58 protein-coding genes and 1 tRNA gene (1 of these 59 cut by a window edge) are annotated in these 54,676 nt (G+C 67.9%); 29 read left to right on the forward strand and 30 right to left on the reverse strand.

Annotated features, from left to right (window positions below; translation table 11 throughout):
• Positions 1 to 171: 171 nt before the first annotated feature.
• The 3 genes from rplM to J1C47_RS01470 all read left to right on the forward strand — a co-directional run bounded on the left by rplM (position 172) and on the right by J1C47_RS01470 (position 1,549).
• Positions 172 to 636, forward strand: coding sequence for a 50S ribosomal protein L13 (gene rplM, locus J1C47_RS01460; protein ID WP_207348934.1), 465 nt, complete (start codon positions 172 to 174; stop codon positions 634 to 636).
• Positions 636 to 1,118, forward strand: coding sequence for a 30S ribosomal protein S9 (gene rpsI / locus J1C47_RS01465; RefSeq protein WP_207348935.1), 483 nt, complete (start codon positions 636 to 638; stop codon positions 1,116 to 1,118). Before rplM ends, rpsI begins: the two co-directional genes overlap by 1 nt.
• Before the next feature lie 218 nt (positions 1,119 to 1,336).
• The gene (locus tag J1C47_RS01470) at positions 1,337 to 1,549 is read left to right on the forward strand and encodes a hypothetical protein (protein WP_207348936.1); all 213 of its coding nucleotides are present in this window, start codon (positions 1,337 to 1,339) and stop codon (positions 1,547 to 1,549) included.
• Positions 1,550 to 1,762: 213 nt separating this feature from the next.
• On the opposite strand, the gene J1C47_RS01475 is transcribed toward J1C47_RS01470, so the two are convergent.
• Positions 1,763 to 3,736 (reverse strand): methyl-accepting chemotaxis protein, encoded by a 1,974-nt coding sequence (locus J1C47_RS01475; RefSeq protein WP_207348937.1) that lies wholly within the window; start codon positions 3,734 to 3,736, stop codon positions 1,763 to 1,765.
• Between the two features lie 311 nt (positions 3,737 to 4,047).
• Here J1C47_RS01475 and J1C47_RS01480 point away from each other — a divergent pair, with 311 nt between their 5' ends.
• The 3 genes from J1C47_RS01480 (at position 4,048) to J1C47_RS01490 (ending at position 6,345) form a co-directional block, all read left to right on the forward strand.
• Positions 4,048 to 4,266: a hypothetical protein gene (locus J1C47_RS01480; RefSeq protein ID WP_207348938.1), complete on the forward strand. Its 219-nt coding sequence runs from the start codon at positions 4,048 to 4,050 to the stop codon at positions 4,264 to 4,266.
• 155 nt (positions 4,267 to 4,421) lie between these two features.
• Complete coding sequence (locus J1C47_RS01485) at positions 4,422 to 5,612, forward strand: vWA domain-containing protein (protein ID WP_207348939.1); 1,191 nt, start codon at positions 4,422 to 4,424, stop codon at positions 5,610 to 5,612.
• A 220-nt stretch (positions 5,613 to 5,832) separates the two neighbouring features.
• A complete protein-coding gene (locus J1C47_RS01490) occupies positions 5,833 to 6,345 on the forward strand; it encodes a cytochrome b (protein WP_207348940.1) in 513 nt (170 codons plus the stop codon).
• Positions 6,346 to 6,396: 51 nt separating this feature from the next.
• Here J1C47_RS01490 and J1C47_RS23955 read toward each other — a convergent pair whose 3' ends face one another.
• From J1C47_RS23955 to J1C47_RS01550, 12 genes are all read right to left on the reverse strand, one after another.
• Positions 6,397 to 6,732 (reverse strand): AzlD domain-containing protein, encoded by a 336-nt coding sequence (locus J1C47_RS23955; protein ID WP_207348941.1) that lies wholly within the window; start codon positions 6,730 to 6,732, stop codon positions 6,397 to 6,399.
• Entirely contained in the window at positions 6,729 to 7,505 is a 777-nt protein-coding gene (locus tag J1C47_RS01500) for an AzlC family ABC transporter permease (protein ID WP_425354528.1), read from the reverse strand. Before J1C47_RS01500 ends, J1C47_RS23955 begins: the two co-directional genes overlap by 4 nt.
• A gap of 108 nt (positions 7,506 to 7,613) precedes the next feature.
• Positions 7,614 to 8,126 (reverse strand): YbjN domain-containing protein, encoded by a 513-nt coding sequence (locus J1C47_RS01505; protein WP_207348942.1) that lies wholly within the window; start codon positions 8,124 to 8,126, stop codon positions 7,614 to 7,616.
• A 131-nt stretch (positions 8,127 to 8,257) separates the two neighbouring features.
• Positions 8,258 to 10,699 (reverse strand): NAD-dependent DNA ligase LigA, encoded by a 2,442-nt coding sequence (ligA, locus tag J1C47_RS01510; RefSeq protein WP_207348943.1) that lies wholly within the window; start codon positions 10,697 to 10,699, stop codon positions 8,258 to 8,260.
• A gap of 30 nt (positions 10,700 to 10,729) precedes the next feature.
• A complete protein-coding gene (locus tag J1C47_RS01515) occupies positions 10,730 to 11,833 on the reverse strand; it encodes an FAD-dependent oxidoreductase (protein WP_207348944.1) in 1,104 nt (367 codons plus the stop codon).
• 163 nt (positions 11,834 to 11,996) lie between these two features.
• Complete coding sequence (gene recN, locus J1C47_RS01520; RefSeq protein ID WP_207348945.1) at positions 11,997 to 13,667, reverse strand: DNA repair protein RecN; 1,671 nt, start codon at positions 13,665 to 13,667, stop codon at positions 11,997 to 11,999.
• A gap of 210 nt (positions 13,668 to 13,877) precedes the next feature.
• On the reverse strand, positions 13,878 to 14,705 hold the full coding sequence (locus tag J1C47_RS01525) for an outer membrane protein assembly factor BamD (RefSeq protein WP_207349080.1): 828 nt from the start codon (positions 14,703 to 14,705) through the stop codon (positions 13,878 to 13,880).
• 337 nt (positions 14,706 to 15,042) lie between these two features.
• Positions 15,043 to 15,981 carry a UDP-3-O-acyl-N-acetylglucosamine deacetylase gene (gene lpxC, locus J1C47_RS01530; RefSeq protein ID WP_207348946.1) on the reverse strand — a complete coding sequence of 313 codons (939 nt, stop codon included), beginning with the start codon at positions 15,979 to 15,981 and terminating at the stop codon, positions 15,043 to 15,045.
• A gap of 306 nt (positions 15,982 to 16,287) precedes the next feature.
• A complete protein-coding gene (ftsZ, locus tag J1C47_RS01535; protein ID WP_207348947.1) occupies positions 16,288 to 17,847 on the reverse strand; it encodes a cell division protein FtsZ in 1,560 nt (519 codons plus the stop codon).
• 128 nt (positions 17,848 to 17,975) lie between these two features.
• Positions 17,976 to 19,304: a cell division protein FtsA gene (gene ftsA / locus J1C47_RS01540; protein WP_207348948.1), complete on the reverse strand. Its 1,329-nt coding sequence runs from the start codon at positions 19,302 to 19,304 to the stop codon at positions 17,976 to 17,978.
• Positions 19,301 to 20,209: a cell division protein FtsQ/DivIB gene (locus J1C47_RS01545; protein ID WP_207348949.1), complete on the reverse strand. Its 909-nt coding sequence runs from the start codon at positions 20,207 to 20,209 to the stop codon at positions 19,301 to 19,303. The genes ftsA and J1C47_RS01545 overlap by 4 nt, the downstream gene beginning before the upstream one ends.
• Positions 20,197 to 21,120 (reverse strand): D-alanine--D-alanine ligase, encoded by a 924-nt coding sequence (locus J1C47_RS01550; RefSeq protein WP_207348950.1) that lies wholly within the window; start codon positions 21,118 to 21,120, stop codon positions 20,197 to 20,199. Before J1C47_RS01550 ends, J1C47_RS01545 begins: the two co-directional genes overlap by 13 nt.
• A gap of 275 nt (positions 21,121 to 21,395) precedes the next feature.
• On the opposite strand from J1C47_RS01550, the gene J1C47_RS01555 reads away from it, so the two are divergent.
• From J1C47_RS01555 to J1C47_RS01605, 11 genes are all read left to right on the forward strand, one after another.
• Positions 21,396 to 21,469: transfer RNA gene (locus J1C47_RS01555), tRNA-Cys, on the forward strand.
• Positions 21,470 to 21,734: 265 nt separating this feature from the next.
• Positions 21,735 to 22,499, forward strand: a complete 765-nt coding sequence (gene purC, locus J1C47_RS01560; protein WP_207348951.1) for a phosphoribosylaminoimidazolesuccinocarboxamide synthase — start codon at positions 21,735 to 21,737, stop codon at positions 22,497 to 22,499.
• Positions 22,500 to 22,598: 99 nt separating this feature from the next.
• Complete coding sequence (gene purS, locus J1C47_RS01565) at positions 22,599 to 22,841, forward strand: phosphoribosylformylglycinamidine synthase subunit PurS (protein WP_207348952.1); 243 nt, start codon at positions 22,599 to 22,601, stop codon at positions 22,839 to 22,841.
• An 11-nt stretch (positions 22,842 to 22,852) separates the two neighbouring features.
• Positions 22,853 to 23,533: a phosphoribosylformylglycinamidine synthase subunit PurQ gene (gene purQ, locus J1C47_RS01570; protein ID WP_207348953.1), complete on the forward strand. Its 681-nt coding sequence runs from the start codon at positions 22,853 to 22,855 to the stop codon at positions 23,531 to 23,533.
• A 10-nt stretch (positions 23,534 to 23,543) separates the two neighbouring features.
• Positions 23,544 to 23,945, forward strand: coding sequence for a hypothetical protein (locus J1C47_RS01575; protein WP_245396286.1), 402 nt, complete (start codon positions 23,544 to 23,546; stop codon positions 23,943 to 23,945).
• A gap of 6 nt (positions 23,946 to 23,951) precedes the next feature.
• Entirely contained in the window at positions 23,952 to 24,488 is a 537-nt protein-coding gene (locus tag J1C47_RS01580) for a hypothetical protein (protein WP_207348954.1), read from the forward strand.
• Positions 24,489 to 24,595: 107 nt separating this feature from the next.
• Positions 24,596 to 26,821 carry a phosphoribosylformylglycinamidine synthase subunit PurL gene (gene purL, locus J1C47_RS01585; RefSeq protein WP_207348955.1) on the forward strand — a complete coding sequence of 742 codons (2,226 nt, stop codon included), beginning with the start codon at positions 24,596 to 24,598 and terminating at the stop codon, positions 26,819 to 26,821.
• A 188-nt stretch (positions 26,822 to 27,009) separates the two neighbouring features.
• Complete coding sequence (locus J1C47_RS01590; protein WP_207348956.1) at positions 27,010 to 27,243, forward strand: BolA/IbaG family iron-sulfur metabolism protein; 234 nt, start codon at positions 27,010 to 27,012, stop codon at positions 27,241 to 27,243.
• 5 nt (positions 27,244 to 27,248) lie between these two features.
• A complete protein-coding gene (locus J1C47_RS01595; RefSeq protein WP_207348957.1) occupies positions 27,249 to 27,557 on the forward strand; it encodes a hypothetical protein in 309 nt (102 codons plus the stop codon).
• A gap of 3 nt (positions 27,558 to 27,560) precedes the next feature.
• Entirely contained in the window at positions 27,561 to 27,908 is a 348-nt protein-coding gene (gene grxD, locus J1C47_RS01600; RefSeq protein WP_207348958.1) for a Grx4 family monothiol glutaredoxin, read from the forward strand.
• A gap of 425 nt (positions 27,909 to 28,333) precedes the next feature.
• Positions 28,334 to 29,614: a multidrug effflux MFS transporter gene (locus J1C47_RS01605; protein ID WP_207348959.1), complete on the forward strand. Its 1,281-nt coding sequence runs from the start codon at positions 28,334 to 28,336 to the stop codon at positions 29,612 to 29,614.
• Between the two features lie 94 nt (positions 29,615 to 29,708).
• On the opposite strand, the gene J1C47_RS01610 is transcribed toward J1C47_RS01605, so the two are convergent.
• Together J1C47_RS01610 and ttcA are read right to left on the reverse strand one after the other, a co-directional pair.
• Complete coding sequence (locus J1C47_RS01610; RefSeq protein ID WP_207348960.1) at positions 29,709 to 30,536, reverse strand: inositol monophosphatase family protein; 828 nt, start codon at positions 30,534 to 30,536, stop codon at positions 29,709 to 29,711.
• Positions 30,533 to 31,426, reverse strand: a complete 894-nt coding sequence (gene ttcA / locus J1C47_RS01615; RefSeq protein WP_207348961.1) for a tRNA 2-thiocytidine(32) synthetase TtcA — start codon at positions 31,424 to 31,426, stop codon at positions 30,533 to 30,535. Before ttcA ends, J1C47_RS01610 begins: the two co-directional genes overlap by 4 nt.
• Positions 31,427 to 31,648: 222 nt before the next feature.
• Between ttcA and J1C47_RS01620 the strand changes: the two genes are divergently transcribed.
• On the forward strand, positions 31,649 to 32,221 hold the full coding sequence (locus J1C47_RS01620; RefSeq protein WP_207348962.1) for an NADAR domain-containing protein: 573 nt from the start codon (positions 31,649 to 31,651) through the stop codon (positions 32,219 to 32,221).
• A gap of 315 nt (positions 32,222 to 32,536) precedes the next feature.
• Here the strand turns inward: J1C47_RS01620 and rpsD are convergent, their stop codons facing one another.
• Together rpsD and J1C47_RS01630 are read right to left on the reverse strand one after the other, a co-directional pair.
• On the reverse strand, positions 32,537 to 33,154 hold the full coding sequence (rpsD, locus tag J1C47_RS01625; RefSeq protein WP_207348963.1) for a 30S ribosomal protein S4: 618 nt from the start codon (positions 33,152 to 33,154) through the stop codon (positions 32,537 to 32,539).
• Positions 33,155 to 33,381: 227 nt separating this feature from the next.
• Positions 33,382 to 33,540 carry a YqaE/Pmp3 family membrane protein gene (locus tag J1C47_RS01630; protein ID WP_207348964.1) on the reverse strand — a complete coding sequence of 53 codons (159 nt, stop codon included), beginning with the start codon at positions 33,538 to 33,540 and terminating at the stop codon, positions 33,382 to 33,384.
• A 176-nt stretch (positions 33,541 to 33,716) separates the two neighbouring features.
• Here J1C47_RS01630 and J1C47_RS01635 point away from each other — a divergent pair, with 176 nt between their 5' ends.
• The gene (locus J1C47_RS01635; protein ID WP_207348965.1) at positions 33,717 to 34,238 is read left to right on the forward strand and encodes a hypothetical protein; all 522 of its coding nucleotides are present in this window, start codon (positions 33,717 to 33,719) and stop codon (positions 34,236 to 34,238) included.
• Positions 34,239 to 34,365: 127 nt separating this feature from the next.
• On the opposite strand, the gene J1C47_RS01640 is transcribed toward J1C47_RS01635, so the two are convergent.
• The 7 genes from J1C47_RS01640 to J1C47_RS01670 form a co-directional block, all read right to left on the reverse strand.
• Entirely contained in the window at positions 34,366 to 34,689 is a 324-nt protein-coding gene (locus tag J1C47_RS01640; RefSeq protein ID WP_207348966.1) for a hypothetical protein, read from the reverse strand.
• Between the two features lie 319 nt (positions 34,690 to 35,008).
• Complete coding sequence (gene thrS, locus J1C47_RS01645) at positions 35,009 to 37,030, reverse strand: threonine--tRNA ligase (RefSeq protein WP_207348967.1); 2,022 nt, start codon at positions 37,028 to 37,030, stop codon at positions 35,009 to 35,011.
• Positions 37,031 to 37,327: 297 nt separating this feature from the next.
• Positions 37,328 to 37,504, reverse strand: coding sequence for a YegP family protein (locus tag J1C47_RS01650; protein ID WP_207348968.1), 177 nt, complete (start codon positions 37,502 to 37,504; stop codon positions 37,328 to 37,330).
• An 83-nt stretch (positions 37,505 to 37,587) separates the two neighbouring features.
• Positions 37,588 to 37,854 (reverse strand): membrane protein insertion efficiency factor YidD, encoded by a 267-nt coding sequence (gene yidD, locus J1C47_RS01655; RefSeq protein WP_207348969.1) that lies wholly within the window; start codon positions 37,852 to 37,854, stop codon positions 37,588 to 37,590.
• Entirely contained in the window at positions 37,832 to 38,209 is a 378-nt protein-coding gene (locus J1C47_RS24190) for a HepT-like ribonuclease domain-containing protein (RefSeq protein WP_207348970.1), read from the reverse strand. The genes yidD and J1C47_RS24190 overlap by 23 nt, the downstream gene beginning before the upstream one ends.
• Positions 38,206 to 38,496: a nucleotidyltransferase family protein gene (locus J1C47_RS01665; protein ID WP_207348971.1), complete on the reverse strand. Its 291-nt coding sequence runs from the start codon at positions 38,494 to 38,496 to the stop codon at positions 38,206 to 38,208. Before J1C47_RS01665 ends, J1C47_RS24190 begins: the two co-directional genes overlap by 4 nt.
• Before the next feature lie 55 nt (positions 38,497 to 38,551).
• A complete protein-coding gene (locus J1C47_RS01670; RefSeq protein WP_207348972.1) occupies positions 38,552 to 38,998 on the reverse strand; it encodes an iron-sulfur cluster assembly scaffold protein in 447 nt (148 codons plus the stop codon).
• A gap of 270 nt (positions 38,999 to 39,268) precedes the next feature.
• Here J1C47_RS01670 and folE point away from each other — a divergent pair, with 270 nt between their 5' ends.
• The 3 genes from folE to J1C47_RS01685 all read left to right on the forward strand — a co-directional run bounded on the left by folE (position 39,269) and on the right by J1C47_RS01685 (position 41,451).
• Positions 39,269 to 39,892 (forward strand): GTP cyclohydrolase I FolE, encoded by a 624-nt coding sequence (folE, locus tag J1C47_RS01675; protein WP_207348973.1) that lies wholly within the window; start codon positions 39,269 to 39,271, stop codon positions 39,890 to 39,892.
• Between the two features lie 17 nt (positions 39,893 to 39,909).
• Complete coding sequence (hisI, locus tag J1C47_RS01680) at positions 39,910 to 40,347, forward strand: phosphoribosyl-AMP cyclohydrolase (RefSeq protein ID WP_207349082.1); 438 nt, start codon at positions 39,910 to 39,912, stop codon at positions 40,345 to 40,347.
• Between the two features lie 108 nt (positions 40,348 to 40,455).
• Positions 40,456 to 41,451, forward strand: coding sequence for a patatin-like phospholipase family protein (locus J1C47_RS01685; RefSeq protein WP_207348974.1), 996 nt, complete (start codon positions 40,456 to 40,458; stop codon positions 41,449 to 41,451).
• Positions 41,452 to 41,572: 121 nt separating this feature from the next.
• Here the strand turns inward: J1C47_RS01685 and J1C47_RS01690 are convergent, their stop codons facing one another.
• Both J1C47_RS01690 and J1C47_RS01695 read right to left on the reverse strand, forming a co-directional pair.
• Positions 41,573 to 42,004, reverse strand: coding sequence for a CBS domain-containing protein (locus J1C47_RS01690; protein WP_207348975.1), 432 nt, complete (start codon positions 42,002 to 42,004; stop codon positions 41,573 to 41,575).
• 342 nt (positions 42,005 to 42,346) lie between these two features.
• On the reverse strand, positions 42,347 to 43,099 hold the full coding sequence (locus tag J1C47_RS01695; RefSeq protein WP_342591908.1) for a rhomboid family intramembrane serine protease: 753 nt from the start codon (positions 43,097 to 43,099) through the stop codon (positions 42,347 to 42,349).
• A 516-nt stretch (positions 43,100 to 43,615) separates the two neighbouring features.
• On the opposite strand from J1C47_RS01695, the gene J1C47_RS01700 reads away from it, so the two are divergent.
• Entirely contained in the window at positions 43,616 to 44,221 is a 606-nt protein-coding gene (locus J1C47_RS01700; protein ID WP_207348977.1) for a PilZ domain-containing protein, read from the forward strand.
• Positions 44,222 to 44,312: 91 nt separating this feature from the next.
• Complete coding sequence (locus J1C47_RS01705; RefSeq protein WP_207348978.1) at positions 44,313 to 44,930, forward strand: glutathione S-transferase family protein; 618 nt, start codon at positions 44,313 to 44,315, stop codon at positions 44,928 to 44,930.
• Between the two features lie 126 nt (positions 44,931 to 45,056).
• On the opposite strand, the gene J1C47_RS01710 is transcribed toward J1C47_RS01705, so the two are convergent.
• Positions 45,057 to 45,587: a superoxide dismutase family protein gene (locus J1C47_RS01710; protein WP_207348979.1), complete on the reverse strand. Its 531-nt coding sequence runs from the start codon at positions 45,585 to 45,587 to the stop codon at positions 45,057 to 45,059.
• A gap of 169 nt (positions 45,588 to 45,756) precedes the next feature.
• A complete protein-coding gene (locus J1C47_RS01715) occupies positions 45,757 to 46,404 on the reverse strand; it encodes a GntR family transcriptional regulator (RefSeq protein ID WP_342591909.1) in 648 nt (215 codons plus the stop codon).
• Positions 46,405 to 46,617: 213 nt separating this feature from the next.
• Here J1C47_RS01715 and J1C47_RS01720 point away from each other — a divergent pair, with 213 nt between their 5' ends.
• From J1C47_RS01720 to J1C47_RS01740, 5 genes are all read left to right on the forward strand, one after another.
• A complete protein-coding gene (locus tag J1C47_RS01720) occupies positions 46,618 to 47,607 on the forward strand; it encodes a TRAP transporter substrate-binding protein (protein ID WP_207348981.1) in 990 nt (329 codons plus the stop codon).
• A gap of 121 nt (positions 47,608 to 47,728) precedes the next feature.
• Positions 47,729 to 48,271: a TRAP transporter small permease subunit gene (locus tag J1C47_RS01725; protein WP_207348982.1), complete on the forward strand. Its 543-nt coding sequence runs from the start codon at positions 47,729 to 47,731 to the stop codon at positions 48,269 to 48,271.
• On the forward strand, positions 48,268 to 49,596 hold the full coding sequence (locus J1C47_RS01730) for a TRAP transporter large permease subunit (protein ID WP_207348983.1): 1,329 nt from the start codon (positions 48,268 to 48,270) through the stop codon (positions 49,594 to 49,596). Before J1C47_RS01725 ends, J1C47_RS01730 begins: the two co-directional genes overlap by 4 nt.
• Positions 49,593 to 50,948 carry a malonyl-CoA decarboxylase gene (locus J1C47_RS01735; protein WP_207348984.1) on the forward strand — a complete coding sequence of 452 codons (1,356 nt, stop codon included), beginning with the start codon at positions 49,593 to 49,595 and terminating at the stop codon, positions 50,946 to 50,948. Before J1C47_RS01730 ends, J1C47_RS01735 begins: the two co-directional genes overlap by 4 nt.
• Entirely contained in the window at positions 50,945 to 52,474 is a 1,530-nt protein-coding gene (locus tag J1C47_RS01740; RefSeq protein WP_207348985.1) for a malonate--CoA ligase, read from the forward strand. Before J1C47_RS01735 ends, J1C47_RS01740 begins: the two co-directional genes overlap by 4 nt.
• A 551-nt stretch (positions 52,475 to 53,025) precedes the next feature.
• On the opposite strand, the gene J1C47_RS01745 is transcribed toward J1C47_RS01740, so the two are convergent.
• Positions 53,026 to 54,090: an FUSC family protein gene (locus J1C47_RS01745; protein ID WP_207348986.1), complete on the reverse strand. Its 1,065-nt coding sequence runs from the start codon at positions 54,088 to 54,090 to the stop codon at positions 53,026 to 53,028.
• A protein-coding gene (locus J1C47_RS01750) for an MOSC domain-containing protein (protein ID WP_207348987.1) crosses the window boundary here: on the reverse strand, positions 54,087 to 54,676 show its 3' portion. It continues 22 nt past the right edge of the window; 590 of the gene's 612 nt are visible here — the last part of the coding sequence; its start codon lies beyond the right edge, outside the window; its stop codon occupies positions 54,087 to 54,089. Before J1C47_RS01750 ends, J1C47_RS01745 begins: the two co-directional genes overlap by 4 nt.

Here is a 54,676-nt window from a genome sequence, read left to right on the forward strand (position 1 = left end):
TATCCCCTGCATTACAGGGATCACCGGGGCGGCTTGCGACGCTTTCGGCGTTGACAGCCAGCCGTTCCGTCCTTATGCAGACGCCCACGAAGAGCGGCCGCCGGCCGCCCTTTTCGTATGGCGGCCCGCGATGGCTTGCCTCGAAACCAGAACAACATCCAGGGGCAACCCATGAAGACCTTCTCGCAGAAGACCGAGACGGTGGAGAAGAAGTGGATCCTGATCGACGCCCAAGGGCTCGTCGTCGGCCGCCTCGCCTCCCTCGTCGCGCTTCGCCTCCGGGGCAAGCACAAGGCCACCTTCACCCCGCATGTCGACGACGGCGACAACATCATCATCGTCAATGCCGACAAGGTGGTCCTGACCGGCAAGAAGTACTGGAACAAGACCTACTACTGGCACACCGGCTATGCCGGCGGCATCAAGGAGCGCAAGGCGCGCGAGATCCTCGAGGGGCGCTTTCCCGAGCGCGTCGTCGAGAAGGCCGTCGAGCGCATGCTGCCCCGCGGCCCGCTCGGCCGTCGCCAGCTGAAGAACCTCCGCGTCTATGCCGGGCCCGAGCATCCGCACCAGGCGCAGAACCCCGAGGCGCTCGATGTCCGTGCGCTGAACTCCAAGAATGCGAGGGCCGCATAATGTCCCAGCTCTCTTCCCTCGAAGAACTCGGCTCGGCCGCGAACGTCCCCGCTCCGCAGCCCGACGCTCCGGTCCACGTCCAGAAGCTCGACAAGTACGGGCGCGCCTATGCCACCGGCAAGCGCAAGGACGCCGTCGCCCGCGTCTGGGTGAAGCCCGGCTCCGGCAAGATCGTCGTCAACGACAAGGACTACACGGCCTATTTCGCCCGTCCGGTCCTGCAGATGGTGCTGCGCCAGCCGATCGTCGCGACCAGCCGCGACGGCCAGTTCGACATCATCGCGACCGTCACCGGCGGCGGCCTCTCCGGCCAGGCCGGCGCGGTGCGCCACGGCATCTCCAAGGCGCTGACCTATTACGAGCCGGCGCTGCGCGCGATCCTGAAGAAGGGCGGCTTCCTCACCCGCGATTCGCGGACCGTGGAGCGCAAGAAGTACGGCAAGGCGAAGGCCCGCCGCTCCTTCCAGTTCTCCAAGCGCTGATCCGCCATCACCCGATCCCGAATGGGTACTCGATGGCCGCGGACGTTTCGTCCGCGGCCGTTTTTTTGGCGTGCGCCGCACCGACGTGCCGGCTCGCTCAGCGGTCGCCGCGAGGCTTGACCTCACAGGCGCGTGATCCGCCCGCTCGAATGCGAAACGTCATCTTCCCGCCGTCCGAATCTGGCACATATCGCCTGCCATCAACGAGGACGATGACGATGGTTTCGTTAGCCAATTCAGAACCTTTCGAAAGTTTCTTCGACCATGTCGAACGGCCGGCCGGCGCGCGGCCCGGCCTGTCGGAGGACTGCATGACCGGCGAGCCGACGCTGGAGGAACTTCTCGCCGAGCCGATCGCCCGGCTGCTGATGGCGCGCGACAGGGTCGATCCCGATCTCCTTGAGGAACTCGTCCGCCGCCGGTTCGCCTGACGGCCGCAGGCAAGTCGCCGCAAGGACCGCGCAGCACCGGTCCGGCCGCTTGCCTTCTTCCCGCCGGCGGCCCGGCGGCGCAGGTGGGAACGCTGCTCCCGAAACGACGAGATCCGGCGCGGAGGCGATCCGCGCCGGGTCTTTATTTTGTTGGCTCCCTCGACAGTTCGGCCGATCGAGGGCGGTCGGCGGCGGGCGCAGCCGCCGCGCCGCTCAGAATTCCTGCCAGTCGGCGTCCTCGCTCGCCTCGGCCACCGGCTTCAGCGCAGCGTTTCCGACCGACTGCAGCCGGGGCGTGGAGGCGGGCTTCGGCTTGCGCGGCGATGTCGCGACGGCTGCCCGGCGGGGCGCAGAGGCGAGTTCGAACTGGCCGATCAGCCGGGCCAGTTCGTCGGCCTCGCTCAACAGATGGTTGGCGGCCGCCGTCGATTCCTCGACCATCGCTGCGTTCTGCTGGGTCATCTGGTCCATGTTGGTGACGGCGGTGTTGACCTCGGAAAGGCTCGCGGCCTGCTCCTCGGACGAGGCGGCGATCTCACGGACGATGCCGTTGATCGTCGCGACGTGGTCGGCGATCGCCTTCAGGGACTTGCCGGCTTCGCCGACGAGGTGGACACCGTCCGCCACCTGATCCGCCGAACGGCCGATGAGCGCCTTGATCTCCTTGGCCGCTTCCGCCGAGCGCTGGGCGAGCGCACGGACTTCCTGGGCGACCACGGCGAAACCCTTGCCGGCTTCGCCCGCCCGGGCGGCCTCGACGCCGGCATTCAGCGCCAGGAGGTTGGTCTGGAAGGCGATCTCGTCGATGACGCCGATGATCTGCGAGATCTGCTGCGACGAATTCTCGATGTTGCCCATCGCGGCGATCGCCCCGTCGACGACGCTGCCGGACTGTTCGGCCTCCTGCTTCGCCCGGGCGACGGCGTTGCGTGCATTGCCGACGCTTTCGGCCGTGCGCCGGATGCCGTCCGTCACCTCGCCGAGCGCTGCCGCGGTCTCCTCGAGGCTCGCCGCCTGCTGTTCGGTGCGTCGCGACAGGTCGTCGGTCGCCTGGAACATTTCGCGCGAGCCGACGCGGATCTGTTCGCCGCCGAGCGAGATCGTCGCCATCGTCCGGTCGAGCGTCGCGACGGCCGAGTTGAAATCGGCCTTGAGGCCCTCGTAGGCGGCCGGGAACGCCGCCTCGATCCGGTAGGCCAGCCGGCCGGCCGAAACCGCCGAGAGCCCCTGCCCGATCTCCGCGACGACCATCGCCTGTTCCCGGGCGGTCACGGCCTGGAACTTCGCGGCGCGGTCGCGCTCGGCATCGGCCTCGTCGCGGCGGGCATTGGCCTCGCTTTCGAGCCGTGCCTTCTCTTCGGCGGCGCGCTTGAAGGCCTGGAAAGCGCGTGCGAGATCGCCGACCTCGTCACGGCGCCCGGCCTCGCTGAGATCGTCCACTCGCTCGCCGCGGGCGAGCCGGTCGAGGGCGTCGGTGACGTGGTCGAGCGGCGCCATCAGGCGGCGGCGCGTGAACAGGATGAGCGCGAGGCCGGCCACGATCGTCATCAAGCCCATGGCGATCGACAGCGCGGAGGCGACGTCGGCCTTCGCCGCTGCGTCGGCCGCGACGTCGTTCTGCTGGGAGGCGAGCCTTTCGAGGAGGGTGTCGATGCTGGCCTCCGACTTGTCGACCGCCTCGCCGAGGCGCTGCGCCGTGGCGTCGAAGTCGCCCATCAACAGGTTTCCGCCGGCCGGACCTTCGGCGACATAGGCCTGCGCCATCCTCTGGCCGAGGGCGTAGAAGGGCGGGAACGCCTCCTTGAGTTCGTCGAGGGTCGCCAGCGTCTCCTTGGCGTCGAGGCTGACCGCCAGATCGCGGGCAGCGGCGAGATTGCCGGCGAAGGACTCGGCATGTTCCTTGGCCAGATCGAAACCATCGGACAGACCGTCGAGGGCGCGCGTCGCGGAGACGTCGGTCAGGAACTGCTGCACCTGGACGACGTCGATCTGGATCTTCTTCTGCAGGACCGCGAGGTCGAGAGACTTGCGTGCGAATGCGAGTTCCGAAGCCGTCGTCTCCTGCAGGAGGGCGGTGTTCGCTTCATGCATCCGGTCGACGACGATTTCGCCGCAGAGGATTGCGGCGATCGCCGAAACGATGGCGATCGAGATGGTCTTCTGAAGGCGCTTCGATCTGGCGCTCATGCGTCGTCCCTCGTCCCTTTGGCGAAACAGAAATTCAAGGCCCCACTACATCCGAAGCCTTACCCGGATTTTACTTGCATTCAGTCCAACTTTAACCAACCCAATAAATGGTTTGGATTTAAGATTTGGTATCGTTAGCAATAATTGCATTGACGTAAAGTACGCGCGATTTATAAGCAGAAGTTACATTGCGGCGCCGGTGTTGCGGGAGGTGGTGGAACGAAGCCCCGGGCCGCTGGTTAGCGCTCGAGGCGCCGGGCCGGAGGAAAGCTCCGGAAGGGCGACAACCAGCGGCAAGGAAGGACCGGACGATGAGCAACGCGCCGGACAAATTCGACAACCAGCAGAATCGCGCCGACGAACAGGACCGCGATCAGGACATGAGCTACCGCCAGAACGCTCCGAAGGCGCGGCCGAGCGAGGACAACCCCTTCGACCGCCCCGGCAGCGTCGATCGGCTGGGCGGAGAAGCCGAGCGCCGGCCGGCCGAGAGCGTTGCGGCCGACGAAGACGAAAATCCCCGCAATTAGCCCCCCTGGCCAGACTGAAATACGAGAAACCGGGGCCGGACGCGCGATGTCGCGTCCGGCCCTATTCCGTCATGGCGGCCGTTTCTTACCGGCCGCCCGCGCGGCCGAACAGCCGGACGCTCGCATCCGGCCGCCGATCGCCCTAAGCTCTGCGCATGTTCCTGACCTTCTTCCTCCAGCTCAAGGCCGCCGGCGTCCCGGTCACGCTGCGCGAGCATCTGCAGCTCCTCGAGGCGATGCGCGCCGACCTCGTCACCTACGACGTCGAGGGATTCTACTATCTGGCGCGCGCCGCGCTGGTGAAGGACGAGCGCTTCGTCGATCGGTTCGACCGCGTCTTCGCGCAGGCCTTCAAGGGCGTCGAGGCCGTCGCCGGGTCGGCGGAGGGAGAGATCGCCGCCCGCGAGCTGCCGGAGGAATGGCTGCGGCGGCTCGCCGAAAAGCACCTCACCGAGGACGAAAAGAAGCTGGTCGAGAGCCTCGGCGGCTTCGACAGGCTGATGGAGACGTTGAGGCAGCGGCTGGAGGAGCAGAAGGGTCGCCATCAGGGCGGCTCGAAATGGATCGGCACCGGCGGCACCTCGCCCTTCGGCGCCTATGGCTACAATCCGGAAGGCGTCAGGATCGGCCAGCACGAAAGCCGCCACCGTCGCGCGGTGAAGGTCTGGGACCGCAGGGAGTTCAAGGATCTCGACGACGACGTCGAACTCGGCACCCGCAACATCCGCATTGCCATGAAAAGGCTGCGCCGCTGGGTGCGCCAGGGCGCGCGGGAGGAGTTCGCGCTCGACGAGACGATCACGTCGACCGCGCGCAAGGGCTATCTCGACGTCAGGACGCGGCCGGAACGCCACAACGCCATCAAGCTCCTGCTCTTCCTCGACGTCGGCGGATCGATGGACGATCACGTGCGCGAGGTGGAGCAGCTTTTCTCGGCGGCACGCGCCGAATTCAAGCATCTCGATTTCTTCTACTTCCACAACTGCCCCTACGAGCGCCTGTGGAAGGACAATCGCCGCCGCCACGCCGAGACGATCCCGACCGACGAGGTGATCCGCACCTTCGGGCCGGACTACAAGGCGGTGTTCGTCGGCGACGCGGCGATGAGCCCCTACGAGATCGCCATGCCCGGCGGTTCGGTCGAGCACTGGAACGCCGAGCCGGGGCGCATCTGGCTGGACCGGCTGACGGCGAAGTGGCCGAAGGCGGCCTGGCTCAATCCCTCGAACCAGCGCTACTGGGACTATACCCAGTCGGTCGCGATGATCCGCGAGGCGATGGACGGCCGGATGTTTCCGCTGACGCTTGCCGGCATCGAGGCGGCGACCCGCGAACTCGCCCGCTGACGGGTGCCGCGCGACGAGGGTCCCGTCTCTTCGTCGACGATCGAAAGGACCGGCCGGGGCCGATCGCCGCGCGGCCTTGGCGCAGTGCCATCACTTCGATACAGTTTTGAACGATTCTTAACTTGCCGGGCGATGCGCATCGCTGCCAAGGACTGAGGCAACTGCGCTGCGGCACCGGCTCGTGTCGCCCCGCCCGGCCAGATCGAAGGATGATCCGCCAATGTCCGTTTCCGCTCCTCGTTCGCAGGGCTGGTCCACTCTCAGCGTCGCCCTGCACTGGACGATCGTCGTCCTCATCGTCGTGCAGTTCGTCGACCACGAGTGGATGGTGGCGATGTGGCGAGCGACGCGCCGGGGGACCGAGATCGACCCGGCGACGGAGACCTGGGGCTGGGTGCACATCATCGCGGGAACGCTGGTTCTGCTCGCCGCGCTGGTGCGGCTCTGGGACCGCTACAGCCATGGCCGGCCGCCCTATCCCGCCGAGGAGCCGACCTGGGCCTCGTGGCTCGCCCGGATCACCCACGGGCTGATCTACGCGATCCTGATCCTGATGCCGGTCACCGGCCTGATCGCCTGGTTCGGCATGATCGGCGAATTCGGCGAATTCCACGAGATCATGTGGAACCCGCTACTGGTGCTCGTCGCGCTGCATGTCGCCGGGGCGCTCGTCCAGCAGTTCTGGTTCAAGACCAACGTGCTGAAGCGGATCTTCGTGCCCGGGACGGTGTGACCTTCGCCGAGCGGCCGGCCCGCCGCCCGCGGTCCAGCTCGTCCCGTCGGCTCACAGGCCCAGCGCCCGCAGCCCCGCGACGAGCGCCGTGCCGATGACCACGACGACGATGAGCGGCAGGCGGAAGCTCGCGATCAGGCAGAGGACGATGGCGATCCGCTCCGCCCAGTCGCCGGAGACGAGCACCGGCGCGACGATCGCCGTCATCACCGCCGCCGGCACGGCATCGAGCGCTGCCGAGGCGCGCGGCGGGATGGTGCCGAAGAGCGACATCAGAAGGTGGCCGCCGAAGCGCGTCAGATAGGTCAGCGCACCGGCCGCGAGGATCACGACCCAGATCGAACCGACCGACCAGGCGCCTTCGGAAAGAAGCGGGGCGGCGTTCACCGGCCTTCTCCTTCCATGCCGCCGGGCCCGCCGCCCGCCCCGTTGCGCTGCGGACCGAGCAGCGCCGCGACGGCGATCCCCGCGAGGCCGCCGAGGCTGACGTGCCAGGGCGGACCGGCGATGCCGTAGACGACGACCGAGACGAGGAGGCTGGTGCCGGCGACGGGGTAGAACGAGCCGCGCTTGCGAAAGCTCATGACGAGGCCGAGGAAATAGACCGGCAGCACGAAGTCGAGCCCGAAGGCCTCTGGGTCGGCGATCAGCTTGCCGAAGCTCGCCCCGGCGAGCGTTGCCAGCTGCCAACCGGCATACATCGTCAGACCGTAGGTGAAGTAGAAGGCCGGGGTCAGCCGCGTCCGCGCCGCCCTCACCTCGGCTGCCCCGAACAGCGGGTCGACGAGGACGAAGAAGGCGAGCGCCTTGCGGGCCGGCGAGAACGCCCCGAGATGCCGGCTGATCGAGGCCGAATAGAGCACGTGGCGGAAGTTCAGCGCGAACACCGTCAGGAGCACTGCCCAGATCGGCGCGCCGATGCCCATCAGCTGCAGCGCCGCGAGCTGCGAGGCGCCGGCGAAGACCACCGCCGAAAAGCCCATCGCCTCGGCGACGGTCAGGCCTTCCTGCACCGCGACGGCGCCGTAGACGATGCCGAAGGGCAAGACGGCGAGCAGCACCGGCATGAGGGCCCGGATGGCCGCAGCGGCTTCGGCACGCCTGCCCACCTCCTCGCCGTCGCCCGCGCGGCCCTCGGGATCCACGAGCCGCCCGCTCATCCCGCGATCCGCCGGAGCCGAGTTGCCGGACACGACGCCCGTCGAGGCCGCCAGTCGTAGCGCGCGCCTGCCCCCGCGTCTCCTCCGCCCTCGACCGGCACGGCGGCGCTACCGGCCCGCCTGGTCGAGGACGTTGCGCGGGAACTCCGCCAGCGTCACGGTCCAGCGGTCGAAGAGATCGGACAGCCGTTCACGGGTGAGGTCGGTGTTCGAGGCGTTCAGCTCGATCACCGGCATGCCGTCCTCGGTCAGATAGGCCTTGTTGTAGGCGCCGGCGGCGTTCCAGCGGTTGACGAGGTCGAGCGAGACGTCGGCGGTGTCCCAGATCGCATAGAAGTTCAGGGTGCGGCAGTCGCGGTTCTTTCGGCAGTCGAGAAAGAACAGCTGATAGGCGGCGCCGTTGATGTCGCCGGCGACCACCGGATCGCCGCTTTCCGTTCGGGTCAGTTCGGCCTCGCCATAGCCCTTCGCGACGTCGAGGACCGCGGCGAAATCGTTGCGGTCGATCGGGTGGGAATTCGCCCGCGCCTCGGTGGCAAAGGCGGCGGAGCCGGCCGGAACGGCGAGAAAGGCGGCGGCGAGTAGAACTGCGGGAAGGCGCCGCGTCGAACGGTCGAGCATGATGTGTCCGTGTGGTCGAAAGATCGGCCGACGCTGCGGCCCCGTGGTCGTCAAAGCAATAGCCGGCGAGCAAGGCCCGGAGCTTTCGCGAGGGCCCGTGATCATTCTGCACCGCACGCGGGCGCCGCCGCTCACGGCCCGTCGCGGCCGATCAGCCTGAACCAGCCGGCCTCGTCGATCACCTCGATGCCGAACTCCTCGGCCTTCTGCAGCTTCGAGCCGGCGCCCGGGCCGGCGACGACGAGATCGGTCTTCTTCGACACCGACCCCGCGGTTTTCGCCCCCAGCGCCTCGGCCATCGCCTTGGCCTCGTCGCGCGACATCTTTTCGAGCGAGCCGGTGAAGACCACCGTCTTGCCCGAGACGGGAGAGGCTTTTGCCGGCCTCGCGCGGTCGTTGGTGGTCGTGACCCCCACGTCGAGCAATGCACGCACGGCATCGCGATTGTGAACTTCGCTGAAGAACTGCAGCAGCGACTCCGTCGCGACCGGCCCGATGTCACCGTCTTTCGCCAATGCCAGAAAGGCGGGTCCGGGCGCCTGACGGCAGGCGGCGGCGATCGCGGCGCGAACGCCTGCCGCGTCGCCGAAACGCTCACGCAGGGCGGCGCGCTGATTGACCTTCAGCGCCAGAGCCTTGTCCTTCAGCGGATCGAAGGCCTCGTCGGCGAGCACGTCATCGTCGAGCGCGGTCATCGCGTCGAACGTCTTGCCGCCGATCGACGGTGTGCTGATCAAAGAGAGCCACCCCTCGCCGGGCTGCTCCTTCGCCGCGGCATCGACCCCGTCGACGAAGGCCGGCACGTCGGCGAACAGGCGCGCCAGGGCCTTTGCCGAGGTCTCACCGATCTGGGGAATGCCGAGAGCGAAGATGAAGCGGTCGAGCGGCACTTCGCGGCTCGCCGCGATCGCAGCGATGAGGTTGTCGATCGCCTTCGTCGTTTCCGCCTTCTTCGCGGGCTTTTCCGGGTCGGCCTTGCCCTCGGCCTTCCGCCGCGCCTCGGAGACCTGCCGCCGGCGCGTCTCGATCGCGTCGCGCAGCGGTTCGAAGGCGAGCCGGAAGATGTCGGCCGGCTGACGCACCAGGCCGGCGTCGAACAGTGTCTCGATATAGGTCTGGCCGAAGCCTTCGATGTCGAAGGCGCTGCGCGACACGAAGTGCTTCAGGCCCTCGCGCCCCTGTGCAGGACAGGTCAGCCCCGCCGTGCAGCGGCGCTTGGAATCGGGCCGGCCGGTGCGCGGGTTCATCTCGCGGACCGCCTTCGAGCCGCAGACCGGGCAATGGTCGGGAAATCGGTAGGGCTCGGCGCCCTTTGGCCGTTTGTCCATGACGACGTCGAGCACCTGCGGGATCACGTCGCCGGCGCGCTGGACGACGACGGTGTCGCCGATCCTGATGTCGCGCCCTTCGCGGATCGGCGCGCCGTTCGAATCGCGGCCGGCAATGTAGTCCTCGTTGTGCAGCGTCGCATTGGTGACGACGACGCCGCCGACGGTGACCGGATCGAGCTTGGCGACCGGGGTGAGCGCTCCGGTGCGCCCGACCTGGATCTCGATGTCGTTGAGGATCGTCGTCGCCTTTTCGGCGGGAAACTTGTGGGCGATCGCCCAGCGCGGGCTGCGCGAGACGAAGCCGAGCCGCTTCTGCAACTCCAGATCGTCGACCTTGTAGACGACGCCGTCGATGTCGTAGCCGAGGCTCGCCCGCTGTTCCTCGACGAGATGATAGTGCGCGATCAGCGCGTCGATGCTGTCGAAGCGCCGCATCAGCGGATTGACCGCAAAGCCCATCCGGCCGAGCGCCGCGACGACCTCGGTCTGGGTCTTTCCGGGAACGTCGCTCGCCTCGCCCCAGGCATAGGCGAAGAACTTCAGCTTGCGCGAGCGGGTGATCGACGCGTCGAGCTGGCGCAGCGAGCCGGCAGCGGCGTTGCGCGGATTGGCGTAGACCGGGCCGCCCGTCTCGGCCTGACGGGCGTTGAGGGCGCGGAACGCCTCGTGGCTCATATAGACCTCGCCGCGCACCTCGAAGATGTCCGGCGCATTTCCCTTCAGCCGGTCCGGGATGTCGCCGACGGTCCGGGCATTGCGGGTGACGTCCTCGCCGGTGGTGCCGTCGCCGCGGGTCGCGGCCGAGACGAGCTCGCCCGCCTCGTAGCGCAGCGAGAGCGACAGTCCGTCGATCTTCGGCTCGGCGGTGATCTCCAGCGGCGCGTCTTCGGCGAGCTTGAGGAACCGCCGCACACGCCTGGCGAAATCCGCCACGTCCTCGTCGGAAAAGGCGTTGTCGAGCGAGAGCATCGGCAGCGCGTGGCGGATCTTTCCGAACTTCTCGGAAATGTCAGCTCCGACCCGCTCGGAGGGCGAGTCGGCGCGGATCAGCGCCGGAAAGCGCGCCTCGATCCGGCTGTTGCGCCGGCGCAGCGCATCGTATTCGGCATCCGAGACGGTCGGCGCGTCGTCGCGGTAGTAGCGGCGATCGTGTTCGGCGATCTCGGCGGCGAGACGGGCGAGCTCCGCAGCGGCTTCCGCTTCGTTCAATTCCTCGACCGGTCGGTCTTCCCCATTCGCCATCTCGTCCGCCCCTCAAACGCCACCCGCCTCTCAGAGCCATTCCGGCTGCGGCAGGTCAAGGGCGAGCAGCCGCTCGGCGATCCGGCGCCCGACGAAGGGAACGCCGGTCGCGAGCGGCATGACGTAGCGCAGCAGCGGGCCGAGATAGGCGGGCGGATCGTCGAGGGTCTGCGTCCCGGCGAACGTCTGGTCGAGGACGGTCTTGACGACCGGCAGGCGCTTCGATTCGTACTCGGTCTCGCGATGCTCGGAAAACAGCCAGGCGAAGGTCGCGACGTCCCAGATTCCGAGATTCATGCCGCGCCCGCCGACCGGCGAATGGACGTGGGCAGCGTCGCCGGCGAGAAACACCCAGCCGCGCGACATCCGCTCCGCTCGGCGGAAGGCGACGTGGAAGGTCGACTGCCAGATGACGCGCTCGACGTTCTTCGCCGCCGCGACGAGCCTTTCCGGCGAGTCGTGGAAGCCGATGAGCCGGCCCGTCCGGTCGCTCATCGGCACCAGCGCATGCGAGGTGCCGGCGGGGGATCCAAGCGAGAAGCGCGCCCGGTGGGGATCGATCGGCACGGAAAAGGCGACGTCGGCGAGAGCGAAGATCCCCGGGTAGCCCTCGCCGACCCAGGGCACGCCGATCTCCTCGCGGACCTTCGAATGGCCGCCGTCGCAACCGAGGACGGCCGTCGCCGCCACCTCCTCGCCGGTGCCGAGCCGAACCGTCGGCCGGCGCGTGTCGCCGACCGCCTCGACCGGGACGTTCCACTCCACCGCGACGTTCCTCGCCCCCAGCCATTCGATCATCAGCCGCTCGGTCTTGCCCTGGGGCAACGACAGGATGAAGGGGTACGGCGTTCGGGCGCCGGAGAGATCGAGCGAGACCACCTTCTTCTCCCCGATCGAAAGATCGGCGCCGCCGACCGTCGTTCCGGCGGCCAGGAGCTTTTCCGACAGGCCCGAGGCTTCGAGGATCCGCAGCGTCTGCGGCAGGACGCCGAGCGCCCGGGACTGATCGGCGGGCGTCGGCCCGGCATCCCGGTCGGCGATGCGCACCGGCACGCCCCGCCGGGTCAGCTCGACGGCCGCAGCGAGACCGACCGGCCCCGCCCCGGCGATGAAAACCAGATCCTCGCGCGCCATCGCAGCCCTTCCCCTTCCCGGTCCGACCGGCCGTCGGCCGTCAACCGGGATCAGCTCCCGCACACGCCGACCGTCGCATCAAATCGCCCGGCGCGCCATCGCCGCGTCGCCATCACTCCGCGTCCGCCGGGCGGCAGGCCCCTGCGACGGCGGAGCGACGCCCTCAGCGCCCGGCGCCGATCAGCCGCGCGGCCGCCGCCCGCGCCTCCTCCGTCACGCTCTCGCCGGCCAGCATGCGCGCGATCTCCTCGCGGCGCCCGTCGACGTCGATCGTCGCGACCTGCGTCGCGACGCGATCCTCGCCGCCGACGCCCGCCTTGGAGATGAGGAGATGGGTCGCGGCGCGGGCCGCCACCTGCGGCGCATGGGTGACGGCCAGCACCTGGACGGAATCCGCCAGCCGCGCGAGCCGCCGACCGATGGCATCGGCGACGGCGCCGCCGACCCCGGTGTCGATCTCGTCGAAGACGAGGGTCGGGGCCGAGCCGCGGTCGGCCAGCGCCACCTTGAGGGCGAGGAGGAAGCGGGACAGTTCGCCGCCGGAGGCGACCTTCATCATCGGGCCGGCGCGGGTGCCGGGATTGGTGCGGACGTGGAATTCGACCCTGTCGATGCCGGAGGCGTCGCGCCGGGACGGGTCGGTGTTCATTTCGACCATGAAGCCGGCGCGCTCGAGCTTGAGGTCCGGCAGTTCCGCCATCACTGCCGCCTCCAGCATCCGCGCCGCGACCCCGCGCTTCTCAGACAGCGTCGCCGCAGCCGCGTCGAACCGCTCGCAGCGCTCCTCGACCTCGCGCTCCAAGACGTGCAGCCGCTCCTCGCCGGCGTCGAGTTCGGCGAGATCGCCGATCATCGTCGCCGTAAGCTTCGGCAGGTCGTCGGGCGCGACGTTGAACTTGCGGCCGGCGGCCCGCAGCGCGAAGAGCCGCTCCTCGGTCGACTCCAGCGCCCGCGGATCGAATTCGAGGCTCCTCAGCGCCGATTCGAGCGAACTCTGGGCGTCGGAGAGTGCATCCAAGGCGACGTCCAGCCGCTCGATCGCCTCGTCGAGAAGGCCGGGAAGCTCGTCCCGCTTGCGGTCGAGGCGCTTCAGCAGATTGGCGAGGCCGGGAATCGGCGAAGCGGGTCCCGAGAGTTCCTCGTTGGCGTCGTTGACGTCGGTCGAGATCTTCTCCGACCGCATCATCACCTGCCGCCGCTCTGCCAGTTCCTCCTCCTCGCCGGCGATCGGCTGCAGCTCGGAGAGTTCGTCGACGGCGCTACGCAGGAAGTCCGCCTCGCGGGCCGCGGCCTCGACCTTCGCGCGGTGCCTGGCGAGCGCATCCCGGGCGCCGCGCCATTCGCCATGGTATCGCGCGAGCGCCGCGGCCTCGGGCTCGAGCCCGCCGAACTCGTCGAGAAGCGTCCGATGGCTCTCCGTGTCGACCAGCGCGCGGTCGTCGTGCTGGCCGTGGATCTCGACGAGAGCAAGGCCGATCTGGCGCATCAGCGCGACGCTGGAGGGCCGGTCGTTGATGAAGACGCGCGTCCGCCCGTCGGCGTTCTGGACCCGGCGCAGCACGACGTCGCCGTCGTCGTCGAAGCCGTTTTCGGAAAGCAGCCGCCGCGCCGGATGGTCGAGGGCGACGTCGAAGGCGGCGCTGACCTCGCCCTGCTTCGCGCCGTGGCGGACGAGGCCGCCGTCGCCGCGCCCGCCGAGTGCCAGCGAAAGCGAATCGAGGAGGATCGACTTGCCGGCGCCGGTCTCGCCGGTGAGCACCGACAGGCCGGTGCCGAGCGACAGGTCGAGGCGCTCGATCAGCACGATGTCGCGGATGGAAAGATGGACCAGCATGTCCGAATCGGCGGTCAGGTCAGAATAAAGCGGGAACAATGTCGGTCGCGCATCGTCGTTTCGCAACCCGCCGCAGTCCCGCCCCGCGGCGAACGGCGCCCGCCTCCGGTGCGATGCGCCTCACGAAAAGGGCGACGCCGAGGCGCCGCCCACGAATTCCCGGTCGAGGTGACCTGCCCGATACCGGAGGACCGGCCACGGCGGGACCGGTCAGGAGGCGCCGGTGATCTTCTTCGTCGCTTCCGCGAACCACGAGCCCGATGCGCCCTCGCGCGGTTCCAGGCCGTGACCTTTCAGCAGCGTGTAGCTGTCGTGATACCACGGCGAGTCGGGGAAGTTCTGCCCGAGCACCGAGGCCGAGGCCTGGGCCTCGCGGATCAGGCCCATGGCGTAATAGGACTCGGTCAGGCGGGCGAGCGCCTCCTCGACCTGGCGGGTGTCGGGATAGACGTCGACGACGTTCTTGAAGCGGTTGATCGCGGCGAGATAGTCGCGGCGCTCGAGATAGTAGCGCCCGACCAGCATCTCCTTGCCGGCGAGCTGGTCGCGGGCGATCCGCAGCTTCGACTTGGCGTCCTCGGCATAGGCGGTGTCCGGGAAGCGCTCCATCAAGGCCCGCATCGCCGTCGCGGTATAGGCGGCCTGCTTCTGGTCGCGGGTGACGTCGGGGATCTGGCGATAGTGCGACAGGCCGACGATGTATTCGGCGTAGGCGGCGTCATCGGAGTCGGGATAGAGCGCGATGTAGCGCTTCGCCGCGGTCTCGGCGTCGTCGTAATTGCCGCCGCGGTAGCTGGCGAAGGCCTGCATGATGAGCGCCTTGCGCGCCCACTCCGTATAGGGGTGCTGGCGGTCGATCGCCTCGAACTTCTTCGAGGCCTCGCCCAGCCGGCCGCCTTCGAGATTGGCGAGGCCCTGGTTGTAGAGAACGTCCGGCGGATCGGTCTCGGCGGCCAGCGCCAGGACGTCGACGTCGTTGTCGCCGCCCGACATGCAGCCGGAAAGGCCGAGCGTCGCCGAAAGGACCGTCCCGACCATCGCCAGGCGGAAGGCCGATTTGAGTGGTCCGGCAAGATGCCGCGTCGCGTCGATCATGTCGTAAAGGGTCCCCTGCCCCCGTTCGTCCTGCGAGCGTCTTCACTATCCCCCGAGCGAAGCCCGAACAATGCCGAAGCCCGAGCATGGCGCCTTTTTTGTGGCCGGGGCACCGGATTCGGCTTGCCGCTTGCGGTTCGGTGCGGGATTGTTGCCGCTGCGTCACCGCCGATGACGGCCGTCATCCGCAGTGACCGACCGCCACCATGGCGGCGCGGCCGAAGCCCGGCCGCCGCCGTCGTCCCGGCTGCACCAGGGCAAACAGATACGGAAAGTCCGATCAGAGAACCTGCGGCCCGAAGGCGGGCGCCGCGACCGCGACCAGCGGCGCGTGACGGACCGGATCGACCCGGCGCGAAGGCATCTCGACGATCTCGTAGGCCTTGCGGTCGGCGAGAAGCGCGCGCAGCGCCAGGGCATTCAGCCGATGGCCGCCGCGATAGGAGCGGTAGCAGCCGAGGATACGCAGGCCCGCCAGCGCCTGGTCGCCGACGGCGTCGAGCGCCTTGTGGCGGACGAATTCGTCGGCAAAGCGCAAGCCTTCCGGATTGACGACGCCGCCGTCGTCCGACAGCACCACCGAATTGTCGAGCGAGGAGCCGAGCGCGTAGCCCGCTGCCCAGAGCCGCTCGACATCGGCCATGAAGCCGAAGGTGCGGGCCCTGGCGAGATCGCGGGTGAAGCGCGACGCCGTCAGGTCGCCGCAATAGAGCTGGCGGCCGATGGCCGGATTGGCAAAGTCGATCTCCACCTCGAACCGCGTGCCGGCATAGGGGCGGTACTCCGCCCGCGCCCCGCCCGATTCGACCGAAACCGGCTTCAGGACCCGCAGGTAGCGGCGCCTGGAGGCCTGGGCGACGACGCCCGCCTCGGCGATGCCACGCACGTATTCGGCCGAGCAGCCGTCGAGGATGGGCGTCTCGCGGGCGTCGATCCGCACCACGACGTTGTCGACGCCCATGGCGTAGAGCGCGGCCATCAGATGCTCGATCGTCGACACGGACGAACCGGCGGGGTCGCCGACGACCGTCGACAGGTCGGTCAGCGCCGAGTTCGCCGACACGGCGGCGATCTCGTGGACCAGTCCGTCCTGGCCAAAGAGATGGAAGACGATACCCGTATCGACCTCGGCCGGCAGCAGCGCCAGCCGAACCGGCAGACCGCTGTGCACGCCCACGCCGGCGAAATCGACACGCGAGGCAATCGTCTGCTGGAACATCAACACGTCAGGACAACCTTTCCCCACCCGGTATGCCGGCTCAAGCGGCCGCCGGGCCCGTTCACACACAAAATCCGACCGCTCTCCGACCGACGCCCCCCGGCGAGGAATCCCCCGAGATTCCCATTTTCTTGTGATTGTTGGTAAATCGCCGGCTCAAATCGGCAAAATCACGCTTTCTATCCTTGTGTTAAAGAAAACGCGTGACACCAATCTCAAATCCTATTCCTATCAATGGCTTAAATGAAAGTGCCCGCCGGATTTCTCCGACGGGCAGTGTCACGTGCGCGCAACATCGGCGCGCGATCAGTTCGCCTGACGGCGAAGGAAAGCGGGGATCTCGAGCTGGTCCTCCTCGCTCGCCGGGCGCGAGGCCGTCGCCGGACGGGCGGCCGACTCGGAGGCGACGCGGCGCGGCGCGTAGGGATTCGGCTCGACATGGGCGCGGCGGGCCGGTTCGGCCGCCTGATGCTCTTCCTCCTCGCGGCGCGACAGGCCGGTGGTCAGGCGGCGCAAGAGACCCATGGCACCGCGCTCGTCGACCGGCTGCTCCGCGGCGGCGGCGCGCTGCTCCATCTCGCCGCGCACCACCGGCGGAAAGTCCTCGACGCGGGGCATGCGCGGCTGCTGGACCGGCGCCATCGTCGTCTCGGCGGTCGGAACCGCCGGCCGGGCGGCCGGCTGCGGCGCGACCTGGGCGATCTCCGCGGCGAGAGCGGCGGTGAAGGCGTCCTCGATCTCGCCTTCCTCCTCGGCGGCCTGCGCGGCGGCGGGCTGCTGCACCGTCGCGGCGACCGGCGCCGGCTGCGGCGCGGGGGCGGGCTGCGGCGCGACGCGCTGCTGCTGGGCGACCGCCGCATGGTTCATCGCCATCGCCGGACGCGCGGCCATCTCGGCCTCGCTCTTGTCGATGCCGGTCGCGACCACGGAGACGCGGATCACGCCCTCGAGATTTTCGTCGAAGGTCGCGCCGAGGATGATGTTGGCGTCCTGGTCGACTTCCTCGCGGATGCGCGTCGCCGCCTCGTCGACCTCGAAGAGGGTGAGGTCGCGGCCGCCGGTGATCGAGATGAGCAGGCCCTTGGCGCCCTTCATCGAGGTCTCGTCGAGAAGCGGGTTGGCGATCGCGGCCTCGGCCGCCGCCATCGCGCGGCCCTCGCCCGAGGCCTCGCCGGTGCCCATCATCGCCTTGCCCATCTCGCGCATCACCGAACGCACGTCGGCGAAGTCGAGGTTGATGAGGCCTTCCTTGACCATCAGGTCGGTGATGCAGGCGACGCCCGAATAGAGCACCTGGTCGGCCATCGCGAAGGCGTCGGCGAAGGTGGTCTTGTCGTTGGCGATGCGGAAGAGGTTCTGGTTCGGAATGACGATCAGCGTGTCGACGTTCTTCTGCAGTTCCTCGATGCCCTGTTCGGCGATGCGCAGCCGGCGCTGGCCCTCGAAATGGAACGGCTTGGTGACGACGCCGACGGTGAGGATGCCCTTTTCGCGCGCCGCGCGGGCGACCACCGGGGCGGCGCCGGTGCCGGTGCCGCCGCCCATGCCGGCGGTGACGAAGCACATGTGCGAACCGAGCAGGTGATCGCAGATCTCGTCGATCGATTCTTCGGCGGCAGCCCGGCCGACTTCCGGCTGCGAGCCGGCGCCGAGGCCCTCGGTGACGGCGACGCCCATCTGGATGATGCGCTCGGCGCGCGAGGAGCGCAGCGCCTGGGCATCGGTGTTGGCGATCACGAAGTCGACCCCCTCGAGGCCGGCACTGATCATGTTGTTGACCGCGTTGCAGCCGCCACCGCCGACGCCGAAGACGGTGATGCGGGGCTTCAGTTCGGTGATGTCAGGCTTCTTCAAGGTGATGCTCATGCCCTCATTCCTCTTTCAACTCGCAAAAAGGCCGTTTTGCCGCGCGGCCGTTCGTTGCCATTCTCTCAAGGCGCGCGGCGCGCACCGTTGTCCTTCTTCCGGCGCGGCGGACCGGCCGCGCCCAGTCCTCAAAGCGCTCGGCGCAGCCAGGAGCCGAAGCGTCCCCCCTCCATCGCCTTTTCGATCGCCTGCGCGGCGATCGAGCGCTCCGCGAGGTATTCGCGATGCGCCACCTGCGGGTAGATCAACAGGCCGACGGAGGTCGAAAAGCCCGGCCCCTTGCTCGACGGATTGAGACCGGTAACACCCAGCGGTCGCCCGAGCCTGACGTTGCGCTGCAGGACGGTCCGCGCCGTCTCGGCGAGGCCGGCGAGCTGGCTGGCGCCGCCGGTGAGGACGACGCGCTTTCCGATGACGTGACCGAGGCCCGAGGCGTTCAGCCGGTCGCGCACGAGCTCCAGCGTCTCCTCGACCCGGGGGCGGATGATCTTGGTGACCAGCGAGCGCTTGACGACGATCGGATGGGCGTCGCCGGTCTCGCCGAGCGGCTGCACCATGATCGGCTCGCCGCTGTCGTCGAGCAGCTCGGCGAGCGTCGAGCCGTGCATGACCTTGATCCGCTCGGCGTCCGCCGGGCTGATCGACAGGCCGCGCGCGAGGTCCATGGTGATGTTGGCGCCGCCGAGGGCGATCTGGTCGGCATAGACGAAGCGGCCGTTGTGGAAGATCGCGATGGTCGTGGCGCCCGACCCCATGTCGATGCAGGCAGACCCCATCTGGGCCTCGTCCTCGACCATGGTCGCCAGGGCGCTGGCATAGGGCGTGGCGACGAAGGCCTCGACCACCAGCTGCGCCCGGTTGATCGCCGCCTCGAGGTTGCGCAGCGGCGCGATCTCGGCGGTCAGCGCATGGAGATTGGCCGAAAGCCGCTCGCCGCTCATGCCGACGGGATTGTCGAGGCCCGAATCGTCGTCGAGCTGGATGTCGTAGACGGTCGAATGCAGGGCGATGCGGCCCTCGTCGAGGGGCATCTTCGCGGCCCTGTCGCTGACCCGCGAGAGGTCGGCGACCGAGACCTCGCCGACGACGTCGGTCTCGGCGCGGCGGCGCACGCTCTTCAGCCGGCCGGCGGTGAGCGAGACGATCAGCGATTCGACGGTCAGCCCGGCCATCCGCTCGGCCGCGTCGACGCACTGGCGGATGGCCATCTCCGCCGCGGCGATGTCGACGACGGCGCCGGCCTTGATGCCGCGCGAACGGTGATGGCCGACGCCGATCACCTCGATGGCATGGGTGCGCTCGGGCAGCATCTCGCCGGCGATGCGCGGGCGCAGCCTGGCGATCAGGCAGGAGATCTTCTCGGAGCCGACGTCGAGCACCGAGATGACGCGCGAGCGCTTCGGCGACAGCGCCTTGATCCTGGGCAGGTCGGATTTGCCGAAACCGAACACACTCATACGGGCTTGTCCTTGGCGAGGCGCTTGATCAGCTTGGCCCGCTCTTCGAGGCGCTCCTTGCGCCGCTTCAGCGAATCGTCCGTCAGCCGGACCACGACGCGATCGGAAAGCCGCATGTCGACCATCGCGATGTCGCGATCGAGCAACGTGTTCTGCCTTTCCATGCGCACGACTTCCGCCACCGCCTCGATGGGCTTTTCCTCCGGCAGGCGGATGACGACGCCGTTCTTCAGTTCGAGATCCCAGCGTCGGCCGCCGACCCGAATGTAGGCCCTCACCCTTGCGCGAAGCTCGGGATAGGCCTCCATGTCGTCGATAATGCCGGCCGCAGAGCCTGCGGCGCCGGTGCCGACGACGACCGGCAGCGCATCGAAGCGGCCCGGCAGGTATGGGACGATCTTCTTGCCCTCGCGGTTGACCACGAAGAAGGCGCCGTCGCTCTGCCAGATCGCGTAGGGACGATGCTCGTCCAGATTGATCTCCACCCTGTCCGGGAAGATCTTCGAGACCGAGGCGCGGTCGATCCACGGCATCGCCTCGAGGGTCTGGCGGGCCGCCGTCGGATCGAGGGAGAGGAGCGTCTGCGAGCCGGTCTGCCAGAGCGCCTGGAGGACGTCGATCTCCGAGGTCTCGCTGTTGCCGTGAACCGCCACCTTGTCGATCGCAAAGCCGAGGGGCTGGCCGAAGCCGTCGAGCACCTCGCCGGTATGCCCGCCGACGACGACGCCGTAGACGACGGCGCTGCCGACGACCGCGAAGGCGACGGCGCCGAAGCGCGGCAGCGAGAGCTGCGAGGCGCTCGCCGTCAGCGCCTGCAGGCGGCGGCTCGTGCGGCCGAAGAGCAGCGCCAGCCGCCCAGGGCCGCGGTCGAGCAGGATGTCGGAGCGGGGGCTCAGCGGCCGCATGAGGCGTCCTCCACCATCCAGGCGATCAGGTCGTCGAAGCCGTGGCCGGCGGCGCGGGCGATGTCGGGAACGAGCGAGGTGGGGGTCATGCCGGGCTGGGTGTTGACCTCCAGCCAGACGAGTTCGCCGCCCTCGCCGAAGCGGTCGTCGTAGCGGAAGTCGGAGCGGGTCACGCCGCGGCAGCCCATCGCCTTGTGGGCGGCGAGCGAATGCTCCTGGACGAGGCGGGCGACGCGCTTCGGCAGTTCCGCCGGCACGACGTGCCGCGAGCCGCCGGGCAGGTATTTCGAATCGTAGTCGTAGAAGGCGTGGCCTTCCGGCACGATCTCGCAGACGTCGAGGGCGACGTCGCCCATGACGGCGCAGGTCAGCTCGCGCCCGGCGACGTAGCGCTCGACCATGACGGTATCGCCATAGGGCCAGTCCGCCGAATAGAGCTGCTGCGGCGGCGTCGACTGGTCCTCGCGGACGATCAGCACGCCGAAGCTCGAGCCCTCGGCGACCGGCTTGATGACGTAGGGCGGCGGCATGACGTGGGCGGGCGCCGCATCGAGCCGGTGCAGCACCTTCGCCTCGGCGACGGGAACGCCGGCGGCCCTGGCGACGATCTTCGCCCGCTGCTTGTGCATCGACAGTGCCGAAGCGAGGACGCCGGAATGGGTGTAGGGGATCTTCAGATATTCGAGGATGCCCTGGATCGTGCCGTCCTCGCCGAACGGACCGTGCAGCGCGTTGAAGGCGACGTCCGGCGACAGTTCGGCGAGCTTCGCCGCGACGTCGCGCCCGACGTCGAGGCGCGTGACGCGGTGGCCGAGCCGCTCGATGGCGCCGGCGCAGGCATCGCCCGAGGAGAGGCTGACCGGCCGCTCCGACGACAATCCGCCCATGAGGACCGCCACATGCTTAGCCATCGCACCCGCTATCCGAGATTAACAAAGGGTTTGAATCAATCTTTCGCAGATCGATGGTTAAGCGACGGTTAACCGACTGTGGCGAAAGCAAGAAATTTGAAAGGGTATCGGCCGGAGGGGCGCGCGGCGGGCGCGTCCCCGCGCCGAACGCCGGCGTCCCGCGGACAAGGCCGGCCTGCGGACCCGCCGCCCGGGAGGCTGTCTCGATCTTCGCTTCCGGGGCGATTTCGCCCCTTGCGAAACGGCAGCCGTATCAGTAGGTAGAGCGCCGGTGAGGCCTCGTGGCGGAGTGGTTACGCAGAGGACTGCAAATCCTTGCACGCCGGTTCGATTCCGGCCGAGGCCTCCAAATTCTTCGACAGCGACTGCGCGACGATGCCCGCAAGGCTCGGTGACGACCGGCGGGGATGCCGGCCCGGCAGCGCCCGGGCGTTATTCAGGCGCAGGGCGCCCCTTATCCTGGCAATCGCCGCGCGAGTCACCACATCCTTCGTCGCAACGGCCGGGCCGATTGTGAACAAGGGGCTTTTGGTCTATTCAGCCGCACGATGGGCGCCCGCCCCGGGTCGATTCCCGCCCGGCCGGTGGCGCTTTACCACGATAGAGTATTTCTGATGACACGTCGCCGCCGCATCTATGAAGGCAAAGGCAAGATTCTTTACGAAGGCCCCGAACCCGGCACTCTCGTCCAGTTCTTCAAGGACGACGCCACCGCCTTCAACAAGAAGAAGCACGAGATCGTCGACGGCAAAGGCGTACTCAACAACCGCATCTCGGAATACATCTTCTCGCATCTGAACAAGATGGGGATCCCGACGCACTTCATCCGGCGGCTCAACATGCGCGAGCAGCTGATCAAGGAGGTCGAGATCATCCCGCTCGAGGTGGTGGTGCGCAACGTCGCCGCCGGCTCGCTGGCCAAGCGCCTCGGCATCGAGGAAGGCACGGTGCTGCCGCGCTCGATCATCGAGTTCTACTACAAGGCCGACGCGCTCGACGATCCGCTGGTCTCCGAGGAGCACATCACCGCCTTCGGCTGGGCGAGCCCGCAGGAAATCGACGATATCATGGCCCTGGCGATCCGGGTCAACGACTTCCTCTCCGGCCTGTTCCTCGGCGTCGGCATCCAGCTCGTCGACTTCAAGATCGAGACCGGCCGTCTCTTCGAGGGCGACATGATGCGGATCGTCGTCGCCGACGAGATCTCGCCGGATTCGTGCCGGCTGTGGGACGTCCAGACCAACGACAAGCTGGACAAGGACCGCTTCCGCCGCGACATGGGCGGCCTCGTCGAGGCCTATCAGGAGGTGGCCCGCCGCCTCGGCATCATGAACGAGAACGAGCCGCCCCGCCCTTCCGGGCCGGTGCTGGTCAAGTGAAGCGGCGAAGGCCCGTGAAGCAGCCGGCACCGGCTTTGAAGTTGGTATATTCCAGGGACCGCCGCGGTCCGGCGAAAAAGGACGCATGACGAAGCTCCCATGATCAAGGCCCGCATCATCGTCACGTTGAAGACCGGCGTCCTCGACCCGCAGGGCAAGGCGATCGAATCCGCCCTCGGCAATCTCGGCATCGACGGGGTCGGCGCCGTTCGCCAGGGCAAGGTCTTCGACGTGACCCTCGAAGGCGACGACGCGGCGGGCGCCAGGGCCAAGCTCGACGCCATGTGCGAGCAGCTTCTCGCCAACACAGTGATCGAGAACTATTCCGTCGAGATCGCCTAAAGGACGTTCCGATGAAAACCGCCGTCGTCCTTCTTCCCGGCCTCAACCGCGACCGCGACATGATCGCGGCTTTGACGACCATCACCGGCAAGGCGCCGCAGACCGTCTGGCAGACGGAGACGACGCTTCCCGACGTCGACCTCGTCGTCGTGCCCGGCGGCTTCTCCTTCGGCGACTATCTGCGCTGCGGCGCCATCGCAGCCCGCTCGCCGGTGATGCGCGCCGTCGCCGCGGCGGCCGAAAAGGGCGTTCCGGTGCTCGGCGTCTGCAACGGCTTCCAGATCCTCTGCGAGGCGGGTCTTCTCCCCGGCGCGCTGATGCGCAACGCCGCGCTGCGCTTCGTCTGCCGCGAGGTGAAGCTCGAAGTGGTCAATGCCGAAACGCGCTTCACCGGCGCCTATCGGCAGGGCCAGGTCATCCGCTGCCCGGTCGCCCATCACGACGGAAACTATTTCGCCGACGCGGCGACGTTGAAACGGCTTCAGGACGAGGGGCGGATCGTCTTCCGCTATGCCGAGGGCACCAATCCGAACGGCGCGATCGCCGACATCGCCGGCATCGTCAACGAGGCCGGCAACGTCCTCGGCATGATGCCGCATCCGGAGAACCTCGTCGAAGCGGAGCATGGCGGCACCGACGGCCGCGGCATCTTCGAGAGCGTCCTCGGCATGTCGCCGAGTCTTGCGGCCTGAGACCTTCCCCATGCCTTTCCACCCCGGCCGCGCAACCGTCGCGCTCGTCTTCCTCGCGGCGCTCAGCGCCTGTGCCGGGCGCCCCGGCGCGACCGCAGGAAAAGCCGCCGACACCGGTCTCGACCGGATGGAACGGCTGACGCTCAACGCCAATCGCTGCTGGTTCAAGTCGAAGGACCCGGCCTTTTCCGCCTATTCCCTGGCGCCGGAACTCTCCTCCTTCTCGGGCCGCCCGCGCTTTCTCCTGGTGCCGAAGGGCAAGCCCGAGGCCCGGCCGCTCCTCGTCGTCGAGGGCCGCAGCGGTTCGGCGTCCGTCGACACCTACGGTTCTTTGACGGGTCAGCCGGTCGGCGCCCGCATTGCCGCCGACGTCGCGCGCTGGTCCGCCGGCGACGACGGCTGTTCCGCCTGAGGCGCCATGATCCGGCAGGCACTCCACGCCGCGGCGATCCTGACGTTGTTGACCGCATCCGGCTGCGCCGGCAGCGATTCCGCGCGGGCGCTGTCGCTCTCGCCGGCACCGTTACCGGGAACACCGGAAACACCGCTGGCAACGCCTGCGGCATCGGCCCAAGCTGATGCCGGAACCGGCCTGTCCGGCCCCACGAGCGACGCCGCACCGGCGGCGGAGCCGTTTCAAACAGCCAGCATCGAAGCGCGGCCCTCGGCGGCGGAGATCACCTATGCCAACGCCACCGCCGCCGGCATCTTCCGCCGCCGCAAGGCCGAACGCGCGACGACCTTTCTCCCGGCCGGCACGGTGGACGGCTACGGCCTCTGCCTGCGTGCGCCGGCGCGGAGCGGCAAGGGCTACGATTACGCCCTCATCCTCCTGCAGAACCGCCTGAGCGGCGGCGCCATCAGCCAGGTGGACGACGAGACGCCTGTGATGCGGCGGCCGGCGGACGCCGCCCCCTGCGCGAGGGCGTCGCTCGGCTGGACCAGAGCCGGCTGACCGCGTCGTCCACACCCGGAAAGGCCAAGGGAAGCGCCGCCTTTTGCCCTCGCCCCGGGGATGCTAACAGGCACGACGTTGCCATCGCCCATCGGGACACCGCCGACATGACCGCCGAACCCGCCATCACGCCAGAGCTCGTCGCCGCCCACGGGCTGAAGCCCGACGAATACGACCGGGTGCTCTCGCTGATCGGGCGCGAGCCGACGCTGACCGAGCTCGGCATCTTCTCGGCCATGTGGAACGAGCACTGTTCGTACAAGTCCTCGAAGAAATGGCTGCGCACCCTGCCGACCAAGGGCGAACGGGTGATCCAGGGGCCCGGGGAGAATGCCGGCGTCGTCGACATCGGCGACGGGCTCTGCGTCGTGTTCAAGATGGAGAGCCACAACCACCCCTCCTATATCGAGCCCTATCAGGGCGCGGCGACCGGCGTCGGCGGCATCCTGCGCGACGTCTTCACCATGGGCGCCCGGCCGATCGCGGCGATGAACGCGCTCAGATTCGGCGCGCCGGACCATCCGAAGACCAGGCATCTCGTCGCCGGCGTCGTCGCCGGCGTCGGCGGCTACGGCAATTCGTTCGGGGTGCCGACCGTCGGCGGCGAGGTGAACTTTCATTCGCGCTACAACGGCAACTGCCTCGTCAACGCCTTCGCCGCCGGCCTCGCGAAGACCGACGCGATCTTCTATTCCAAGGCCGAGGGCGTCGGCCTGCCGGTGGTCTATCTCGGCGCCAAGACCGGCCGCGACGGCGTCGGCGGCGCCACCATGGCCTCGGCCGAATTCGACGAGACCATCGAGGAGAAGCGGCCGACGGTGCAGGTGGGCGATCCCTTCACCGAAAAGTGCCTGCTCGAAGCCTGTCTCGAACTCATGCAGACCGGCGCGGTCATCGCCATCCAGGACATGGGCGCCGCGGGCCTCACCTGCTCGGCGGTCGAGATGGGCGCCAAGGGCGATCTCGGCATCGAGCTCGACCTCGACGCCGTTCCGGTCCGCGAGGCGCGGATGACCGCCTACGAGATGATGCTCTCGGAGAGCCAGGAGCGGATGCTCATGGTTCTCGATCCGGACAAGCGCGCCGAGGCCGAGGCGATCTTCGTCAAATGGGGGCTCGACTTCGCCGTCGTCGGGCGCACCACCGACGACCTGCGCTTCCGCGTCCTGTGGGAGGGGCGCGAGGTCGCCGACCTGCCGATCAAGAAGCTCGGCGACGAGGCGCCGGAATACGAGCGCCCCTTCGTCGCGCCGAAGCAGAGGCCGCTGATCGACGCCGCCGAGGTTCCGGCGCCGGAGGACTGCGGCGCCGCCCTGCTCTCGCTGCTCGCCTCGCCGGATCTCTGCTCCCGGCGCTGGGTGTTCGAGCAGTACGACACGCTGATCCAGGGCAACTCGCTGCAGCGGCCGGGCGGCGACGCCGGCGTCGTGCGCGTCGACGGCCATCCGGCGAAGGCTCTCGCCTTCTCCTCCGACGTGACGCCCCGCTATTGCGAGGCCGACCCTTATCGAGGCGGGGCGCAGGCCGTCGCCGAATGCTGGCGTAACCTCACCGCCGTCGGCGCCGAGCCCCTGGCGGCGACCGACAACCTGAATTTCGGCAATCCGGAAAAGCCCGAGCTGATGGGCCAGTTCGTCAAGGCCGTCGAGGGCATCGGCGCCGCCTGCACGGCCCTCGCCTTCCCGATCGTCTCCGGCAACGTCTCGCTCTACAACGAGACGCAGGGACAGGCGATCCTGCCGACCCCGACCATCGGCGGCGTCGGGCTGATCGAAGACCGGACGAAGACCGCGCGGGTCGATTCGCTGAAGGCGGGCGACGTCCTCTTCCTCGTCGGCCGCGACGGCGGCCATCTCGGCGCCTCCGCCTATCTCGCCACCATCGAAGGCCGGGAGGAAGGCGCGCCGCCGCCGGTCGATCTTTCCGAGGAAAGGCGCCACGGCGACTTCGTCCGAGGCTTCATCCGTGCCGGCACGATCAGAACCTGCCACGATCTCTCCGACGGCGGCCTCGCCGTGGCGCTGGCCGAGACCTGCATGGCCTCTTGCGTCGGCGCAGCGATCGAGGCCGGCGACGGGCCGGACCATGCCATCCTCTTCGGCGAGGACCAGGCGCGTTACCTCGTCGCGCTTGGCGAGGCGGATACCGCAGGCTTCGAAGCGGCGGCGCGGCAGGCCGGCGTGCCGCTTCGTCGGCTCGGCGTCGCCGGCGGCGAGCGCCTGACGATTGCCGGACGCCTCGACCTGACGGTGCGGGCGATGACCGTCGCCCATGAGAGCTGGCTGCCGAGCTACATGTCCGGCTCGCTGGTCGAGGCCCCCGCCGCCGCCTGAGACGCTCGGCGCGCCTGCGGACCATATCGGACGCCGATTGCCGGGAGACTCCCCGGCCTCTATCATCGCGCTTCGACCGACCTCGCTCCCGCTGCGGAATGCGGCAGGTGCCGCGCCTTCGAGGGGCGATGCGAAGACAAAGAGAGCGGGACCCGCAGGGCCCCCGCCGAGCAAAGCCGGAGACGACGATGCCGATGAATGCCCGAGACATCGAACGGATGATCAAGGACGAGATTCCCGATGCCGTCGTCTCGATCCGCGATCTCGCCGGCGACGGCGACCACTATGCGGCGGAAATCGTCTCCGAGAGCTTCCGCGGCAAGTCCCGCGTGCAGCAGCATCAGATGGTCTACAAAGCCCTGCGCGGCAACATGGGTGGCGAGCTGCACGCTCTTGCGCTGCAGACCAGCGCACCTAAGTAGGCGCCATGAGTGAGCCGGACACGGTTGCGAGCCACACTTTGGAATATCTGCGGCGGCTTGACCGTCGGCAGTCGGAGTTCAGCGGGCTGCTCCTTCGCCAACAGCAATTGATCGGCCGGTTGGAGCGCACGATGCGGGAGGGTCTCGTGTCCGTGCAGCGCGACTTGTCGGAAATCAAGGGCGACATCGCTCTTCTCGAAAATCGGATTCTCAATCGCTTGAACGTCGAAATGGAGTTGTCGGACAGGCTCGGTCGCCTTGAGCGACGCGAGACCACCGACGCGGACGAGATGGCGCATACCCCCAAGGAGTAAGAAATGGACAGCATCAACGAGTGGATCGACAGCGAGGTGAAGTCCAACGACGTCGTCCTGTTCATGAAGGGCACGCCGTCCTTCCCGCAATGCGGCTTCTCGGGACAGGTCGTCCAGATCCTCGACTACCTCGGCGTCGAGTACAAGGGCGTCAACGTCCTGACGTCCGACGAGCTGCGCCAGGGCATCAAGGCCTATTCCGAATGGCCGACGATCCCGCAGCTCTACGTCAAGGGCGAATTCGTCGGCGGCTGCGACATCGTGCGCGAGATGTTCCAGGCGAACGAGCTGAAGGGCTTCTTCGAGGAGAACGGCGTTTCGACCAGCCAGGCCGCCGCTGCCAACGGCTGACCCTGCCCTGCAAAGGGCCGCGGCATGTCGCCAAGACCGGTCATTCCGGGCCACAGCTGCGCTCGTATCGCTGATCTGAACGGCCTCGGCTTGGTGGCACCGCGCATGATGGAGGACACCCCGGCGCCTGGCTGTTTCCGGCGTCGGCTGCCACCGGCGGCACCATAGGGCCGCGTCGCACCGCATTCCTCCGGCCTGTATCACTCCGCCCCGCATCGCTCCCATGCGCCGTCAGGGCGTGGCCAGGGGCGATGCATCCGCTATGTGTCGCGGTGGACAGTTCTCGTTCGCACCCTCGCATTCCTGGCCGGCATCGGCCGTTCCGAGGGTCGCGGACGCTCCGCACAATTCGTCGCCCTCCCGCCTCGTCTCGCCCGACGCGGTGGTGGCGGCGCTTTCCGTCTCGAAAAGCCTTGAGGATTCCAATGGCTGCGCCGGCTCAGAAATCCGACACGCACGGGCTGCCCTATTGGGAGCTCGTCTTGATGGTCGCCTGCATGATGGCGATGAACGCCGCGGCGATCGACATCTTCATCCCGGCGCTGCAGGACATCGGCAGCGCCCTCGACGTCGGCGACGTCAACCAGCGGCAGTTCGTCATCACCGCCTATCTGCTCGGCTTCGGCGCCGGGCAGATCGCCTACGGCCCGCTCAGCGACCGCTACGGCCGGCGCAGGGTGCTGCTCTTCGGCATAGCCGTCTATGTGCTCGCGGCGGGCATCGCCACCTTCTCGACGACCTTCGCCATGTTGCTGACGATGCGCGCGATCCAGGGCCTCGGAGCGGCGGCGACCCGGGTCATCGCGATCTCCGTCGTGCGCGACTGCTTCGGCGGCCGGCGCATGGCGAGCGTCATGTCGCTGGTGATGATGGTGTTCATGGCGATCCCGGTGGTCGCGCCGAACATCGGCCAGGGCATCATGCTGTTCGGGAGCTGGCGCGAGATCTTCGTGATCATCTGCCTGTTCGGTGCCGGCGTCGGCATCTGGGCGGCGCTGCGCCTGCCGGAGACGCTCGCCCCACAGAACCGCCGCGAACTGACCGGCAAGCGCGTCGCCGAAGCGTTCCGCATCGTCCTGACCAACCGCGTCGCCTTCGGCTACACCGTCGCAACGGCGATGATCTTCGGCGTGCTCTTCGGTTTCATCAACCAGGCCGAACAGATCTATACCCAGGCCTACGGGCTCGGACCGTATTTCACGCTGGTCTTCTCGGCGACGGCGATCTTCATGGCGATCGCCTCCTTCGCCAATTCGCGGCTGGTGGAGCGCTTCGGCATGCGGCGCCTGTCGCACGGGGCGCTCATCGTCTTCATGGCGACGGCCCTCGTCCATCTCGTGGTGGCGTGGCTGTCGGGCGGTCAGGCGCCGCTGTGGTTCTTCATTCCGGTGATGACCTTCAACTTCTGCATCTTCGGCTTCATCGGCACGAACTTCAACGCGCTGGCCATGGATCCGCTCGGCCACGTCGCCGGCACGGCCTCGTCGGTGCTCGGCTTCATGCAGACCTTCGTCGGCGGCGTCCTCGGGGCGGTTCTCGGCTATCTCTACGACGGCACGCTGATCCCGCTGCTCTGCGGCTTCATCACCCTGTCGGTGCTGTCGACCTTCTGCGTCTTTCTCGCCGAAGGCCGGCTGTTCGAGGCGAAGTACGACGCGGTGACGGGGCCGCATCCCGAGCGCGCCAGACCGAGCGCCGCCGAGTGAGCGGGAGCGGGAGCGGCGTCAATGCCGCGGGACGATCCCGGCCGGCCGGTACTGGCCGGCCGTCGGCGTTGCTTCGCTCTCGCCGGGATCGCCCTCAGGCGTCCGAGAACAGCGCCTCGCGCGCCGCATGCCAGCTCTCTTCGCTGGCGGCGGCGATCAGCGTCCCCTCGCGATCGCGGGGCGTATAGGCCGATCCGTCGATCTTGCCGACATGGCCGCCGGCCTCCTCGGTGATCAGCGCGCCGGCCAGATGGTCCCAGGGCATCAGCTTGGAATAGACGCAGAACTGCGCGCCGCCGGATGCAAGCAGCCGGTATTCGTGGCCGGCGCAGCGATAGTTGCCGGTGACCTTGACCCGTTCGAGCCGCGGCAGCACGGCGCGTTTCAGAACCCCCGGAAAATAGGTGTAGCTGACGCAGCCGACCGCTGCCGACAAAGGCAGAGGCGGTGCGACCCGGAGCGTCGTTTCCTCGCCGGAGGGCAGCCGACGCCGCGCGCCGCCGCCTCGTTCCGCCAGCATGCAGTCGTCGCCGAGCGGGTCGTAGATCAGGCCGGCGGCGGTCTCGCCGCGCACGACCACCGACATCATCACCGCAAAGAGCGGCACGCCGGCGGCAAAGTTCGCCGTCCCGTCGACGGGGTCGACCACGACCGCGAGATCGGCCGCGTCGAGCGCATGGAGCAGCGACGGATCGGCCGCGACCGATTCTTCGCCGACGAACAGCGCGTCCGGCATGATCTCCCGGCAGCCGCGGGCGATGAAGCGTTCCGCGGCCTCGTCCGCCTCGGTCACGAGATCCGTCGCCGAGGTCTTTTCGCGGATGTCGGCCTCGGAGAGATTGCGGAAGCGCGGCAGGATTTCCCTCCGCGCCGCCTCGCGCAGGAGGTCGGCGAGGCGGGCGACGTCGATGGTGGGGGTCAAAAGTCGGGTCCTTGGGGTTCGAGCGACAGGCCCGCGAAGTCGAAGGCTTGCGGATCGACGAGGTGGCCGGGCCGGACATTGGCGAGCGCCCGCATCATGACGTTCTTGCGACCGGGATAGCGGGTCTCGATCTCGTCGAGCATCTGCTTGGTCAGATTGCGCTGCAGGCCGTCCTGGCTGCCGCAGAGGTCGCAGGGAATGATCGGAAAGCGCATCGCCTGCGCGAAGCGTTCGAGGTCGCTTTCGGCCGACTGGATCAGCGGCCGCAGCACGAAGAGATCGCCCTCGTCGTTGACGAGCTTGGCCGGCATCGCCGAGAGGCGGCCGCCATGCAGGAGATTCATGAAAAAGGTCTCGAGGCAATCGTCGCGGTGATGGCCGAGAACCAGCGCCTCGCACCCCTCCTCCCGGGCGATGCGGTAGAGATGGCCGCGGCGGAGCCGCGAGCAGAGCGAGCAGTAGGTCGCGCCTTCCGGCAGCTTGTCGGTGACGATCGAATAGGTGTCCCGATACTCGATCCGATGGGCGATGCCGTTCCCGGTCAGCCAGTCGGGAAGCACGTTCTTGGGAAAGTTCGGCTGGCCCTGGTCGAGGTTGCAGGCGAGGAGATCGACCGGCAGCAGCCCGCGCCACTTGAGATCGTGAAGCAGCGCGAGCAGCGCGTATGAATCCTTGCCGCCGGAGATCGCCACCAGCCATCTCGCGCCCGGACGCACCATGGCGAAGCGCTCGATGGTCTCGCGCATCTCGCGCACCAGACGCTTGCGCAGCTTCTTGAACGAAACCGAGCGTGGCGCCCCGGCAAACAGCGGATGGGCGGCTTCCTCCGCCTCGCTTTCGATGGCGACGTCCGTCTCGGCAAGCGCCGGCTGATCGCGTTCGTCCAGCATCGTCGACCCCTTCTCTCTCGGCACCCGGCCTCTCTAACGGCTTCCCGGCGCGAAGGTAAGCAGGCATTTCCGCCGCCGTGACCCCGCAGGAACCGTCGGCGCCGGCCGCCGGCATCGGCTTCATGGTCGACGCCGATCTTCCCCTGCGGTATGTTTGCGGCGGCGTCTTGCCTTCCTCACGACGCGAGAACAGCGATGCCTTTTTCTCCGAAGCCGAGACCGGTGGTCGTTGACGGCGCGACGCTGGAGCTCGTCGCCTTCTACTATCCCGGCAGCAACACGCCCTGGGACGACGTCTACGACGCGCCGTTCCTCGGCAACTTCTGGCTCACGACCGTGACCATGACGGTCGGCGGGACGAGCGGCACGTTCCACACCGCCGAGGCGGCATTCCAGGCGACGAAGTGGTGGCACGACGCGGCGGCGCGCCAGGCGTTCGAGAACGCGCCGGACGGCGACGCCGCCTACCACGTCAAGCGGCAGTTGCAGCGGGACGGTGTGGCGCCGGATTACGGCTATGCCGGGCTCGGCCGCGACGGCGCGATGCGGCACGTGCTGGCGGCGAAGTTTTCAGGCAAGGACCTCGCCGACGGCCTGATCGAGACGAAGGAGGCCTATCTTCTCGAACACAACGCCAGGACCGGCCGCGACGACTATTGGAGCGACAATGCCGACGGCACGGGCAGGAACATGCTCGGCCTGATGCTGATGGCCCTGCGCAGCGATCTCGGCGGCTGCCCGGATCCGGCGCCGAACGCGCCCGTCGCCGACTTCACGCGGCAGGTGGAGAACTGAAGAGCGCTCTGCGAGGCCGATGTGGCCAAGGGATGAACGCGGAACAGCGCGCCGTTTCCCGTTCCCAGGCGCGACGCCATTGCGCGGAGGTGGCGGCTAGGTGTTGTGGGATTCGGGCTCGCGACGTCCCTCGCCCTTTTGAGGCTTGCCTCGCCGCGCTCGGCTCGCACCTCAGGATGAGAGACGTCGGACGATGCGCCGCGAGACCATCCGTGTCATGCGCTGCGAAGTCCCTCCCGCCCCTCCGCCAACGAAAAAGGCCGCCCCGGGGGGCGGCCTTTCCAAAACTTCGAACGGATCGACCGGTCGGCCGGATCAGCGCGAATAGAACTCGACGACGAGGTTCGGCTCCATCTGCACGGCGTAAGGAACGTCGTGGAGACCGGGGATGCGCTGGAAGGTCGCGACCATCTTGTGGTGGTCGACCTCGATGTAGTCCGGCACGTCGCGCTCGGCGAGCTGCGTCGCCTCGATGACGGCGACGTTCTGCTTGGACTTCTCGCGCACCTCGATCACGTCGCCCGGCTTGCAGACGTAGGACTGGATGTTGGTCCTGACGCCGTTGACGTTGACGTGGCCGTGATTGACGAACTGGCGGGCGGCGAACACCGTCGACACGAACTTGGCGCGGTAGACGATGGCGTCGAGCCGGCTCTCCAGAAGGCCGATCAGGTTCTCCGAGGTATCGCCCTTGCGGCGGGCGGCCTCGTCGTAGATCTTGCGGAACTGCTTCTCGCGGATGTCGCCGTAATAGCCCTTGAGCTTCTGCTTGGCCCTGAGCTGCAGGCCGAAGTCGCTCATCTTGCCCTTGCGGCGCTGGCCGTGCTGGCCGGGGCCGTACTGGCGGCGATTCACCGGGGACTTGGGACGCCCCCAGATGTTTTCGCCCATGCGGCGATCGATCTTGTATTTCGCGGATGTGCGCTTGGTCATCGCATTTCCTTTTGGCGAAGAACGAAGGCCCGTGGATCGCCACGGGCCGGCAAGGAAACGCGCCCTCCTCTGCCCTCGACGGGCCGACAGAATGGCGTTAGCACAGACCGACACCACTCGCGGGACACGTTGAAAACCGGCCGGAGCGGTGCTCCAGCCGGCTGGCGGGGTTGCTATCGCAGGGTCGCCGGCATGTCAACTCGGCGACGGGACTTTCGGCTGCCGGGTCAGTATTTGGCGATCACCCACACGGCATGGACGATCCCCGGAATGTAGCCGAGCAGCGTCAGCAGCAGGTTGATCCAGAACTGCTTGCCGAGGCCGACCTGCAGGAAGACGCCCAGCGGCGGCAGGATGATGGCAATGATGATGCGGACGAGATCCATGGATGGCGGGCTCCGTTGACGAAGGTTGTCCCGTTAACGTGAACGGCCGGCGGGCGTTCCGCCCGATCCCGAGGGCGTCCGCCCGCGAAAAAGTCGCGCTTTTGCCATGTCCGGCGGCAATCAAGGGCATCGGGGCGCTTCCAGACCCGAGAATCTGCCCCCACGAGGAGATGGGCATGAAGATCGAGAAGCGATCGTTCCACATGGCGGCCCTGGCCGCCGGTCTTTCAGTGGCGGCTGCCGGAGCGGCGCAGGCGGCCCCCGACTATTTCGCGCGCTTCGACGGGGCGTGGCACGGCGGCGGCAGCGTCAGGGTGCGGCAACTGCCCTCGGCCGTCGACGTGTCCTGCGACATGGCCGGCAGCCGGCGCGGCCGCGAGGCCTTCACCCTCGGCGGCGACTGCCGGGCCATGCTGTTCATGCGCCGGCAGATCGCCGCGACGCTGCGCTACGATCCGAAGGCGAAGCTCTACACCGGCACCTACACCGGATCGACCAGCGGCCCGGCGACGCTCTCCGGCCGGCTGAAGGGCGACACGCTCGACCTCAAGGTGACCTGGGCCAGGAAGATCTATGACGACGACTTCGCCCGCATGCTGATCAAAAATACCGGCCGCGGCGCCTTCACCATGCAGGTGGTCGAGAAGATCGGCGGCAAGAGCGTCGTCGTCTCCGACCTCGCCTTCCGCGGAAAGTGACCCGCAGAAGCTTGCGGAAGAGACATCCGGCAGGCTGCCGCCGGCCGGCAGAGCGGCGGCGCCGGGCGTTGTCCGCGCCCGGCGCCGCTGGCGGGCCGGCGTCCTGCCGGCCCCACCGCCGATTCCGTCACTGCCGGCAGACGGGGCTCGACGCGATCGCCAGATCGGTCTGCCAGGCATTCTCCTGGCCGAGGGTCGCGTCGCCCGGCACCAGCGTGTTGCCGTTGCGCGCCATGGAACTGGCCTTCGGATAGTGGGAATAGTGCGCTTCGACGTTTTCGCAGCGCGGCTGGGCGGCCGTCGTCTCGTCGCCGGCATAGCCGTAGCTCATCGGTGCGGAGCGAAGCGTCGTCATCCGATGATGACCGGCGGCCATCGCGGGAAGCGCAGTCAGCCCGAGGACGGCACCGGCCGAGAGGACGAGCGCGAATTTCGAGATGTTGCGAGACATGGTCTTCTCCTTTCGGCGTGAGCGGGAAACGCCGCTCGAAGAAGAACCTAGGACCTCGACATTGCCGTTTGCGGGACGGGAGATTGTCGTTTCGTCACGTTGCATCGCAGGCGCGTGCAGCCGCTTGTGGCGGCACCGGACGCCGTCCTCGATGCGCCGCATCCGGAGACCTGGAGGGCATTCCGCCCGCCGGGCCGGGCGCTGCGCGGGCATGCCCCCCGCAACGTTGTAACCGGCTTTCGGAGAGGATCATGCGCCCGCAAGAAGAGCGGGATGACGAGCGAAGCTCGGTCTCATCCCGCTCCCGCGCGGGCGCGGCTCAGGCCGCGCCTGCCGGCGCCGTGGCGGAGCCTTCCTCCGCCCGGCGCTTCAGATCGGGAGGCACCGCCTCGGCGGCGAGGGACGCGATGGCCGAGTCGAGGGCGAGCGAAGTCTGATCCTTCGAGCCGAGACGACGCAGGTTCACCGACCGCTCCTCCGCCTCGCGGCGCCCGCAGACCAGCATCACCGGCACCTTGGCCAGCGAATGCTCGCGGACCTTGTAGTTGATCTTCTCGTTCCTGAGGTCGGCGCTCGCCCGCAGTCCGGCGGCCTTCAGCGCCGAAACGACCTCCATGGCGTAGTCGTCCGCCTCCGCGGTGATGGTCGCGACCACCACCTGTTCGGGCGCGAACCACAGCGGCATGTGGCCGGCGAAGTTCTCGATCAGGATGCCGAGGAAGCGCTCCATCGAGCCGCAGATCGCCCGGTGGATCATCACCGGCTGCTTCTTCTCGGAATTCTGGTCGATGTAGAAGGCGCCGAAGCGCTCCGGCAGGTTGAAGTCGACCTGGGTGGTGCCGCACTGCCATTCGCGGCCGATCGCGTCCTTCAGGGTGTATTCGAACTTCGGCCCGTAGAAGGCGCCCTCGCCCGGCAGGATGCCGGTCCTGATGCGATTGCCGGAGCGATGCTGGATCTCCTCCAGCACCTTGGTCATGACGCTCTCGGCGCGGTCCCACAGTGCGTCCGAGCCGACGCGCTTCTCCGGCCGGGTCGAGAGCTTCACCGTGACCTCGTCGAAGCCGAAGTCCTTGTACACCGAGAGGATCAGGTCGTTGATGCGCAGGCACTCGGCCGCCATCTGCTCGTCGGTGCAGAAGATGTGGGCGTCGTCCTGGGTGAAGCCGCGCACGCGCATCAGCCCGTGCAGCGCGCCGGATGGTTCGTAGCGGTGGACGTTGCCGAATTCGGCATATCGGATCGGCAGTTCGCGGTAGCTCTTCAGGCCGTGCTTGAAGATCTGGACGTGGCCGGGGCAGTTCATCGGCTTGATCGCGAAGACGCGGTGGTCGGCATCCTCGTCGTCCGGATGGGTGAAGCCGTAGGCCGACTTCACCGCGAACATGTTCTCCTGGTACCAGCCCCAGTGTCCGGAGGTCTCCCACAGCGACTTGTCGAGGATCTGCGGTGCATTGACCTCTTCATAAACGCCCTCCAGCCGGCGGCGCATGTAGGAGACGAGGCTCTGGAACATCCGCCAGCCCTTGCCGTGCCAGAAGACGACGCCGGGCCCTTCCTCCTGGAAGTGGAAGAGGTCCATCTCCCGGCCGAGCCGGCGGTGATCGCGCTTTTCCGCCTCCTCCAGCATGTGGAGGTAGCCGGCGAGCTGTTCCTTCGTCGCCCAGGCGGTCCCGTAGATGCGGGTCAGCATCGGATTGTTCGAATCGCCGCGCCAGTAGGCGCCGGCGACCTTCATCAGCTTGAAGGCGTCGCCGATCTGGCCGGTCGAGGCCATGTGCGGGCCGCGGCAGAGATCGAACCAGCCGCCCTGTGAGTAGATCTTGACGTCCTGGTCTTCCGGGATCGCGTCGACCAGTTCGACCTTGTATCCCTCGCCCTTGTCCGCAAAGACCGCCTTGGCCTTGTCGCGGGACCAGACTTCCTTGGAAAAGGCCGCGTTGCGGCGGATGATCTCGGCCATCTTTTTCTCGATGACCGGCAGGTCCTCGGGCGTGAACGGCTCGTTGCGTGCGAAGTCGTAGTAGAAGCCGTTCTCGATCACCGGGCCGATGGTCACCTGCGTGCCGGGCCAGAGTTCCTGCACGGCCTCCGCCATCACGTGAGCGGCATCGTGCCGGATCAGTTCCAGCGCGCGCGGGTCGTCGCGGGTGAGGATCTCGAGGCTGCCGGATCGGCCGACCGGGTCGGCGAGATCGCGCACCTCGCCGTCGAGGGCATAGGCGATCGCCTTCTTGGCGAGCGACTTGGAAATGCCGACGGCGATCTCCGCGCCGCTTGTCGCGGCATCGAACGTGCGTTCGGAACCATCGGGAAAAGAGAGGCGAACGGCCTCGGCCATGATCATGTCTCCTCGGGTCCAGTCCCGCCTACGAGCGCGGGTGGGATTTAAGATTTCGGCACGGCGAGCCCGGCGCTGCGGAGCGTGTCGCCCGGAGGGCGCCGATCGGCGCCGCAATCCGCCGGGCGGGGCAAGGGCCGTCCTATAAGCGGCACCGACCTCCTGCTCAAGTGGGAAGCCGCCGTGGGGAGCGACCGATGTCGCCGCACGCCGTCGTCCGGCCGATCGATGGCCGCCGCCGGCCCTGCGTCCGGGCGGTCGCCTGTCTCCTGCCGGATGGTGCCGCGAAGGCTTCGCTTATTCCAGGTCTTCCGTCGGTGCCTCGGGAACGAACTTCTTGATCGACTCGATCGCCCGGTGCGCGCCGGATTTGGAGCTGTAGCCCTCGGTCGAGAAGATGACCTCGCTGTTGTATTTGAACCGGACGCGGTACTCGCCGGCCTTGTCCTTGTAGACTTCGAACTTGTGCGCCATGGTCGCGGACCCTCCCGAATGAAACGGGAGCGTCCGACGAAGCCCGGGGAAAGTCAATCGTCCGAAAGCTACTCGGAGCGGCCTCACGCCTCGGGGACGTTGTCGATGCCGTGGCCGCCGAACGGACCGCATTTCGCCACCCGCTTCGCCGACAGCCAGCCGCCGCGCAGCAGCCCGTGGCGGGCAATCGCCTCGTAGGCGTATTCGGAACAGGTTGGGAGATGCCGGCAGTGTCCGCCAACGAGCGGCGAGAAGCTCAGCTGGTAGAGGCGCACGAATCCGACGCCGAACAGCCGGCCGGGAGTCTTCCGCCAGGGACCGGTGTAGTTACGAGAGGTCTTCGCCGGCATCGATCAGAATCGGTTCGAGAGCGCGACGGAATTCCGCGACCGACCGCGTCGCCACTTGCCACAATGTCGACCACGAAAGATCTTCATAGCCGTGAGCGATGCGATTCCGCATTTGAAAGGCGTAGCGAAGTTCGATTTCCGGGTGGGCCAGCACGAAATCGGGAAACTTTCTGATGACGCGATGGCTGATCTCCCCGATCTGCTCGACCGCTTTGGCCAATGCAAGCTGGTCGAATTCCTCGGCCTGCAGACGCTGAAGACTGGTTCGTTCGACGACGCGCTCGCACCGCAAGCACGCGCGGTGCAGCGCGACGAGAACATCGATCAAGAGCGGGTCGTGTTCGGCCGAACTCACAGCGCCCGAAAATCCCGCTGAATGCGGCGCAGGACGCGATCCGAGAATTCGTCGTCCAAACGAAGATCGACCGGTGAGCCAATGGCGAGATGGAGTTCGTCTTGAGCCCGGAAAAGATCGAAATACGACAATTCGTTCGCAGCCTGCACGACAATGTCGAGATCGCTCTCCTCCGTATCCTCGCCGCGGGCGACCGAACCGAACACACGCGGGTTGCTCACCGGATAGCGCGACAGGATCTCGCGGATGGTCTCACGGTGTCTTTCGAGCGCTTCCGACGGCCTCATCGCCCTGGTTTCCCGTTTGCGGCGGGCGGCCGCCCGTCCTGTCCGGCGAAGGCTCTCACGCCACCTCGCCGCGCCCCTGGCGCTCGATCTTGTCGAGCGCGTCGACCACCGCGTCGAAGGTCAGCATCGTCGATGCGTGCCGGGCCTTGTAGTCGCGCACCGGCTCCAGATATTTCAGGTCCTCGAAGCGGCCCTGCGGCGGCGCGGCGTTCTCCTTCAGCATCGCCCGCATTTCATCGCGGACCTTGCGCAGTTCGCCCGGCGTCGTGCCGACGATGTTGCGGGCCATCACCGAGGACGAGGCCTGGCCCAGAGCACAGGCCTTGACGTCGTGGGCGAAATCGGAAACCCGGCCGTCCGCCATCTTGAGGTCGACGGTGACCGTCGAACCGCAGAGCCGCGAATGGGCGGTGGAACTGGCATCGGGGTCGTCCAGCCTGCCGATCCTCGGAATATTGCCGGCGAACTCGAGGATCTTGGCATTATAGAGGTCGTCTATCACGATATTTTCCTCTTCCGAGGTTTTTCACGCGGTCCCTGTCATCGGAACGTCCGGCCGATTATATAGGTGCGAGGTCGCCGCTTCGATAGACCGCTCGTCGCGGCATGCGAGGCGAGGCGTCGGTCGCTTCTGACGGCCTTCACCCGGCAAGGGGAACGAGACGACGTGAAGAGGCGAGATTCGACCGACGGCGACGGACGCTCCGGCGCGCCGGATATCCACTCCCTTTGGGTCGCCGCTCGGATTCCGACATTTTCGGAGCGCAAGAACATGGAAGCAGTGGTCAAGAAATTTCCCGAAAAGACCGATGGTGCCCCGGTGGCCCGGCCCAGCCGGGCGGAGGCCGAGGCGGCGGTCGAGACCCTGCTGCGGTGGATCGGCGAGGATCCGGCCCGCGAGGGCCTGAAGGAAACGCCGAAGCGCGTCGTCAAGGCCTATGAAGAGCTGTTCGCCGGCTACGACGAGAAACCCGCGGACGTGCTCGGGCGCACCTTCGAGGAGGTGGCGGGCTACAACGACGTCGTGCTGGTCCGCGACATCAAGTTCCACACCCACTGCGAACATCACATGGTGCCGGTCATCGGCCGCGCCCACGTGGCTTATCTTCCCGACGGGCGCGTGCTCGGCCTGTCGAAGATCGCCCGCCTCGTCGATCTCTATGCCCGACGGCTGCAGACCCAGGAAGCCATGACCGCGCAGGTCGCCGACGCCCTCGACAGGACGCTGAAGCCGCGCGGCGTCGCGGTGATCCTCGACGCCGAGCATCTGTGCATGTCGATGCGCGGCATCCGCAGCCAGGGCTCCTCGACCTTCACGGCGACCTATCGCGGCAGCTTCGCCGACGACGCGGCCCAGCAGGACCGCATCCTCCGGCTCGTCGGCTGCGGCGGTTGACCACCGTCGACGCCGCCATGGCGCCCGGCAGCTTCTCTCCGCCTTCCACTGACAGGACGGAGCAGGAGGAAGGATCCGTCCTTCGCCCCCGCTTCGACGCGAACGGCCTGATCACGGCCGTCGCGACCGATCATGCCACGGGCGAACTTCTGATGGTCGCCCACATGAATGCCGAAGCGCTCGACCGGACGATCGCAACCGGCCTCGCCCATTACTGGTCGCGGTCGCGCCGGGCGCTGTGGAAGAAGGGCGAAAGTTCCGGCGCCCTGCAGGTGGTCCGCGAGTTGCGTGTCGACTGCGACCAGGATGCCGTCTGGCTCCGGGTCGACTGTCGAAGGCGGGACGACACCTGTCATACGGGTAGAACGACTTGCTTCTATAGAGTCGTCCAGCCCGAGGACCGTACGCTGGAGGGCGGCGCCGCACCGGGCGCTCACACAGCGTCAACCGCGTGACAGCCGGCCGCAGCCATGGGCCTTCGCCCCTTAATACGATGGTCAATTGTTGGGCATAGGCTCGTCATTCCAGTAGACCGGCCAGGAGACCGGAACCGGAGGGCCGTCATGCTCGAACGTGTATTCGGTTGGCGCGAGGAACCCATCGACCAGCCGCAGATCTCGCCGCGAAGCGTCGCGGTCCAGCCGAAGCTTCCGGGCGGCATCGCGCTCGCCCTCGGCGGTGGAGCCGCCCGCGGCTGGGCCCATATCGGCGTGCTCAAGGCGCTCGACGAATTCAACGTGCCGATCTCAATGATCGCCGGAACCTCGATCGGCGCCCTGGTCGGCGGCTGCTATCTCGCCGGCAAGCTGCCGGAACTCGAGGAATTCGCGCTGTCGCTGACGCGGCGCGGGCTGATCCGCTATCTCGATTTCAGGATCGGCGGCTCCGGGCTGATCGGTGGGCTGCGGCTGTCGCGCCGGCTGACCGAGGCGCTGCACGAGACCCGCATCGAGGATCTCGACCGGCCGCTGATCTGCGTCGCGACCGACGCCCAGACCGGCCACGAAGTGTGGCTCGACTCCGGCTCGCTGGTGCTCGCGATGCGCGCCTCCTACGCCCTGCCCGGCGTCTTCGAGCCGGTGATCTGCGGCGGGCGCCGGCTGATGGACGGGGCGCTGGTCAATCCCGTCCCCGCAAACGTCTGCCGCGTCTTCGAGCAGCAGAACGTCATGGCCGTCAATCTGCACTACGACCTTTTCGGACGCGCCGCCGTGCTGCGGATGCGGGCGAACGAGGAAGAGCTCGCCGGCGGCGAGACCTTCCGGGCCGTGTCGCCGCCGGACGACGAGCGCGACTTCGCCGCGCAGCGACGCAAGAAGCTCGGCCTGACCCGGACGATGGTCGACGCCTTCAATATCATCCAGGATCGCATTTCCCGGGCGCGGCTCGCCGGCGATCCGCCGGACCTGTCGCTGCAGCCGCGAGTCCGCGACATCGGGCTGTGGGAATTCTTCCGGGCGGCGGAGGCGATCGAGATCGGCTACGGCGCCACCAAGAGCCGGATCTCCGAAATCCAGCGTCTCGCCGAAAGCCATCATCCAGAACCGCTCCGCCTCTGATTTTTTTCGCGGCATGACGTCCCCCGCGGGACGCGGCACTGCGCCGCGCCCGGCAGGTCTCGGCCCTTCCCGAACGATCCCGGGCCCCGACGCCGCCCCGGCGTCGCCGGAGCCGGCGGCATCAGCCGGCGGCGATGTATTCCCGCATTTCCCGCGCTTCGCGCTCGGCCTCCTCGATCTTCATCTTCACGACGTCGCCGATCGAGATGATCCCGGCGAGCCGCCCGTCCTCGACGACGGGCAGATGCCGGAACCGGCCGTGGGTCATGGTGGTCAGCACCTCCTCGATCGGCGTCATCGTCGTGCAGGTCTTCACCTTGACGGTCATCGCCTCGCCGATCGGCTTTTCGAGGACGACCGGCCCCGACCGCGCCAAAACACGGACGACGTCCCGCTCCGAGACGATGCCGGCGACGCGGCCGCCATCGTCGACGAGGACGATCGCCCCGATGCGCTTTTCGGCCAGCACCTGCACCACTTCGGAGAGCGTCACCTCCGGCCGAAGCGTCACCACCTCGCTTCCCTTGCCCTTGAGTATGTGAGCGACTGTCATCTGCACCTCCCGTCGTTCCCGCATCAACGAAGGTGCGACAGCCGCAACCCGTCGGCAAGGGGCATGGGCGTGGCTTTCGGGCTTTGATGGATGCAGTGAGCCGGACGGCGCAGGCGACGAGTTGCGCCTGAGGCCGACCTCCGTGACTTTTCGACCCGGCGCGAACCGCCTTTCGGCGAAAGCGTCTCGGCCGGCCGGGGTTCGAATGTCACATTCAATCCGCGAAGCGCAGAGAACGCTGTTGGAACCGGGACTGGGCAAGGCGATTGGCCCGATCTCCCCCCTTCCGGAAAGATCGAAGCGACGACGACCGGTCTTGTTTGTAGAGCGACCGCCCAGCCGTTAGACCCGGCGTGCGACCGGCCGGTCGAGAAACGGCAGGCAGAAGAAGCCGAAGACGAAGCCGCCGAGATGCGCCTCCCATGCGACCTCGCCGCCGCCCGTCAGGGCGCCGCCGACCCCGGCCCCGACGAGGAAGTTCGTCACGAAGAATGCGACGATGAAGACCAGCACGGTCCGGTCGGAAAACGCCTCGCGTACCGAGATCGCCGGCCTGTACCGCTCGGCGCCGAAGCCGGGCGAGCGCCCGGCGCGCACGAAGGCGAAGCGACAGGCGCCGCCCATCAGGGCCGAGACCGTTCCGGATGCGCCGATCACCGGCACGTCGAGCCCGGCGTTGAAGAGATAGAAAGCCGCCGCGCCGGCGATCGTGCCGAGTGCGCAGAAGCCGAGGAAACGGGCGTTGCCGAGCCGGCGGGCGACCGGCGTGCCGAAGGCCAGGAGCCAGATCGTGTTGAGCCCGTAATGCGTCCAGCTGCCGTGCAGGAAGGCATAGGTCAGCGGCGACCAGAGCGAGACGCCCGCCGGCCGGATCTGGCAGATCTCCTGGCCGCTGCCGTAGCAGCCGGGAATGAAGGCGAAATCCAGAATGACGCGGGTGTCGGCAAGTTCGCCGAGGAGCAACGTGCGGCAGAGATGCACGAGGCCCATGGCCGCCACGAGCGCGAGGACGACGCCGGGAACGTTGAAGGCCGGCGGCGGGCGGCGGACCGGTTCGCGCTCGGGCCAGGCGTTCGGTTGAGGCTCTTCGGACACGCACACTCCTTCGCCGCTCTTGTCAGGGCCTGTCGTCATCCCGCGCCCCCGCCGCGGCGGCAGCCCCGTCGCGGGCGTCTCCCCTTGGCATATCCGCCGATTGGATAAAACCTCGATCCGCTTCGGCGGTCCGATCCGCGTCGGCGGTCCGGGCCCCCTCGCCGGCGCGGCATCGAGACCGATCAACGGCGACCGGTCGGCCCGGCGATGCGTCGCCACAAAAAAAGCCGCCCGATCGAGATCCGGCGGCTTAGAAGAATTTGATCGTCGCTCCCCGTGCGGGAGGAGACCCCGTAGCGCTACGAAGACCGTGCATGTCCTCGTCCTGCAGTTACGCCCGGATGAAGGCTGCGGCAATCAAATCTCTCAAATTTCGTTAACGCGTAAAAATATTCGCAAATTGCGGCACTCTGCCGCACATCGAACGGACGTTCGCTGCGCCGTGCATGGTTCCTTAACCCTCTTCGCATAAGGATTGCCCATCTGGCGGCATAGGGAGGGCGAGAGCGGAACGCGATGAACATGATGCCTCAGCCGTCGCGGCAGGAACCCTCCGAAAGACGCCGCTTCAGCCGCGTCGAACTCGATCTCCTCGGCCGCTTCATGCGCGAGAACTTCGAGGAGTTTCCGTGCCGGGTCGAGAACATGTCGCCGGGCGGCATCGCCGTGGTGACGCCCGTCGAGCCGCGGCCGGGCGAACGCATCATCTTCTATGTCGACCATATCGGCCGGCTCGAGGGCAACGTCGCCCGCACCTATGCCGGCGGTTTCGCCGTCGACCTCGTCGCCTCCGAGCGCAAGCGGGAAAAACTCGCGGCCCAGCTCACCTGGTTCGCCAACCGCAACGAGCTCGACCTCCCGGAAGATCGCCGCCACGAACGCCTGCGGCCGACCAATTCGCGCGTCGAGATCCTGCTCGACGACGGCCGCAGCTATCAGGTCAAGATCATCGACCTGTCGCTTTCCGGCGCCGCCGTCCAGTGCGCGGTGCGCCCGGCCCTCAATTCGCGCGTGACCCTCGGCATCATGCAGGGCCGCGTCGTGCGCCATCTGGAAGAAGGCTTCGCCATCGAATTCTCGGCCGTCCAGACCGAGACGACGCTGGAAAGCCTGCTCGCCTGACGGCCCGATCGCAGAAATCAGCAAAATCGATTGGCGTCCCGCCTGCCGGCGATGCCAGATTGCCGGCTCGAAACGTCGAAGAGGACGCACGATGCTGACGATCTACGGCATGCCGGACTCCGGCAACTGCTACAAGCCGCGCCTGGTCTGCGCGCTGCTCGACCGGCCGTTCCGCCACGTCGGCGTCTCGACGAACGACGGCGGTACCGGGCGGCCGGACTTTCTGGCGAAAAACCCGAACGGCAAGGTGCCGCTGCTCGAACTCGACGACGGCCGGCTGCTGCCGGAATCGAACGCCATCGCGTTCTTTCTCGGCGAGGCATCTCCCCTCGTCCCGACGGACCCGTTCGAGAGGGCCGAGATGCTCTCCTGGATGTTCTTCGAACAGTACAGCCACGAGCCCTACGTCGCGGTGCGCCGCTCGCTGACGATCTATCCGCGGCTCGCCCGCCTCGCCACGCCGGAACGTCTCGCCGAGACGCTGAAGGGCGGCATGAAGGCGCTCGGCGTCATGGAAGGGCGCCTCGGCGAGCGGGAATGGCTCGCAGGCACCGCGGCCAGCCTCGCCGACGTCGTCCTCTACGCCTACACCCACGTCGCCGGCGAAGGCGGCTTCGACCTCTCGGCCTATCCTGCGGTCAAAGCATGGCTCGGGCGGATCGAGGCACTCCCCGGCTACCGGCCGATGCACTGGCTGCCGGCCGGCTGAGGCGGCAGGCCGCGAACGCGCGGGACAAAGGCATGGGGATCGGCGGCTGACAGACGACGGATGCCGCGCAGGACGATCGCTCCAAGCCCGATTGCAGGGCCGCTCGCCGCGAAAATGCGCGGCGTCTCACTTCGGCGGAAAGATCACGCCGCAACCGATGCGGTCGCCGGCGTCGCCGGAGGGCTGCGAGGCATAGTCGTCGGCATCGGCATGGACGACCAGCGCCGAGCCGTCCGCATCATCGAGCGGCGCATCGCCTTCGGACAACGTCACGCCGGGATTGAACACGGAGACCTTGGCGACCCCGTTGGTCGCGACGACATCCGGCATGTCGCCGGCGTGCGGTCCGGTCTTGCTGAGATAGCCGTGCTCGATCTTGGCGGGGTTGAAATGACCGCCGGCCGACTTGAAGTCGCCCTCGCAGACGCCCTTCTCGTGGATGTGGAAGGCATGGTTGCCGTCCGGAAGGTTCTGCAGGGCGACGTCGAGGAGAACGCCGTGCGGCGTCACAATGACCGACACCGTCCCCAGCGAGGTTCCGTCCCGCCCGGTCATCTCGACTTTCCGGGCGACGGTCATGCCGGCCATCGCCGGCGAGAAAGTCGCCGAAACCGTGACGGCGGCGGCGACGGCAATGACGGCGGCAAGTCTGATCATGGTGACGATCCAGGGCGCTGGGGTTGGCGGACGGCCGGCACCGGCCGGACTTCCGCAGCGGAAGAAAAACGCGACGAGTTCCGCACGTCCCGCGCCGCGCGTCGCCTCACAAGACCGTGACAGCGCCTGATCGCCGGAACTCCGGCCGCTCCCCGGCGGCCGAGCCGCCTCAGCCTTGCTTCGGCTTCAGGCTGGCCACGAGGTCGGCGAACCGCTCGCCCTGAACGAGGATGTGGCTCTTCAGTTCGGCCTCGGCAGTCTCGCCGTCCCCCGCCTCGATCGCCGCCACGATCCGCCGATGCTCGGCCAGCGACTGGCGCATGCGATGCGGCACCCTGAGCTGCAGCCGGCGGAACGCCTTGAGGCGCTGATGCAGTCGCCGCGCCTCGGCGGCGAGGAAGCCGTTGCCGCAGGCGTCGTAGATCGCCTCGTGGAAGCGTTCGTTCTCGTAGTAATAGGCGTCGCTCTCGTTCCTTTCCGCCGCGCTCTGGCAGGCGGCGAGCGCCTCCGCGAGCTGCACGCGCCGCTTCGGATCGACGCGCCGCGCGGCGAGTCGGCCGGCCATCGCCTCGAGTTCCGCCATCACCTCGAACATTTCGACCAGTTCGCCGAGCCCGGTCTCCCGGACGAAGGCGCCGCGATTGGGGATCAAAGCGACGAGGCCGGCCGAGGCGAGCTGGTTGATCGCCTCGCGCACCGGCGTGCGCGACACGCCGAAGCGGGCGGCGACGGCCTGCTCGTCGAGCCGCTCGCCGGCGTGGCGCTCGCCGGTGGCGATCTCCTGTTCGAGAATGTCGCGGATCTCCGCCGATTTCACGCGCCCGGCCGGCGGCCGGCGGGGAGAAACCTCCGCCTCGGGCGGGTCGGCCACCAGCGTGGCTGCGGATTGGTCTGACCGTCTCTGCATGGATGGAATTGCGCCGTTCGTGCCCGAATATCGTATACAATTTCCTTGACACGGTGTGCAAGCCGATGTTGGTACGATGCAGGGCTTGGAGGAGCCTCGCAACCGAACCGGGAGGAACGACCCATGAAGAAACTGCTGCTTTCGACGATCTGCGGCCTCGCGCTGACGACGTCGGCCTTTGCCGCCGACATGACGCTGCGCGCCTCGCACCAGTGGCCCGGCGGCAAGGGCGACGTGCGCGACGAGATGGTGCAGCTCATCGGCAAGGAACTGGAAAAGGCCGACGTGGGCCTGAAGCTGCAGGTCTTCCCCGGCGAGTCGCTGTTCAAGGCGAAGGATCAGTGGGGCGCCGTCACCAAGGGCCAGGTCGACATCACCGCCTTCCCGCTCGACTATGCCTCCGGCCGCCATCCGGCCTTTTCGGCGACGCTGATGCCCGGCCTGGTCGGCAGCCACGAGCGCGCCGCGCGGCTGAACGATTCGCCGTTCATGGACGACATCAAGGCCGAGGTCGAGAAGGCCGGCGCGATCGTCCTTTCCGACGCCTGGCTCGCCGGCGGCTTCGTCTCGTCGAAGGAATGCGTCACCGCGCCGGACACGGCGAAGGGCCAGGTGCTGCGGGCCGCCGGCCCCGCCTTCGAGGAGATGCTGGTCGGCGCCGGGGCGTCGATCTCCTCGATGCCCTCTTCGGAAATCTACACCGGCATGCAGCAGAACGTCCTCACCGGTGCCAACACCTCGTCCGGCTCGCTGGTCTCCTACCGCATCTACGAAGTCGCCAAGTGCCTGACGGCACCGGGCGAGAACGCCCTGTGGTTCATGTACGAGCCGATCCTGATGTCGAAGCGCAGCTTCGACCGCCTCGACGAGAAGCAGCAGAAGGCGGTCATGGCCGCCGGCAAGGTCGCGCAGGACTATTTCGCCGGCGAGGCGAAGAAGCTCGATGACGAGCTCGTCAAAATCTACAAGGACAACGGCGTCGAGGTCACAACCATGTCGAAGGAGAACTACGACGCTTGGCTGAAGATCGCCAAGGAGACCTCCTACAAGAACTTCGCCGAGAAGGTGCCGAACGGCAAGAAGCTGATCGACGAGGCGCTCGCCGTCGAGTGACGCCCGTTCTCCAGGGCCCGGGCCGCGCCGAACGGGGCGGCCCGGGCCGATCGCAGCCGGCGGGCGAGGGTCCCGCCGTCACGGCGCTTGCGCGGGCCGCACTGTCCGGAAGAATGTGAACATGCGCCTCTACATCTCGGCGATCACGGCTGTCTCGCGCGCTGTCGGCGTCCTCGCCGGCATCATGCTCCTGTCCGCCGTCCTCTCCGTCAGCCACATGGTCTTCGTGCGCTACGCGCTCGGCTGGTCCACCGTCTGGCAGACCGAATACACCGCCTATGCGATCGTCGCGGCGACCTTTCTCGGCGCGCCCTGGGTGCTGACCGTCAAGGGCCACGTCAACGTCGACATCCTGCAGATGGCCGCGGCGCGGCGGCTGCGGGCGGCGATGCAGATCCTCTCGGCGCTGCTCTCGCTCTTCTTCGTCGCGCTTCTCGCCTATGCCGGCTGGCTGCATTTCGAGGAGGCATGGAGCGGCGGCTGGACCAGCGACACCGTCTGGGCCGTGCCGCTGTGGATGCCGCTCCTGCCGATGCCGGTCGGCACCGTGCTCCTGGCGCTGCAATATGTCGCCGAGATCATGCGCCTCCTGCTCGACGGCGGCGAGCCCGTCGCCGAGCATTCCGTCCTCTTTGCCGACACCACCGACGAGGCCCGCCCGTGACGCCGCTCTCTTCCGGCCTGGTGATGCTCGTCGCGCTGCTCGGCCTTCTGGCGATCGGCACGCCCATCGCCTTCGCCCTCGGCCTCGTCGCCTTCGGCGCGCTCTATTCGGTCTATGGCGGGTTCTTCCTCGAAACCGTCGGCGAGCAGTTCTTCGGCTATCTCTCGCCCTTCAGCCTCGTCGCCGTGCCGATGTTCATCCTGATGGGCGCGGCGGTCGCCTCCTCGCCCGCCGGCAAGGATCTCTACGAGGCGCTGGACCGCTGGCTGAACCGCGTCCCCGGCGGCCTCGTCCTGTCCAATCTCGGCGCTTGCTCGATCTTCGCCGCGCTGTCCGGCTCCTCGCCCGCCACCTGCGCGGCGATCGGCAAGATGGGCATTCCGGAGATGCGCCAGCGCGGCTATCCGGCGGAGATCGCCGCCGGCTCGATCGCCGCCGGCGGTACGCTCGGCATCCTCATTCCCCCATCCGTGACGATGATCGTCTACGGCATCGCGACGGAGACCTCGATCGGCCGGCTGTTCCTGGCGGGGCTCCTGCCCGGTCTGATGCTGACGGTGTTCTTCATGGCCTGGACGATCATCGCCTGCCGGCGGCGCGGGCTGGGTCTCTCCGAGCTGACCCAGAGCTTCTCGATGGCCGATCGCTTCGCCGCTCTGCCGCGCGTCCTGCCGTTCCTCGCGATCATCGTCGGCGTCCTCTACGTGCTCTACGGGGGCGTCGCGACGCCGTCGGAAGCCGCCGGCGTCGGCGCGCTGTTCTGCCTGGTCCTCGTCGCGGTGATCTACGGCGTGTTCTCGCGGGCCTGGAAATTCTCGAACATGCAGGTGATCTTCCGCGACACGCTCAAGGAAAGCGTGATGATCATGCTGATCATCGGGGCGGCCGATCTCTTCGCCTTCGCCCTGTCGTCGATGTTCGTCACCCAGACGGTGGCGCAGGCGATCGCCGACCTCGAGGTGAACCGCTGGGTGCTGATGGCGGTGATCAACCTGTTCCTGCTGGTGGCGGGCTTCTTCCTGCCGCCGGTGGGGGTGATCCTGATGACCGCGCCGATCCTTCTGCCGATCATCACCAATGCCGGCTTCGACCCGTACTGGTTCGCCGTGATCCTGACGATCAACATGGAGATCGGCCTGATCACCCCGCCGGTCGGCCTCAATCTCTACGTGATCAACGGCATCGCGCCGGACATCACCCTCGCCCAGATCCTGCGCGGGTCCCTGCCCTATGTCCTCTGCATGGTGCTCGGCATCGTGGTGCTCTGCCTGTTTCCTCAGATCGCGCTGTTCCTGCCGGACTATGTCATGGGAGCTGCCAGATGAGCCGCGTCTCGCTCCTGTCGGACCTGCTCGCCTCGATCGGCGCCCGCTCCTGGTTTTCCGGCGAGGAGGCGCCGCAGGGGATCGACGTGCCCGAGATCGCCGCGCTCTGCCACCGTCTCGTCTCCTCGCGCGGCGAGGCGACGGGCGTCCGCATGGCGGCCGATGTGATCAACGGCATCCGCGGTCTCGACGAAAAGAAGATCAAGCGGTTCTTCCACATGCTGGCGGAGGAGTTCGCCCCCGATCCGGTCGAACTCGCCGAGGCCGCCGGCGCCTATGCCACCGATCCGAACCCGGCGACGCTCGGCCGGCTGCAGCATGCCGCCGAGCCGCCGCGCCAGGAGCTGTTCCGGCGGCTGAACCTCGCGCCGGGCGGCACCGCCGAACTCGTCAAGCTGCGCGAGCGGCTGTTGCCGCTGGTCCGGCAGGATCCTTCCCGGCTCGGCCCGGTTGACGAGGACCTGCGGCACCTCTTCCAGTCGTGGTTCAACCGCGGCTTCCTGATGCTGCGGCCGATCGACTGGAACACCCCCGCCTCGATCCTCGAGAAGATCATCCAGTACGAGGCCGTCCATGCCATCGGCAACTGGGACGAGCTTCGCCAGCGCCTCGCGCCCGCCGACCGGCGCTGCTTCGCCTTCTTCCACCCCTCGATCCCCGACGACCCGCTGATCTTCGTCGAGGTGGCGCTGACCGACGAAATCCCCGCCTCGATCGCCGCGGTGCTCGATCCGACGCGGCCGATCATCGCCGCCGAGGACGCCCAGACCGCCGTCTTCTATTCGATCTCCAACTGCCACAGAGGGCTTGCCAGCGTCTCTTTCGGCTCGTTCCTGATCAAGCAGGTGGCAGAGGACCTGAAGGAGCACTTCCCCGATCTCAGGACCTTCGTCACGCTCTCGCCCGTCCCCGGCTTCGCCGCCTGGATCGAGGCGCTGCCGAAGGATTTGCGCGAGCGCCTCGAGCCGGGCGAAAAGCGCGCGATCGAAATCCTCGCCGAGACCGACTGGCAGGCCGATCCGACGAAGGTCGAGGAGGCGCGGGGCGGCGTCCTGTCGCTCGCCGCCCGCTACTTCCTGCGGGCCAAGCGCGCCGACGGACAGCCGCAGGACCCGGTCGCCCGCTTCCATCTCGGCAACGGCGCGATGCTGAACCGCATCATGCATCTCGGCGACCCGTCGCGCCGCGGCCTTTCCCAGGCCCATGGTCTCATGGTCAACTATCTCTACGACCTGCCGAAGGTCGAGCAGCGGCACGAGGCCTATGCCGCCGAGGCGGAGATCGCCGCGAGCCGCGCCGTCACCGGCCTCCTGCCCGGCCGCGGCGGACACACACTGAAGGACGTCGCATGACCAACACGCTTTTCGACGGGCTGCTCGCCACCGGACGGCGCGATCCGCAGCGCCGCTTCGCGCTCCTGCCCGACGGCCGCTCCTATTCCTACGCCGACGTCGACGCCGTCTCGGCGCGCTTCGCCAACGTGCTCGCCGGCCTCGGCGTCGAATCCGGCGACCGGGTCGCCGTCCAGGTCGAAAAGTCGATCGAAGCGCTGATGCTCTATCTCGGCACCGTGCGGGCGGGGGGCGTGTTCCTGCCGCTCAACACCGCCTATACGCCGACCGAGATCGACTATTTCCTCGGCGACGCCAAGCCCGCCGTCTTCGTCTGCGATCCGAAGAAGCGGGACGCCCTGGCGGAGGTTGCCGCCAAGGCCGGCGCCGCGCTCGAAACCCTCGGCGTGTGGCGCTCGCCGGACGAGAGTGCCGGCTCGCTGAGCGACAAGGCGCTGGCCGCGCCTGAAAGCTTCGAGACCGTCGCCCGCGGCCCGGAGGACCTCGCCGCAATCCTCTATACTTCCGGCACGACCGGGCGCTCGAAGGGCGCGATGCTGAGCCACGCCAATCTTCTGTCGAATGCCGAGGTGCTGCAGAAGACCTGGGCGTTCACCAGGGACGACGTGCTTCTCCACGCGCTGCCGATCTTCCACACCCACGGCCTGTTCGTCGCCTCGAACACGGTGACGATCGCCGGCGGATCGCTGATCTTCCTACTGAAGTTCGATCCCGACGCGGTGTTCGAACATCTCGGCGGGTCGACCGCGATGATGGGCGTTCCGACCTTCTACACCCGGCTCCTCGCCGACGCGCGGCTGAACCGGGAAACCACCGCCCACATGCGGCTCTTCACCTCGGGCTCGGCGCCGCTTCTCGCCGAGACGCACCGCGCCTTCGAGGCGCGGACCGGCCAGCGCATCCTCGAGCGCTACGGCATGACCGAGACCAACATGAACACCTCCAACCCCTATGACGGCGAAAGGCGCGCCGGCACGGTCGGCTTTCCGCTCGAGGGCACGCAGCTCCGGATCGCCGAGCCGGAGAGCGGCGAGATCCTGCCGGACGGTGAGATCGGGGTGATCGAGGTGAAGGGGCCGAACGTCTTTTCCGGCTACTGGCAGATGCCGGAAAAGACCGCCTCGGAGTTCCGCGCCGACGGCTTCTTCATCACCGGCGACCTCGGCTTCGTCGACGCCGACGGCTACGTCACCATCGTCGGCCGCGGCAAGGATCTCGTCATCACCGGCGGCTACAACGTCTATCCGAAGGAGGTCGAACTCGTCATCGACGAGCTCGACGGCGTCGTCGAGAGCGCCGTCATCGGCGTTCCGCACAAGGACTTCGGCGAGGGCGTCGTCGGCTGCGTGGTCGCCTCGAAGCCGCTGGAGGAGGCGGCGGTCATCGCCGCGCTGAAGGACAGGCTCGCCCGCTTCAAGCAGCCGAAGCGCATCGTCTTCGTCGACGAACTGCCGCGCAACACCATGGGCAAGGTGCAGAAGAACGTCCTGCGCGAGGACTACAAGGACCTTTTCGCCGGCGGGTGAGGGGCGTAGCACCTGGGCGGCGGGCGTCCCCTTTCCCGGCGGGAGAAAAGCGATTTCGTCGGTTTGGCCGCGCGCAGGGGCCAGCCGATAGAAATCGCAACACAGGGGGCCCACCTGGCCGGCTGCAGCTTCCGCAAAGAGGTCCCCGACGTCTCACCTGGTCGTCATCCCGGGCCTGACCCGGGATCCATGCCTCCGTATCTCCGCGCCTGTCGGCAGCAGGAAGAGCCCGACCGCCTTGCACCCGATGATCCGCGGAGATGGCTTGGCATGGATCCCGGCTCGAGGCCGGGATGACGAGGCTTCGATGTCGCCGCGTCTCTTCGGAGCGCCGTTGTCGCGGAAAACGGCCCCATCGCTCGGCCATGCCTCCGCATCTCCGCGCCTGTCGGCGGCAGGAGGGGCCCGACCGCCTTGCACCCGAAGATCCGCGGAGATGGCTTGGCATGGATCCCGGCTCGAGGCCGGGATGACGAGGCTTCGATGTCGTGGCGTCTCGTCGGAGCGCCGTTGTCGCGGAACACGCGGCCCCTTCGCTCGGCCACCCTCCCTCACTCCTGCAGCGCCTTCAGCGCCTGCGGCCTGACCAGCCACAGCGCAAGCGCCCCGAGCGCCGCCAGCGGCACCATCATCGCCGCCGCCGCGCCCATCGTCGCCAGCCGCTCGAAAGCGAGCGTCTCGAAGGGCGTCGCGATGTTCAGGAAGGCGAGGACGGTCACCGTCAGGCAGGCGATGAAACCGGTATAGCTCATCGGCAGGATCCGGAAGCCGAGCGGCAGGGTGACGAGGCCGATCGGCGCGATCCACCACGGGTCGGTGGTGATCGCCGCAACGGCTAACAGGGCGAGCGTGCCGAGGACGGTGCCGACGCCGCGCTGCCAGGTGCGCGAGAAGAGCTGTCCGTGCGGCGGCAGGCAGAGCGCGACGAAGGTCAGCGGAAACCAGAAGCCGTGGGCGCCGAAATGCCGCTGGCCGACATAGACCGAGATAACGAGGCCGGTGGCGAAGACCGCCCCGAAGACGGCGCTGTAATGGCTCGAGGTCGCCTCCTCGGGCGGCAGCGTCGCGGCGAGGCCGGCGAGCCGGGTGACGACGAGACTCCAGATCATCGACAGGCAGTAGACGAGGAACAGCGCTTCCGGCCGGTCCGCCGGCATCAGCGAACTCGTGAAGATCGTCCAGAAGATCAGACCGCGGACCACCGGCCGCGCGAAGCCGTAATGGCCGGCCGTCGCCGCCGCGATCCCGACCATCGGGGCGACCAAAAGCGTCATGTCGCGATTGCCGAGACAGACGAAGCCGGCGAGCCCGGTGGCGAAGACGATCAGGCCGGCGCTGCCGGAGCGCACGTCCTTGGAGGCGAGATGCGCCGACATGGCGGCGATGAGTGCGGCGATCGCCAGCTTGCCGAACAGGAAGCCGCAGACGACCGGCGGCAGCGCCGCGGCGATCATCGTCGCGGCGACGGCCTTCCACGGCATCGGCTGGCCGGAGATACGGATGGTCCCGCGCAAGACGTCGACGAAACGCTGCCCGGCCGTCGGCGTGCCGCCGGCCCCGCCGGGCCTGCCCTCGGCGGGCGAACGGGCCGCCGGCCGGCCGGCATCCGCGCTCATCCGCCGTAGATCCACTGTTCGGGAAGCCGCGCCTCGAAGCTTTCGCCGGTGCGGATCGTGCCGGGCTTCTCGACCCAGGCGACGAGCCCGCGGCGCTTCTTCGCCGCCGGGACGAAGCCGAGCTCGACATCCGTGCCGCCGCCGGCCTTCGCGGCGACCGCGCGGCCGGCGAACCGGCAGGGGCCGTTGTCGCCGTCCACCTTCACCGTCACCCCGCTTTCGAAGAACAGGAGCGTGCGCGGCGGCAGCAGCGAGAGCTGCGCGATGCCCTCGACGAGGAGGTTGCCGCCGATCCATTCCGGCCGGATCTCGGCAATGCCGAGCGCCTTCGCGACGGCCGCCAATTCGTCAGGAGAGAGGATCGACAGCTGGCGCTCGTTGCGGATCTCGGTCCCGCGCTCGTACCAGGGCTCGCGCCCGCCGGAGCGCCGCGTCCCACCGCCATGGACGTCGCCGGCGATGCCGTCGAAACCGAGCGCGAGGGTCTCGACGGCGTGCGTCTCGAACCCCGCGCCGAAGGTCCGGTAGAGCCCGGCGACGGTGCCCTTCAGCCGGCGCGCCGGGGTGATCTGCGGCAGTTCGAAGC

The organism is Jiella sonneratiae, assembly GCF_017353515.1.
Classification (GTDB): domain Bacteria; phylum Pseudomonadota; class Alphaproteobacteria; order Rhizobiales; family Rhizobiaceae; genus Jiella; species Jiella sonneratiae.

Excerpts from the sequence above, each read along its gene's own strand:
- J1C47_RS01490 (WP_207348940.1), top strand. The coding sequence starts at position 5,833 with ATGTCCGTTTCCGCTCCTCGTTCGCAGGGCTGGTCCACTCTCAGCGTC.
- grxD (WP_207348958.1), top strand. The coding sequence starts at position 27,561 with ATGGACAGCATCAACGAGTGGATCGACAGCGAGGTGAAGTCCAACGAC.
- purL (WP_207348955.1), top strand. The coding sequence starts at position 24,596 with ATGACCGCCGAACCCGCCATCACGCCAGAGCTCGTCGCCGCCCACGGG.
- J1C47_RS01590 (WP_207348956.1), top strand. The coding sequence starts at position 27,010 with ATGCCGATGAATGCCCGAGACATCGAACGGATGATCAAGGACGAGATT.
- hisI (WP_207349082.1), top strand. The coding sequence starts at position 39,910 with ATGGCGCCCGGCAGCTTCTCTCCGCCTTCCACTGACAGGACGGAGCAG.
- J1C47_RS01515 (WP_207348944.1), bottom strand. The coding sequence starts at position 11,833 with ATGGCGCGCGAGGATCTGGTTTTCATCGCCGGGGCGGGGCCGGTCGGT.
- J1C47_RS01485 (WP_207348939.1), top strand. The coding sequence starts at position 4,422 with ATGTTCCTGACCTTCTTCCTCCAGCTCAAGGCCGCCGGCGTCCCGGTC.
- purC (WP_207348951.1), top strand. The coding sequence starts at position 21,735 with ATGACACGTCGCCGCCGCATCTATGAAGGCAAAGGCAAGATTCTTTAC.
- J1C47_RS01605 (WP_207348959.1), top strand. The coding sequence starts at position 28,334 with ATGGCTGCGCCGGCTCAGAAATCCGACACGCACGGGCTGCCCTATTGG.
- J1C47_RS01475 (WP_207348937.1), bottom strand. The coding sequence starts at position 3,736 with ATGAGCGCCAGATCGAAGCGCCTTCAGAAGACCATCTCGATCGCCATC.
- J1C47_RS01480 (WP_207348938.1), top strand. The coding sequence starts at position 4,048 with ATGAGCAACGCGCCGGACAAATTCGACAACCAGCAGAATCGCGCCGAC.
- J1C47_RS01500 (WP_425354528.1), bottom strand. The coding sequence starts at position 7,505 with ATGAGCGGGCGGCTCGTGGATCCCGAGGGCCGCGCGGGCGACGGCGAG.
- J1C47_RS01725 (WP_207348982.1), top strand. The coding sequence starts at position 47,729 with ATGCGCCTCTACATCTCGGCGATCACGGCTGTCTCGCGCGCTGTCGGC.
- rpsI (WP_207348935.1), top strand. The coding sequence starts at position 636 with ATGTCCCAGCTCTCTTCCCTCGAAGAACTCGGCTCGGCCGCGAACGTC.
- ttcA (WP_207348961.1), bottom strand. The coding sequence starts at position 31,426 with ATGCTGGACGAACGCGATCAGCCGGCGCTTGCCGAGACGGACGTCGCC.
- J1C47_RS01700 (WP_207348977.1), top strand. The coding sequence starts at position 43,616 with ATGAACATGATGCCTCAGCCGTCGCGGCAGGAACCCTCCGAAAGACGC.
- rpsD (WP_207348963.1), bottom strand. The coding sequence starts at position 33,154 with ATGACCAAGCGCACATCCGCGAAATACAAGATCGATCGCCGCATGGGC.
- thrS (WP_207348967.1), bottom strand. The coding sequence starts at position 37,030 with ATGGCCGAGGCCGTTCGCCTCTCTTTTCCCGATGGTTCCGAACGCACG.
- J1C47_RS01665 (WP_207348971.1), bottom strand. The coding sequence starts at position 38,496 with ATGAGGCCGTCGGAAGCGCTCGAAAGACACCGTGAGACCATCCGCGAG.
- J1C47_RS01745 (WP_207348986.1), bottom strand. The coding sequence starts at position 54,090 with ATGAGCGCGGATGCCGGCCGGCCGGCGGCCCGTTCGCCCGCCGAGGGC.
- folE (WP_207348973.1), top strand. The coding sequence starts at position 39,269 with ATGGAAGCAGTGGTCAAGAAATTTCCCGAAAAGACCGATGGTGCCCCG.
- yidD (WP_207348969.1), bottom strand. The coding sequence starts at position 37,854 with ATGCCGGCGAAGACCTCTCGTAACTACACCGGTCCCTGGCGGAAGACT.
- recN (WP_207348945.1), bottom strand. The coding sequence starts at position 13,667 with ATGCTGGTCCATCTTTCCATCCGCGACATCGTGCTGATCGAGCGCCTC.
- J1C47_RS01470 (WP_207348936.1), top strand. The coding sequence starts at position 1,337 with ATGGTTTCGTTAGCCAATTCAGAACCTTTCGAAAGTTTCTTCGACCAT.
- J1C47_RS01650 (WP_207348968.1), bottom strand. The coding sequence starts at position 37,504 with ATGGCGCACAAGTTCGAAGTCTACAAGGACAAGGCCGGCGAGTACCGC.
- J1C47_RS01690 (WP_207348975.1), bottom strand. The coding sequence starts at position 42,004 with ATGACAGTCGCTCACATACTCAAGGGCAAGGGAAGCGAGGTGGTGACG.
- J1C47_RS01705 (WP_207348978.1), top strand. The coding sequence starts at position 44,313 with ATGCTGACGATCTACGGCATGCCGGACTCCGGCAACTGCTACAAGCCG.
- J1C47_RS01635 (WP_207348965.1), top strand. The coding sequence starts at position 33,717 with ATGAAGATCGAGAAGCGATCGTTCCACATGGCGGCCCTGGCCGCCGGT.
- J1C47_RS01685 (WP_207348974.1), top strand. The coding sequence starts at position 40,456 with ATGCTCGAACGTGTATTCGGTTGGCGCGAGGAACCCATCGACCAGCCG.
- J1C47_RS01735 (WP_207348984.1), top strand. The coding sequence starts at position 49,593 with ATGAGCCGCGTCTCGCTCCTGTCGGACCTGCTCGCCTCGATCGGCGCC.
- rplM (WP_207348934.1), top strand. The coding sequence starts at position 172 with ATGAAGACCTTCTCGCAGAAGACCGAGACGGTGGAGAAGAAGTGGATC.
- J1C47_RS01575 (WP_245396286.1), top strand. The coding sequence starts at position 23,544 with ATGCCTTTCCACCCCGGCCGCGCAACCGTCGCGCTCGTCTTCCTCGCG.
- ligA (WP_207348943.1), bottom strand. The coding sequence starts at position 10,699 with ATGGCGAATGGGGAAGACCGACCGGTCGAGGAATTGAACGAAGCGGAA.
- J1C47_RS01580 (WP_207348954.1), top strand. The coding sequence starts at position 23,952 with ATGATCCGGCAGGCACTCCACGCCGCGGCGATCCTGACGTTGTTGACC.
- lpxC (WP_207348946.1), bottom strand. The coding sequence starts at position 15,981 with ATGTTCCAGCAGACGATTGCCTCGCGTGTCGATTTCGCCGGCGTGGGC.
- ftsA (WP_207348948.1), bottom strand. The coding sequence starts at position 19,304 with ATGAGTGTGTTCGGTTTCGGCAAATCCGACCTGCCCAGGATCAAGGCG.
- J1C47_RS01720 (WP_207348981.1), top strand. The coding sequence starts at position 46,618 with ATGAAGAAACTGCTGCTTTCGACGATCTGCGGCCTCGCGCTGACGACG.
- J1C47_RS01550 (WP_207348950.1), bottom strand. The coding sequence starts at position 21,120 with ATGGCTAAGCATGTGGCGGTCCTCATGGGCGGATTGTCGTCGGAGCGG.
- J1C47_RS01505 (WP_207348942.1), bottom strand. The coding sequence starts at position 8,126 with ATGCTCGACCGTTCGACGCGGCGCCTTCCCGCAGTTCTACTCGCCGCC.
- J1C47_RS01640 (WP_207348966.1), bottom strand. The coding sequence starts at position 34,689 with ATGTCTCGCAACATCTCGAAATTCGCGCTCGTCCTCTCGGCCGGTGCC.
- J1C47_RS01595 (WP_207348957.1), top strand. The coding sequence starts at position 27,249 with ATGAGTGAGCCGGACACGGTTGCGAGCCACACTTTGGAATATCTGCGG.
- purS (WP_207348952.1), top strand. The coding sequence starts at position 22,599 with ATGATCAAGGCCCGCATCATCGTCACGTTGAAGACCGGCGTCCTCGAC.
- J1C47_RS01630 (WP_207348964.1), bottom strand. The coding sequence starts at position 33,540 with ATGGATCTCGTCCGCATCATCATTGCCATCATCCTGCCGCCGCTGGGC.
- ftsZ (WP_207348947.1), bottom strand. The coding sequence starts at position 17,847 with ATGAGCATCACCTTGAAGAAGCCTGACATCACCGAACTGAAGCCCCGC.
- J1C47_RS01545 (WP_207348949.1), bottom strand. The coding sequence starts at position 20,209 with ATGCGGCCGCTGAGCCCCCGCTCCGACATCCTGCTCGACCGCGGCCCT.
- purQ (WP_207348953.1), top strand. The coding sequence starts at position 22,853 with ATGAAAACCGCCGTCGTCCTTCTTCCCGGCCTCAACCGCGACCGCGAC.
- J1C47_RS01710 (WP_207348979.1), bottom strand. The coding sequence starts at position 45,587 with ATGATCAGACTTGCCGCCGTCATTGCCGTCGCCGCCGCCGTCACGGTT.
- J1C47_RS01740 (WP_207348985.1), top strand. The coding sequence starts at position 50,945 with ATGACCAACACGCTTTTCGACGGGCTGCTCGCCACCGGACGGCGCGAT.
- J1C47_RS01525 (WP_207349080.1), bottom strand. The coding sequence starts at position 14,705 with ATGGTCGGGACGGTCCTTTCGGCGACGCTCGGCCTTTCCGGCTGCATG.